General features: G+C 71.7%; 54 protein-coding genes, 1 tRNA gene and 1 other RNA gene (2 of these 56 only partly in view). 45 read left to right on the top strand and 11 right to left on the bottom strand.

The genetic code is table 11. The features are described 5' to 3' along the window. The 4 genes from ACTWJ9_RS20295 to ACTWJ9_RS20310 all read left to right on the top strand — a co-directional run. Positions 1-923, top strand: partial view of a serine/threonine-protein kinase gene (locus ACTWJ9_RS20295; protein ID WP_387039137.1) — the 3' portion only. It extends 760 nt beyond the left edge of the window; the window shows 923 of its 1683 coding nt (coding positions 761-1683); its start codon lies beyond the left edge, outside the window; the stop codon is at positions 921-923. 153 nt (positions 924-1076) lie between these two features. Further along, on the top strand, positions 1077-2348 hold the full coding sequence (locus tag ACTWJ9_RS20300) for a serine/threonine-protein kinase (protein ID WP_279335658.1): 1272 nt from the start codon (positions 1077-1079) through the stop codon (positions 2346-2348). Between the two features lie 100 nt (positions 2349-2448). Continuing rightward, complete coding sequence (prfB, locus tag ACTWJ9_RS20305) at positions 2449-3555, top strand: peptide chain release factor 2 (RefSeq protein WP_279335659.1); 1107 nt, start codon at positions 2449-2451, stop codon at positions 3553-3555. Between the two features lie 307 nt (positions 3556-3862). Then, positions 3863-4516 (top strand): hypothetical protein, encoded by a 654-nt coding sequence (locus ACTWJ9_RS20310; RefSeq protein WP_279335660.1) that lies wholly within the window; start codon positions 3863-3865, stop codon positions 4514-4516. Positions 4517-4668: 152 nt separating this feature from the next. Here ACTWJ9_RS20310 and ACTWJ9_RS20315 read toward each other — a convergent pair whose 3' ends face one another. Further along, positions 4669-4860 (bottom strand): hypothetical protein, encoded by a 192-nt coding sequence (locus ACTWJ9_RS20315; protein ID WP_279335661.1) that lies wholly within the window; start codon positions 4858-4860, stop codon positions 4669-4671. A gap of 269 nt (positions 4861-5129) precedes the next feature. Here ACTWJ9_RS20315 and ftsE point away from each other — a divergent pair, with 269 nt between their 5' ends. The 5 genes from ftsE (at position 5130) to ssrA (ending at position 9136) form a co-directional block, all read left to right on the top strand. Further along, entirely contained in the window at positions 5130-5819 is a 690-nt protein-coding gene (gene ftsE / locus ACTWJ9_RS20320) for a cell division ATP-binding protein FtsE (RefSeq protein ID WP_279335662.1), read from the top strand. A 29-nt stretch (positions 5820-5848) separates the two neighbouring features. After that, positions 5849-6766, top strand: a complete 918-nt coding sequence (gene ftsX / locus ACTWJ9_RS20325; protein ID WP_279335663.1) for a permease-like cell division protein FtsX — start codon at positions 5849-5851, stop codon at positions 6764-6766. Between the two features lie 120 nt (positions 6767-6886). Next, positions 6887-8047: a S41 family peptidase gene (locus ACTWJ9_RS20330; RefSeq protein ID WP_279335664.1), complete on the top strand. Its 1161-nt coding sequence runs from the start codon at positions 6887-6889 to the stop codon at positions 8045-8047. Between the two features lie 57 nt (positions 8048-8104). Continuing rightward, entirely contained in the window at positions 8105-8584 is a 480-nt protein-coding gene (gene smpB / locus ACTWJ9_RS20335; protein ID WP_279335665.1) for an SsrA-binding protein SmpB, read from the top strand. A 150-nt stretch (positions 8585-8734) separates the two neighbouring features. After that, positions 8735-9136, top strand: a transfer-messenger RNA (tmRNA) gene (gene ssrA, locus ACTWJ9_RS20340). 103 nt (positions 9137-9239) lie between these two features. Here ssrA and ACTWJ9_RS20345 read toward each other — a convergent pair. Next, a complete protein-coding gene (locus ACTWJ9_RS20345; protein ID WP_443294547.1) occupies positions 9240-10385 on the bottom strand; it encodes a sensor histidine kinase in 1146 nt (381 codons plus the stop codon). Positions 10386-10521: 136 nt separating this feature from the next. Here ACTWJ9_RS20345 and ACTWJ9_RS20350 point away from each other — a divergent pair, with 136 nt between their 5' ends. The 4 genes from ACTWJ9_RS20350 (at position 10522) to ACTWJ9_RS20365 (ending at position 12216) form a co-directional block, all read left to right on the top strand. After that, positions 10522-10941: a hypothetical protein gene (locus ACTWJ9_RS20350; protein ID WP_443294548.1), complete on the top strand. Its 420-nt coding sequence runs from the start codon at positions 10522-10524 to the stop codon at positions 10939-10941. Next, positions 10938-11123, top strand: coding sequence for a hypothetical protein (locus ACTWJ9_RS20355; RefSeq protein ID WP_443294549.1), 186 nt, complete (start codon positions 10938-10940; stop codon positions 11121-11123). The genes ACTWJ9_RS20350 and ACTWJ9_RS20355 overlap by 4 nt, the downstream gene beginning before the upstream one ends. A gap of 90 nt (positions 11124-11213) precedes the next feature. Beyond that, a complete protein-coding gene (locus ACTWJ9_RS20360; protein ID WP_443294550.1) occupies positions 11214-11816 on the top strand; it encodes a response regulator transcription factor in 603 nt (200 codons plus the stop codon). A gap of 154 nt (positions 11817-11970) precedes the next feature. Further along, positions 11971-12216: a hypothetical protein gene (locus ACTWJ9_RS20365; RefSeq protein ID WP_387039078.1), complete on the top strand. Its 246-nt coding sequence runs from the start codon at positions 11971-11973 to the stop codon at positions 12214-12216. Positions 12217-12218: 2 nt separating this feature from the next. Here ACTWJ9_RS20365 and ACTWJ9_RS20370 read toward each other — a convergent pair whose 3' ends face one another. Together ACTWJ9_RS20370 and ACTWJ9_RS20375 are read right to left on the bottom strand one after the other, a co-directional pair. Next, on the bottom strand, positions 12219-13241 hold the full coding sequence (locus ACTWJ9_RS20370; protein WP_387039065.1) for a LacI family DNA-binding transcriptional regulator: 1023 nt from the start codon (positions 13239-13241) through the stop codon (positions 12219-12221). A gap of 135 nt (positions 13242-13376) precedes the next feature. After that, complete coding sequence (locus ACTWJ9_RS20375; protein ID WP_387039062.1) at positions 13377-14750, bottom strand: MFS transporter; 1374 nt, start codon at positions 14748-14750, stop codon at positions 13377-13379. 83 nt (positions 14751-14833) lie between these two features. Here ACTWJ9_RS20375 and ACTWJ9_RS20380 point away from each other — a divergent pair, with 83 nt between their 5' ends. The 9 genes from ACTWJ9_RS20380 to ACTWJ9_RS20420 all read left to right on the top strand — a co-directional run bounded on the left by ACTWJ9_RS20380 (position 14834) and on the right by ACTWJ9_RS20420 (position 26865). Then, positions 14834-15802 carry a LysR family transcriptional regulator gene (locus ACTWJ9_RS20380; protein WP_279335672.1) on the top strand — a complete coding sequence of 323 codons (969 nt, stop codon included), beginning with the start codon at positions 14834-14836 and terminating at the stop codon, positions 15800-15802. Between the two features lie 349 nt (positions 15803-16151). Next, positions 16152-17168, top strand: a complete 1017-nt coding sequence (locus ACTWJ9_RS20385; RefSeq protein ID WP_279335673.1) for a hypothetical protein — start codon at positions 16152-16154, stop codon at positions 17166-17168. Further along, the gene (locus ACTWJ9_RS20390; protein ID WP_279335674.1) at positions 17168-19381 is read left to right on the top strand and encodes a glycosyltransferase; all 2214 of its coding nucleotides are present in this window, start codon (positions 17168-17170) and stop codon (positions 19379-19381) included. The genes ACTWJ9_RS20385 and ACTWJ9_RS20390 overlap by 1 nt, the downstream gene beginning before the upstream one ends. After that, complete coding sequence (locus ACTWJ9_RS20395; protein WP_443294551.1) at positions 19378-20604, top strand: acyltransferase family protein; 1227 nt, start codon at positions 19378-19380, stop codon at positions 20602-20604. Before ACTWJ9_RS20390 ends, ACTWJ9_RS20395 begins: the two co-directional genes overlap by 4 nt. A gap of 142 nt (positions 20605-20746) precedes the next feature. Further along, complete coding sequence (locus tag ACTWJ9_RS20400; protein WP_279335676.1) at positions 20747-21154, top strand: PPOX class F420-dependent oxidoreductase; 408 nt, start codon at positions 20747-20749, stop codon at positions 21152-21154. A gap of 328 nt (positions 21155-21482) precedes the next feature. After that, the gene (locus tag ACTWJ9_RS20405) at positions 21483-23756 is read left to right on the top strand and encodes a transglycosylase domain-containing protein (protein ID WP_279335677.1); all 2274 of its coding nucleotides are present in this window, start codon (positions 21483-21485) and stop codon (positions 23754-23756) included. Positions 23757-23808: 52 nt separating this feature from the next. Beyond that, positions 23809-25095 (top strand): hypothetical protein, encoded by a 1287-nt coding sequence (locus tag ACTWJ9_RS20410; protein WP_443294552.1) that lies wholly within the window; start codon positions 23809-23811, stop codon positions 25093-25095. A gap of 111 nt (positions 25096-25206) precedes the next feature. Next, complete coding sequence (locus ACTWJ9_RS20415; RefSeq protein WP_279335679.1) at positions 25207-26388, top strand: amidase domain-containing protein; 1182 nt, start codon at positions 25207-25209, stop codon at positions 26386-26388. A gap of 279 nt (positions 26389-26667) precedes the next feature. Beyond that, on the top strand, positions 26668-26865 hold the full coding sequence (locus ACTWJ9_RS20420; protein ID WP_279335680.1) for a hypothetical protein: 198 nt from the start codon (positions 26668-26670) through the stop codon (positions 26863-26865). 6 nt (positions 26866-26871) lie between these two features. Here ACTWJ9_RS20420 and ACTWJ9_RS20425 read toward each other — a convergent pair whose 3' ends face one another. Both ACTWJ9_RS20425 and ACTWJ9_RS20430 read right to left on the bottom strand, forming a co-directional pair. After that, the gene (locus ACTWJ9_RS20425; RefSeq protein ID WP_279335681.1) at positions 26872-27045 is read right to left on the bottom strand and encodes a DUF397 domain-containing protein; all 174 of its coding nucleotides are present in this window, start codon (positions 27043-27045) and stop codon (positions 26872-26874) included. An 11-nt stretch (positions 27046-27056) separates the two neighbouring features. Further along, on the bottom strand, positions 27057-27908 hold the full coding sequence (locus ACTWJ9_RS20430) for a helix-turn-helix domain-containing protein (protein ID WP_443294553.1): 852 nt from the start codon (positions 27906-27908) through the stop codon (positions 27057-27059). A 263-nt stretch (positions 27909-28171) separates the two neighbouring features. On the opposite strand from ACTWJ9_RS20430, the gene ACTWJ9_RS20435 reads away from it, so the two are divergent. From ACTWJ9_RS20435 to ACTWJ9_RS20480, 10 genes are all read left to right on the top strand, one after another. Next, the gene (locus ACTWJ9_RS20435; protein ID WP_443294554.1) at positions 28172-28342 is read left to right on the top strand and encodes an ATP-binding protein; all 171 of its coding nucleotides are present in this window, start codon (positions 28172-28174) and stop codon (positions 28340-28342) included. Further along, the gene (locus ACTWJ9_RS20440; protein ID WP_443294555.1) at positions 28324-28584 is read left to right on the top strand and encodes an ATP-binding protein; all 261 of its coding nucleotides are present in this window, start codon (positions 28324-28326) and stop codon (positions 28582-28584) included. Before ACTWJ9_RS20435 ends, ACTWJ9_RS20440 begins: the two co-directional genes overlap by 19 nt. A 167-nt stretch (positions 28585-28751) precedes the next feature. After that, positions 28752-30107: a nitrate/nitrite transporter gene (locus ACTWJ9_RS20445; protein WP_443294556.1), complete on the top strand. Its 1356-nt coding sequence runs from the start codon at positions 28752-28754 to the stop codon at positions 30105-30107. Between the two features lie 126 nt (positions 30108-30233). Continuing rightward, on the top strand, positions 30234-31403 hold the full coding sequence (locus ACTWJ9_RS20450) for a uroporphyrinogen-III synthase (protein WP_279335685.1): 1170 nt from the start codon (positions 30234-30236) through the stop codon (positions 31401-31403). Positions 31404-31531: 128 nt separating this feature from the next. Next, positions 31532-32128: a CGNR zinc finger domain-containing protein gene (locus tag ACTWJ9_RS20455; RefSeq protein WP_279335686.1), complete on the top strand. Its 597-nt coding sequence runs from the start codon at positions 31532-31534 to the stop codon at positions 32126-32128. 362 nt (positions 32129-32490) lie between these two features. Next, positions 32491-33096: a sigma-70 family RNA polymerase sigma factor gene (locus tag ACTWJ9_RS20460; protein WP_279335687.1), complete on the top strand. Its 606-nt coding sequence runs from the start codon at positions 32491-32493 to the stop codon at positions 33094-33096. A 74-nt stretch (positions 33097-33170) separates the two neighbouring features. Next, positions 33171-33935, top strand: coding sequence for an anti-sigma factor family protein (locus ACTWJ9_RS20465; protein ID WP_279335688.1), 765 nt, complete (start codon positions 33171-33173; stop codon positions 33933-33935). 60 nt (positions 33936-33995) lie between these two features. After that, positions 33996-36302 carry a HelD family protein gene (locus ACTWJ9_RS20470; protein ID WP_279335689.1) on the top strand — a complete coding sequence of 769 codons (2307 nt, stop codon included), beginning with the start codon at positions 33996-33998 and terminating at the stop codon, positions 36300-36302. Between the two features lie 428 nt (positions 36303-36730). Then, positions 36731-38149 (top strand): NAD-dependent malic enzyme, encoded by a 1419-nt coding sequence (locus ACTWJ9_RS20475; RefSeq protein ID WP_279335690.1) that lies wholly within the window; start codon positions 36731-36733, stop codon positions 38147-38149. A 463-nt stretch (positions 38150-38612) separates the two neighbouring features. After that, positions 38613-38894, top strand: coding sequence for an HU family DNA-binding protein (locus ACTWJ9_RS20480; protein WP_003950507.1), 282 nt, complete (start codon positions 38613-38615; stop codon positions 38892-38894). Positions 38895-39175: 281 nt separating this feature from the next. Here ACTWJ9_RS20480 and murA read toward each other — a convergent pair whose 3' ends face one another. Next, positions 39176-40522, bottom strand: a complete 1347-nt coding sequence (gene murA, locus ACTWJ9_RS20485) for a UDP-N-acetylglucosamine 1-carboxyvinyltransferase (protein WP_279335691.1) — start codon at positions 40520-40522, stop codon at positions 39176-39178. Between the two features lie 321 nt (positions 40523-40843). Here murA and ACTWJ9_RS20490 point away from each other — a divergent pair, with 321 nt between their 5' ends. The 10 genes from ACTWJ9_RS20490 to ACTWJ9_RS20535 all read left to right on the top strand — a co-directional run bounded on the left by ACTWJ9_RS20490 (position 40844) and on the right by ACTWJ9_RS20535 (position 53667). Then, on the top strand, positions 40844-41416 hold the full coding sequence (locus tag ACTWJ9_RS20490; RefSeq protein WP_387042046.1) for a YqgE/AlgH family protein: 573 nt from the start codon (positions 40844-40846) through the stop codon (positions 41414-41416). A gap of 29 nt (positions 41417-41445) precedes the next feature. Next, on the top strand, positions 41446-41742 hold the full coding sequence (locus ACTWJ9_RS20495) for a DUF3039 domain-containing protein (RefSeq protein ID WP_279335692.1): 297 nt from the start codon (positions 41446-41448) through the stop codon (positions 41740-41742). 249 nt (positions 41743-41991) lie between these two features. Next, complete coding sequence (locus ACTWJ9_RS20500; protein WP_443294557.1) at positions 41992-43284, top strand: extracellular solute-binding protein; 1293 nt, start codon at positions 41992-41994, stop codon at positions 43282-43284. Between the two features lie 8 nt (positions 43285-43292). Then, positions 43293-44240: a carbohydrate ABC transporter permease gene (locus ACTWJ9_RS20505; protein ID WP_443295904.1), complete on the top strand. Its 948-nt coding sequence runs from the start codon at positions 43293-43295 to the stop codon at positions 44238-44240. Positions 44241-44290: 50 nt separating this feature from the next. Next, on the top strand, positions 44291-45127 hold the full coding sequence (locus ACTWJ9_RS20510) for a carbohydrate ABC transporter permease (protein ID WP_279335695.1): 837 nt from the start codon (positions 44291-44293) through the stop codon (positions 45125-45127). A 3-nt stretch (positions 45128-45130) separates the two neighbouring features. Then, complete coding sequence (locus ACTWJ9_RS20515; protein WP_443294558.1) at positions 45131-46792, top strand: beta-N-acetylhexosaminidase; 1662 nt, start codon at positions 45131-45133, stop codon at positions 46790-46792. A 299-nt stretch (positions 46793-47091) separates the two neighbouring features. Then, a complete protein-coding gene (locus tag ACTWJ9_RS20520; RefSeq protein ID WP_387037562.1) occupies positions 47092-47985 on the top strand; it encodes an FAD binding domain-containing protein in 894 nt (297 codons plus the stop codon). After that, positions 47982-49781 carry a 2Fe-2S iron-sulfur cluster-binding protein gene (locus tag ACTWJ9_RS20525; protein ID WP_443294559.1) on the top strand — a complete coding sequence of 600 codons (1800 nt, stop codon included), beginning with the start codon at positions 47982-47984 and terminating at the stop codon, positions 49779-49781. The genes ACTWJ9_RS20520 and ACTWJ9_RS20525 overlap by 4 nt, the downstream gene beginning before the upstream one ends. After that, positions 49778-52093, top strand: a complete 2316-nt coding sequence (locus tag ACTWJ9_RS20530; RefSeq protein ID WP_279335699.1) for a xanthine dehydrogenase family protein molybdopterin-binding subunit — start codon at positions 49778-49780, stop codon at positions 52091-52093. The genes ACTWJ9_RS20525 and ACTWJ9_RS20530 overlap by 4 nt, the downstream gene beginning before the upstream one ends. A gap of 344 nt (positions 52094-52437) precedes the next feature. Beyond that, positions 52438-53667, top strand: coding sequence for an SUKH-4 family immunity protein (locus ACTWJ9_RS20535; RefSeq protein ID WP_443294560.1), 1230 nt, complete (start codon positions 52438-52440; stop codon positions 53665-53667). Positions 53668-53679: 12 nt separating this feature from the next. On the opposite strand, the gene ACTWJ9_RS20540 is transcribed toward ACTWJ9_RS20535, so the two are convergent. Then, complete coding sequence (locus ACTWJ9_RS20540) at positions 53680-54036, bottom strand: MerR family transcriptional regulator (RefSeq protein WP_443294561.1); 357 nt, start codon at positions 54034-54036, stop codon at positions 53680-53682. A gap of 89 nt (positions 54037-54125) precedes the next feature. On the opposite strand from ACTWJ9_RS20540, the gene ACTWJ9_RS20545 reads away from it, so the two are divergent. Then, positions 54126-54587: a hypothetical protein gene (locus ACTWJ9_RS20545; RefSeq protein ID WP_388702361.1), complete on the top strand. Its 462-nt coding sequence runs from the start codon at positions 54126-54128 to the stop codon at positions 54585-54587. A 63-nt stretch (positions 54588-54650) separates the two neighbouring features. Here the strand turns inward: ACTWJ9_RS20545 and ACTWJ9_RS20550 are convergent, their stop codons facing one another. Continuing rightward, the gene (locus tag ACTWJ9_RS20550; RefSeq protein WP_443294562.1) at positions 54651-54836 is read right to left on the bottom strand and encodes a hypothetical protein; all 186 of its coding nucleotides are present in this window, start codon (positions 54834-54836) and stop codon (positions 54651-54653) included. 141 nt (positions 54837-54977) lie between these two features. After that, entirely contained in the window at positions 54978-55286 is a 309-nt protein-coding gene (locus ACTWJ9_RS20555) for a hypothetical protein (protein ID WP_279335705.1), read from the bottom strand. A 146-nt stretch (positions 55287-55432) separates the two neighbouring features. Here ACTWJ9_RS20555 and ACTWJ9_RS20560 point away from each other — a divergent pair, with 146 nt between their 5' ends. Then, on the top strand, positions 55433-55663 hold the full coding sequence (locus ACTWJ9_RS20560) for a GntR family transcriptional regulator (RefSeq protein ID WP_279335706.1): 231 nt from the start codon (positions 55433-55435) through the stop codon (positions 55661-55663). Between the two features lie 182 nt (positions 55664-55845). Here the strand turns inward: ACTWJ9_RS20560 and ACTWJ9_RS20565 are convergent. Then, positions 55846-55917 (bottom strand) — tRNA-Cys (locus ACTWJ9_RS20565). 197 nt (positions 55918-56114) lie between these two features. Here ACTWJ9_RS20565 and ACTWJ9_RS20570 point away from each other — a divergent pair. Then, on the top strand, positions 56115-56916 hold the 5' portion of the coding sequence (locus ACTWJ9_RS20570) for an MFS transporter (RefSeq protein ID WP_387037550.1). Its footprint extends 668 nt past the window's final position; only the first 802 of its 1470 coding nucleotides appear in the window; it begins with the start codon at positions 56115-56117; its stop codon lies off the right edge, out of view.

A 56916-nucleotide genomic window follows, 5' to 3' on the forward strand; every position in this document is an offset into this window, starting at 1 on the left:
GCTGCCTCAGCAAGGATCCCGAGCGCCGGCCCAGCGCCGAGAACCTCGCGCACGGCCTGCGGGTCGTCGCCGACGGAACCGGTGTGCACGCGAACTCCGCGCAGATCGCCGCCGCGGAGAACGTCGGCGTGCTCCTCGCGCCCGACCCGGCGCCCGCCCCCGTGCCCGGCACACCGGCCGCGCCCGGTGCCGCCGACCCGACGCAGGTACTGCCGCACACCGGGGGCGCGTACGACCCCAACGGCGCGACCAGCGTCCTGCCGCACGCCGGTGCCCACACCGGCGGGCCCTCCGGTGCCGCCGACCCGACCGCCGTCATGCCCCCGGTGCCACCGGGCCCGCCCGGCCAGGGCGGTCAGGGACAGGGTGGCCCCGACGACCCGCACCCCTGGCAGAACCAGCTGCGCGCGGCCCGCGACCGCAACGAGCAGACACAGGTCCAGTACCTCGACCCGGGCGAGGACCCACTGCGCCGCCGCCCCCAGCGGCAGGTCGCCCGGCCACCGCAGCCCGCGCAGCAGCCCCAGCCGTCGCAGCAGCCGCAGCAGCGCCGGTCCGCCCCCGGCCACGGACAGCAGCCGCAGCCGTACCAGCAGCCGCAGCAGTACGCCCCGCCACCGCCGCAGCGGCCGCGGCAGCCGGAGCCGCAGCGCTACACCCCGCCGCCGGAGCCGCGGCGTCCCGCGCGCGAGCCGCGGCAGCGGCAGCGCAGCGCCAACCCGATGCGCATCCCCGGCCTCGGCTGCCTGAAGGGCTGCCTGTTCACGATCCTCATCCTGTTCGTCGCGAGCTGGCTGATCTGGGAGCTGAGCCCGCTGCAGGACTGGATCGGCAGTGGCAAGGGCTACTGGGACCAGCTCACCGACTGGTTCGGCACGGCGACGGAATGGGTCCAGGACCTGGGCGGACCCGGGGCGCCGTAGCGCCCCGGGCACGAGAGCCGACCGCCCCTCCGGGGGCGGTTCCGGCCTGTCTGCCGATTTGTCGACACCCGGCGGGTGAATTCGGCGTCCCCGGTGAACGTCGGCTTTCGAGGCGCGTAGCTTTGGCGACAACACGCGTCGGTAGGAGCAGTCTTGGCACGGAAGATCGGCAGCCGGTACACCGCCCACCAGATCCTGGGCCGGGGCAGCGCCGGCACGGTGTGGCTCGGCGAGGGGCCGCGAGGACCCGTCGCCATCAAGCTGCTGCGCGAGGACCTCTCCTCCGACCAGGAACTCGTGGGACGTTTTGTGGGGGAGCGGACGGCACTGCTCGGCCTGGAGCACCCGCACATCGTCTCGGTGCGCGACCTGGTGGTCGACGGCAACGACCTCGCCCTGGTCATGGACCTGGTCCGCGGCACGGATCTGCGCACCCGGCTCGACCGGGAGCGCAGGCTCGCCCCGGAGGCCGCGGTGGCGATCGTCGCCGACATCGCGGACGGCCTGGCGGCGGCGCACGCGGCGGGGGTCGTGCACCGGGACGTCAAACCGGAGAACATCCTGCTGGACATGCAGGGCCCGCTCGGTCCCGGCGGCTCGCACCGTGCCCTGCTGACCGACTTCGGCGTGGCCAAACTCATCGACACCCCGCGCCGCACCCGGGCCACGAAGATCATCGGAACGCCGGACTACCTGGCGCCGGAGATCGTGGAAGGCCTGCCGCCGCGCGCGTCGGTCGACATCTACGCGCTCGCCACGGTCCTGTACGAGCTGCTCGCGGGCTTCACGCCGTTCGGCGGCGGACACCCCGGGGCGGTGCTGCGCCGCCACGTCACCGAGTCGGTGGTCCCGCTCCCCGGCATCCCCGACGAACTGTGGCAGCTGCTCGTGCAGTGCCTGGCCAAGGCGCCGGCCTCGCGGCTGCGGGCCTCGGAACTGGGGACCCGGCTGCGGGAGCTGCTGCCGATGCTGGCGGGGATGCCGCCGCTGGACGTGGACGAGCCGGACAACGATCCGGTGGAGCCGGAGAGGCCGGAGCGAGGGAACATCCCGGTCTCCGGCCCGGCACCGGGCACCGGGGTGCCCGTGCGGCGGCGCGGCGCGGTCCCGCTGGTGCCGGGTGCGAGGCCGGCCGACTCCAACCGGGACACCCACACCTCGATGCGGGTGCCGACCCCCGACGAGCTGGCCGGCGGCGCCCGCGGCACGGCCCGCGCGCCCCGCGCGAGCGGCGCCCGCCGTCCCGGTTCGGCCCGCAACCGCGTGCTGGCCCGCCGGCGCCGGCTGACCCTGGCCGCGCTGACGGTGACCCTGCTGGCCGCGGTGGGCGCCGGCGCCTGGCTGGCCACCTCGGACGACGAGCCGGGAACAACCTCCCCGGGCGGCGGCAACGGCACCGGCAACTCGGCCCCGGCCGTCCCCTGAGCCGCACCCGCCCCACACGTGACCAGCGCCGACGTCACCGGTGGGGATTCCGGCCCGGTGTTCGGTAGGGGCGGCTCGAGCGAGCCGTTACGCTGGGGGTGTGGCAGTCGTCGATGTATCCGAAGAGCTCAAGTCCCTCTCCTCGACCATGGAGTCGATCGAGGCCGTTCTGGACCTCGACAAGATGAGGGCAGACGTCGCCGTGCTCGAGGAGCAGGCGGCCGCGCCCTCCCTGTGGGACGACCCGGAGGCGGCGCAGAAGATCACCAGTAAGCTCTCCCACCTCCAGGCCGAGGTCAGGAAGGCGGAGACGCTGCGCGGGCGGATCGACGATCTCGCCATTCTCTTCGAGATGGCCGAGGAGGAGGACGACCCGGACACCCGCGCCGAGGCCGAGGCCGAGCTCACGGGCGTCCGCAAGGCGCTCGACGAGATGGAGGTCCGCACCCTCCTGTCCGGCGAGTACGACGCCCGTGAGGCGCTCGTCAACATCCGGGCGGAGGCCGGTGGCGTCGACGCCGCCGACTTCGCGGAGAAGCTCCAGCGGATGTACCTGCGCTGGGCCGAGCAGCACGGCTACAAGACCGAGGTCTACGAGACCTCGTACGCGGAGGAGGCCGGCATCAAGTCGACCACCTTCGCCGTGCAGGCGCCCTACGCCTACGGCACCCTCTCGGTCGAGCAGGGCACGCACCGCCTGGTGCGCATCTCGCCCTTCGACAACCAGGGCCGTCGCCAGACCTCGTTCGCGGGCGTCGAGGTGCTCCCCGTCGTCGAGAAGGCCGACCACGTCGACATCGACGAGAGCGAGCTGCGCGTCGACGTCTACCGTTCCTCGGGCCCCGGCGGCCAGGGAGTCAACACCACCGACTCCGCGGTGCGCATCACGCACATCCCGACCGGCATCGTGGTCTCCTGCCAGAACGAGCGCTCCCAGATCCAGAACCGCGCCACCGCGATGAACGTCCTCCAGGCCAAGCTGCTGGAGCGGCGCCGCCAGGAGGAGCAGGCCAAGATGGACGCCCTCAAGGGCGACGGTGGCAACTCCTGGGGAAACCAGATGCGTTCGTACGTGCTGCACCCCTACCAGATGGTCAAGGACCTGCGCACGGAGCAGGAGGTCGGCAACCCCGAGGCCGTGTTCAACGGTGAGATCGACGGCTTCCTGGAGGCCGGAATTCGCTGGCGCAAGCAGCGGGAGAAGTGACCTCCGCGCTGACAAGCGCTTTGTCGACAAGGCAACTGCCGCCCTCGGGGCGGCAGTTGCCTTTCGCGTACCGGGGATGTCGGGGTTTTACGTCACACTCACGGCTTCGATGTTCGGCAAAACGCGCGTACCTGGACATCGCGTACGCAACGGCCTTGACGTTCATTTGAAAAGTGGGAAGGGTGAGGCGCGGCATGCGTATCTCTGGGGCGCATGTGAACCGGGGCGCGTTTCATCGCAGTTACCCCGTTGATCACGGCCCCGAGCGCCGCCTCACTGACGATGAGCTACTGGGGGTAGCAACCAGATGACCAAGAAGACGCGTATCCGTGTCGCACGGATCGCGGCCGCTGCCGTGATCGCGGGCGGCGCCTCGCTGACCGCCGCCGGCGCGGCCTCCGCCCTCGGCATAGGCGTGAACGCCGGTGTCGGGAGCCAGGGCGCCAACGTCGGCGTCAACGTGAACGTCGGGGACGAGGACGCCGACGACGAGGAGCCCACCCCGCCGGAGACCCCGCCGACCGAGCTCCCGACGGAGCCGACCGAGGAGCCGACGGCGCCGACTGAGGAGCCGACGGAGCCGACTGAGGAGCCGACCGAGGAGCCGTCCACCGACCCCACCGAGGACCCCACGACGGACCCGAGCACCCCGAGCACCCCGGGTGCCCCGGGCAACGGTGACAACGGGAACGGCGACGACAAGGGCAACGGCGGTGGCGGCAACGCCGCCAACCCCGCCGGTGGCTCCGACGTCTCCACCCAGGAGCAGGGCTCCTCGGCCCTCACCGACACGGGCGAAGAGCCCGCCACGTCGGCCCAGGGCAACGGCCAGGAGCTCGCCGAGACCGGCGCCGCCGAGATGACCTTCCTGGTGCTCGGTGCCGCCACGATGATCGCCGGCGGCATCGGCTTCCGTGTGCTGCCGCGCCTCATGACCGGCCGCGGCGGCGCCACCGCCTGACGGTGACGCCGCGCGTACACACCGTACGCAGGGCAGGGACGCAGACACAGACCGAGGGGCCCGGAGCGCAACTGCGCTCCGGGCCCCTCGGGCGTGCTCGGGGTTCTCCGTGCCGGACGTGCCGGGTATGCCGGACGGCGGATCCGTGACGGTCAGACGGTCTGGTGGGCGAGCAGTGCCACCGCCGCGACCAGGATCGCCAGCAGGGCGATCAGCGTCATGGGGTTCAGGCCCGCGAAGAAGTTCACCTGCTGCATCCGCTCGCGGCTCGCACGGCACACCGGGCACCGGCCCTCGCTCACGGGTGCGGCGCAGTTGGCGCACACCAGCCGGTCGTACGTCATCCGCTCTCCCTTCTCGCACCGGTCTCAGTCAGTACAACGCCCGCGGGGGTGTGAATGTTCCCCCCACCACTGTGCCAGGTTCCCCGGGAATCGGCGCGGCCCCCGTATCCTGCCCGCCCCCGCCCCGCCCCCGCTCCCGGGCCGGCGGGCTCGCCGCACATCCGGCATAAAGCGCGCAAGTGTCACGCAACCCACTCCGGTGACTGCGGCCGGGCTTCCGCTTCGCGTAAGGTCACGCACATCTACCCCCGGCGACCCGTGGTGCACCCGTGATCCGATTCGACAACGTCTCCAAGGCCTACCCCAAGCAGAACCGTCCAGCCCTCCGGGATGTCACCCTGGAGGTCGAGAAGGGCGAGTTCGTGTTCCTCGTGGGGTCCTCGGGCTCCGGCAAGTCCACCTTCCTGCGACTGATCCTCCGCGAGGAGCGGGCCAGCCAGGGTCAGGTGCACGTCCTGGGCAAGGACCTCGCGCGCGTCTCCAACTGGAAGGTGCCGCAGGTCCGGCGCCAGCTGGGGACGGTGTTCCAGGACTTCCGCCTGCTGCCCAACAAGACGGTCGCCGAGAACGTGGCCTTCGCGCAGGAGGTCATCGGCAAGTCCCGGGGCGAGATCCGCAAGTCCGTGCCGCAGGTGCTCGACCTCGTCGGACTCGGCGGCAAGGAGGAACGGATGCCCGGTGAGCTCTCCGGCGGTGAGCAGCAGCGCGTCGCCATCGCGCGGGCCTTCGTCAACCGGCCCAAGCTGCTCATCTGCGACGAGCCCACCGGCAACCTCGACCCGCAGACCTCGGTGGGCATCATGAAGCTGCTCGACCGCATCAACCGGACGGGCACCACCGTGGTGATGGCGACGCACGACCAGAACATCGTGGACCAGATGCGCAAGCGCGTCATCGAGCTGGAGAAGGGCCGCCTCGTCCGCGACCAGGCACGCGGCGTCTACGGCTACCAGCACTGACGAGGAACGGAAAGGCTTAAACCCACGCCATGCGCGCCCAGTTCGTTCTGTCGGAGATCGGTGTCGGTCTCCGCCGCAATCTGACGATGACCTTCGCCGTCGTCGTCTCCGTCGCCCTGTCGCTCGCCCTGTTCGGCGGGTCGCTCCTGATGAGCGACCAGGTCACCAGCATGAAGGGCTACTGGTACGACAAGGTCAACGTCTCCGTCTTCCTGTGCAACAAGAGCGACGCCGAGTCCGACCCCAACTGCGCCAAGGGCGCGGTGACCGAGGACCAGAAGGGGCAGATCAAGGGCGACCTGGAGAAGATGTCGGTCGTCGACTCGGTCACCTACGAGTCCCAGGACGCGGCGTACAAGCACTACAAGGAGCAGTTCGGCGACTCCCCGCTGGCCAGCTCCCTCACCCCGGACCAGATGCAGGAGTCGTACCGCATCAAGCTGAAGGACCCGGAGAAGTACCAGGTCGTCGCGACCGCCTTCGACGGCCGGGACGGCGTGCAGTCCGTGCAGGACCAGAAGGGCATCCTGGACAACCTCTTCGGGCTGCTGAACGGCATGAACTGGGCCGCCCGCGCGGTGATGGCGCTCATGCTGGTCGTCGCCCTGATGCTGATCGTCAACACGGTGCGCGTCTCGGCGTTCAGCCGGCGCCGGGAGACCGGGATCATGCGCCTGGTCGGCGCCTCGGGCTTCTACATCCAGGCGCCGTTCATCGCCGAGGCCGCGGTCGCCGGACTCATCGGCGGCACCCTCGCCTGCGGATTCCTGCTGGTCGGCCGGTACTTCATCATCGACAACGGACTGGCGCTGTCGGAGAAGCTGAATCTGATCAACTTCATCGGCTGGGACGCGGTACTGACGAAGCTTCCGCTGATCCTCGCCACGAGCCTGCTGATGCCCGCCCTGGCCGCTTTCTTCGCGTTGCGCAAGTACCTGAAGGTTTGACGGCTTTCCTGCTTCGGTGTGAACGTCGGACCTCTTCGCAAGAGACCGAGTGACCTTTGCCACGAGGGGCGTGCGGCCAACGCGCGGTGCGCCCCTTCGCGTTGTCCTAGACTCGCCGGCATGTCAGGTCGTGCCCTGTTCTGCCAGCCCCGCCGCTTCCGCCGCGGATCCGCCCTGACGTTGGTGTTCGCGAGCGTGCTCGTGGCCGGCGCGGCCACCGGCAGCCTGCCCGCGACCGACCGGAAACCCGCAGCGCGCCCCACCCAGGCGGCCGCCCCCACCGGACGCCACGCGGAGGTCGCCGAGGCGGCCGAGGAGGCCATGGCGGCCGGCACGTCCCCCGTGGAGGCCGCCGAGCGCGCCGTCAGCCGCAGTGGGGACCGGTGGGGCGCCGTCTACTCCCCGGGCGAGTACGAGGAGTTCGAGGACGCCCTCGACGGCCGGTACACCGGTGTCGGCCTGTGGGCCCGGGAACGGTCCGGCCGGATCGAGGTGACCGGGGTGGGCAGCGGCACCCCCGCGGCCGAGGCCGGTATCCGCGCGGGCGACCGGCTGCGCAGCGTCGACGGCGAGCGGGTCGACGGGCGGCCCGTCACCGAGGTCGTCTCCTTACTGCGGGGTGGCGACGCGGCCGAGTCCGCCGGCACCACCGTCCGCCTCGGCCTGGAGCGCGGCACGCGCACCTGGAGCGAGACCCTGCGCCGGACCCGGCTCTCCCGCGACACCGTCACCGTCGACGAACTCCCCGGCCGGATCACCGTCATCAAGGTCGGCGCCTTCACCAAGGGCTCCGGCGACCAGGTACGGACCGTCGTCGAGGAGGCACCGGCCGACGCCGGCCTCGTCCTCGACCTGCGCGGCAACTCCGGCGGCCTGGTCACCGAGGCCGTCACCGCGGCCTCCGCCTTCCTCGACGGCGGCCTGGTCGCCACGTACGACGTCGAGGGCGAGCAGCGCGCCCTGCACGCCGAGCCCGGCGGCGACACCGGCAGACCCCTGGTCGTGCTCGTCGACGGCGGGACGATGAGCGCGGCCGAACTGCTCACCGGCGCCCTCCAGGACCGGGGCCGGGCGGTCGTGGTGGGCGCCCGCACCTTCGGCAAGGGCTCCGTGCAGATGCCCGGCCGGCTGCCCGACGGCTCGGTCGCCGAACTGACCGTCGGCCACTACCGCACCCCGTCCGGCCGGGGGGTCGACGGGCACGGCATCACCCCCGACCTGGAGGCCGAGACGCAGGCGCTCCGGCGGGCGGGAACGGTCCTCGCCGGGCTCGGCCGGTAGCCGCGCGGGAAACGGCTTTCCACAAACCTGCTCCGTAGTGCGAAAATGGGCCGCACTATGGCTAAGGAAAAAGGGCGCAAGCTGATCGCGCAGAACAAGAAGGCGCGGCACGACTACCTCATCATCGACACCTACGAGGCCGGTCTGGTCCTCACCGGGACCGAGGTGAAGTCGCTGCGTCAGGGCAGGGCCTCGCTGGTGGACGGCTTCGTCCAGCTCGACGGCAACGAGGCGTGGCTGCACAACGTGCACGTCCCCGAGTACAGCCAGGGCACCTGGACCAACCACAGCGCGCGGCGCAAGCGCAAGCTGCTGCTGCACCGCGCGGAGATCGACAAGCTGGAGTCCAAGTCCCAGGAGACGGGACACACCATCGTGCCGCTCGCCCTGTACTTCAAGGACGGCCGCGCGAAGGTGGAGATCGCGCTGGCGAAGGGCAAGAAGGAGTACGACAAGCGTCAGACGCTCCGCGAGAAGCAGGACCGCCGCGAGACCGACCGGGCGATCTCGGCGGTCCGCCGCAAGCAGCGGGCGTAGCCCGCCCGTCCACGGCGGACGGGCGTGGGCGAGGAGGGCTCCGGACCCGTCCGGACCCGTCGCACGGGAATACGCTGGCACCGACCCGCGTTGGTCACGTACGATGGCGACAGCACCCCACAGCGGGTGCGCACCTTGAGAAAAAAACATGGGGATGATCGGTTTCGACAGCGGCTGTCGAAGCAGGGGAAGCGTGTCGAGGAAGCGGCCATGATCTCGTAAACCACAGGCCGAAAAAATAATCGCCAATTCCAAGCGATCCATCTCCCAGGGCGAGCTCGCCCTCGCTGCCTGATCTCAGGTAGCGAGCAGCAGCTCTCCTACTAGAGGGAGTGTCAGCCCGGGGGTGTTCCCGACCCGGATCCTGGCATCATTCAGGGGACTAAACCTTGATCCCGGTCACGGGGTGAAGAGGGAAATCAAACAGTGACTGAGCCCGTCGGAGACTTGTCCGCGTGATCTCCGGGGCTGAGAAAAGCACAGCGGACTGCACACGGAGAAGCCCTGATTCCGCACCGTTGGACGCGGGTTCGATTCCCGCCATCTCCACAATTCCCATGTGGGCACAGGCCCCGTCGCAGCAGCGGCGGGGCCTGTGTCGTGCGCGGCCGACCTTTCCATGGCCCGGTCCCTTCGCCGTCGCAGTGCGGCCGCGTCAGCCCAGCGGCAGAAGCGCCGCCACCGAGAACTCCTGGTCCTTCGGCCCGGCCTGCAGGGTGCCGCCCAGTGCGACGGCCCGGCCCCTGAGCCCGGCCAGGCCCGTGCCGCGGCGCCGTCCGCCCGCCGAGGGGAGGGGCGGCGCCGGGTCGGCGGCGACGCCGTCGTTGCGGACGGTCAGCCGGATGCCGTCGGCCCCGGTCCGCAGTTCGATCTCGCAGATCCGGGCACGGCTGTGCTCCAGCACATTGCCCACCGCCTCGTGCAGCACCGACCGCAGACAGTCCGCCACCGCGCCGCCCGGCTCGACGAGCGGGGGCAGGGAGGTGCGTACCGCTATCCCGGCGGCGGTGAGCAGCCGCTGGGCGTGGGCGAACTCGTCGGCCAGCGAGAAGGCCGCCTCGGGGCCGCTGATACGCCGCACGTCCTCATGCGTCCGCCGGGCGAGCTCCACCATTTCCGTGAGCGCCGCCCGGGCGGACCCTTCGGGAGCGTCCGCCCGCAGGGCGCTCTCCCCCCGCAGCGCGATGACCACCAGCGACGTGCCCACCAGGTCGTGCAGATCCTGCCGCATCCGGGCTCGGGTGCGCTGCTCGGCGAGCAGGGCCGTCTGCTCCCTGCTGCCGTGCAGCCGGGCGGCGAGCCGAGCGAGGTGGGCGACCGCGAAGACCGTGCTCGCCGTGATCGCCGTGCTCAGCAGAACGCTCAGCGAACCCCGGTCGGTGACGACCACGCCCGTGTGGATCAGTAACGGCCCGCTGGCGCCGACCAGCAGGGCGACCGGGAGAGAAGTGGTGGGCGGCAGCGTGAGCAGCACGGCGCCGGCCAGGAAACCGAGCAGGGACAGCCACCGGTAGTGGAAGAGCACCAGCGGCAGGTAGGTGAGCACGGCCTGCACCAGCAGCAGGGCCCACCTCCAGCGGTGCGGCAGCCGGTAGGGCGGCGGGGCGTACTGTCCGAGCAGGACGGCGGGCATCAGCACCAGCACGGTGAGCCCGGTCGCCACCGCGCGTCTGCCGATCGACGACGAGGCGACGTCCAGCGCCGTCAGCGCGAGCGATCCGACCACCAGCACGGTCAGCGTGCCGAAGGCGACCCGAGCCCCCGGCGGAGCCGCCCGGCTCCGCCCTGCCCCGCTCCGCATCGTCTTTTCGCCCCTGCCCTGACAGCCCCGCTCGCGGGTGGCCCCACCTGGTGGCCCGGGGAGGCCGGGGAGCGGTGATGATCTTGGTCCTTATGATTCTCACATAGTCGCCACAGGGGGTGGAGGGGTCGGCGCCGTGGACATCCCCTCCGCGAAGGTCGCGGCCCGGCTGAGCGGCCAGCGGGTCGAGGCGCTGTCCGAGGGGACCGACATCGACGTCGAACTCGGTGAGACGGACGACGTGGTGGAGGCCAAGGTGCGCCCTGAGGGGCCGCGGTCGACGAAGCGGGCCGGAGTTCGGTCTGCAGAAAGTGCACACGAAAGCCCGGTTGCCGGTGACCTCGCAAGCAGACATGGAAGGTTCATGCACAAGTACAGGCTGACATTCTTCCTCTTTTTTGTTCCCTTCATGGCGACAAGCGGGATCGACAGACTCGGACGGAACGGCTGGGCGCCGATTTTCGGCGCGCTCGAGATCGCCCTGGCTGTCGCTGTATCCGTGGGTGCCGGCAAGGAGATGTGGGATGCCCGTAGGAAGCGGTCGGTAGACGAATGAGTGAAATGAGAAAAAAATCGGTCATGCTCGCCGTCATGGGCTGTGTTGCCTTCCTGATGGGGATCGTGGGCTGGGCCGTGTGGGGCAGATTCCAAGCCATGGGCTCGTTCATGTCCTCGGCGGTTATCTTTGCCGGGGCATGGCTGTTCGAACGGTTCTCCGAGTCGCCGCGGGACACCTAGCCTTCCGCCGCGGACGCAGGCAGCCGTCCGGCCTGTCGTCCGGCACACGGGACCGCGCCAGAAAAGATCTTGCAGAGGGATAATCGGCCGGTGATCGAAGTGCTGGTGGTCGAGGACCACGCCGTGGTGCGGTCCGGGCTGGTGACGCTGCTCTCGCGGGAGCTGGGGATCCGGGTCACCGGCCAGGCCGGTGACGGTCCGGCCGCGCTGGCCGAGGCCGAGCGGCTGCGGCCCGACGTGGTGCTCCTCGACATCGACCTGCCCGTCATGGACGGCATCGCCGTCGCCGCCGCACTCACCGCGCAGGTGCCGGGCTGCCGCATCCTGATGCTCACCGCCCTGGACCGCCCCGGCCATCTGGGCCGGGCGCTCGCCGCGGGGGTCTCCGGCTACCTGCTGAAAAGCGCCACCCTCGCCGAGACCGCGGACGCGATCCGCCGTATCGCCGCAGGCGGCCGACTGGTCGATCCCCGTATGCGCGACCGACGGGCCGCCGAACTCACCCCCTTGACCGAGAGGGAGGCCGAAGTGCTGCGGCTGGCGGCGACCGGCGCCCACGCCCGTGAGATCGCCGCCGAACTCTTCCTGAGCGTGGGCACGGTGCGCAATCGGCTCTCGTCCGCCGTGGGCAAGCTCCACGCCCGCACCCTCGTCGACGCCCTTCGCATCGCCGAACGCCACGGCTGGGTGTGACCGGCAACACCCCTGTCCGGGTGCACTCGTGAAGGTCTCACTCCTCAGGGCACGTGCCGCGTGATCGGATCCATGTCGACCGACGCACGCCTGCCGCCGCTCACGAGGCGCGGCGCGGCGGGTGTGTGCGGGAGACGGGGAGTGCTCGGTGGCGATGGTGGGGTGGTGGGCCGCGGTGCGGCGGGTGAGGGTGGAGACGGCCGCGGTGTATGCCATGGCCGTGCTGGTGTACGGCTCGGCGGTGGTGGGCGTGGTGTTCGGCGGGCCGTGGACGATCGTGTGGTTCCTGCCCGCCCTGCTGGGCTCGCTGGTGGCGATCTGGTGCGTACGGTATGCGGCCCGATGGGAGGCGTCGGCGGCGGCGCGTGCGGCGGCGGAGGAGGAAGAGCCGCGGCACTGACGTCACCGTTCCGTTCGTGCCTCCGCGCGCGGTGCGGTGCTGGCGCGTTCCGTCAGGCGGGGCGGGAGCAGGGTGGCCTCCGGCACGGGGGCGTTGGACAGCTTCCGTAGCAGCAGGTGCACCGCGCGGGTGCCCAGTTCGGTGGAGGGCACGGCGACCGAGGTGGCCGGGACCCGGGCCGAGGCGGCCACGGGTGCCGGGCAGACGGCGACCAGGGAGAGGTCCTCGGGGGTCCGCAGGCCGAGCTGCTCGAAGGCGTCGATCAGCGGGTCGAGCAACGGCTCGTTGTGCACCACCAGCCCGGTCAGCGAAGGCTGCTCGCGCAGCAGCCGCTCGGCGATCGCGCGGGCCGCCTCCCGGCCCGCCTCGCACGGGTACACGGCGGAGGCGAGCCGGTGCCGGTCGGCGGCGGCCGTGAACCCCTGCACGAGCCGGCGCGCGAACGCCGTCCGCCGGACGTACACCTCCGGCGGCGAGCCGACCAGCGCCACCGTCCGGTGCCCCAGCCGCGCCAGATGCTCCACGCACAGCTCGCCCGCCGCACCGAAGTCCAGATCGACGCAGGTCAGCCCGTCCGGCTCGGCCGGGACGCCGATCAGCACGGACGGCAGGGGCAGCGAGCGCAGCAACGGCAGGCGGGGGTCCTGGAGTTGTACGTCCATCACGACCAGCGCGTCCGCCGCCCCCGTCTCCGCGACCCGCTCGATCCCCTCCTCGCCCTCCTCCTGGGTGAGCAGCAGCACATCGTGGTCGTGGGCGCGGGCGGCGGTGACCACCGACACCGCGAACTGCGTCACCACCGGTACGTGGACGCCGGAGCGCACCGGCACCGCCAGCGCCAGGACCCGGGAGCCGCCCCGGGCGGTGCCACGGGCACGGGCGGGCGCCCGGTAGCCCAGTTCACGGACGGCGGCCCGGACGCGGCGCCGGGTCTCGTCGGAGATCGGCCGCTTGCCGCTGAGCGCGTAGGAGACCGTGCTGGGGGAGACCCCGGCGCGCCGGGCCACATCCGTGATCTTCACCATCGGGGGTCCTCCACTGACACGGTTCGCGGGGGGAGAGAACGGGAGGGGGAACGGAGGGGGGAATGGAGGGGTGGGAGAGGGAAAAGAGTGTCGAAGCGCTTCGACGGGTGAAGGTATGTGCGGGCCCGGGGGCCGTCAATGGGCCGGACGGGATTCGACGGAGCGGTTCGACGGCCCGAACGGCGAGCGGGGGCCCAGCGGTCCGAACAGGGCCAGCGCCGTCAGCAGGGCCGTCCCGGCCGCCGCCACCGGAACCCCGTACCCGGCCGCCGCCGAGGCGTGTTCCACGAGCCAGCCGCCGGCCGCGCTGCCGCAGGCGATCCCGCCGAGCAGGCCGGTCACCGCGAGCGTCATGCCCTCGTTCAGCCGGCCCTCGGGGGTGCAGCGCTGGACCAGTGTCATCGTCGTGACCATCGTCGGCGCCGTGGCCATCCCGGCCAGCAGCAGCGCCCCCGCCAGCAGCAGGAGCGAGCCGGTGAGGGCCGCCGCGAGCAGCGGCAGCACCATCAGCGCGGTCATCGCGGCCAGGCACAGGGGCAGCCGGGACCAGGCGGACCCCGCCGGACGCACCGCCCCGTAGGCGAGGCCCGCCGCGCAGGAGCCGGCCGCCTGGAGGGCCAGCACCGCGCCGGCCGCCGGGCGGTGCCCCTGCGCGTCCGCGAACGCGATCGTGACGACCTCCATCGAGCCGAACACCGCACCGGTCGCCAGGCAGACGACGAGCAGCGGACGCATCCCGGGAGCCCGGAAGGGAGCCCGGCCCGTGGCGCGCCGTTCGGCCGGCGGCTCGGTGGAGCGCTGGGCGACGAACAGCGTCACGCCCGTCAGCAGCAGCACCGCGCCCACCAGCGTGCCCGCCTCCGGGAAGAGCGCCGAGCAGAGGAAGGCCGCGAGCACCGGGCCGAGCATGAAACACAGCTCGTCCGCGGCCTGTTCGAAGGAGTTCGCGGTGTGCAGCCCTTCGGCGGCGTCGGCACGGCCCGTCAGCAGGTGGGCCCAGCGGGCCCGGGACATCCCGCCGGTGTTGGGCGTCGTGGCGGTGGCGGCGTAGGCGGCGAACAGGGTCCAGTCGGGGGCGCCGTGGCGCACGCAGAGCAGCAGCGCGAGGGAGCCGAGCACGGCGGACACCGTCGCGGGCAGGGCGACGCGGGCCTGCCCGTACCGGTCGACCAGCCGTGCCGTCCACGGGGCGACCACCGCGGTCGCCGCCAGACCGGTCGCGACGACGGCACCGGCCAGGGCGTACGACCCCCGGGTCCCGGCGATCATCATGACCGCGCTCACGCTGAACATGCCCATCGGCAGCCGGGCGACGAGGTTCCAGACGGTGAACGCGCGGGCGCCGGGCAGCGCGAACAGACGGCGGTACGGGCCGTGTTCCCGGTCCTTCGGCTTCTTCGGCCGCCCGCGCGGCGCGAAGTCGACGGCGACCAGGGTGTCGGCCGTGACGGTGAACAACGGGGCGTCCCGGGAGGCCGCACGGCGGCCGCGGAAGGTCGGCTGAGGCATGACCCCACCGTCGCCCGCCCCCGCGGCACCGGTCCAACACCTGATCGGTACCGATTCACGCACCGGCGTTGTAAGTTCACCGGGTGTCCGCCCCCACCCACCTCGACCCCCGCCTCCTGCGCGCTTTCGTCACCGTCGCCGAGGAGCTGCACTTCACCCGCGCCGCCCTGCGCCTGTACGTCGCCCAGCAGGCGCTCAGCCGTGATGTGCGGCGGCTGGAGCGGGAGTTGGGCAGCGAGCTGTTCGTACGGACCACCCGCCAGGTGACGCTCACCGCCGACGGCGAACACCTGCTGCCGTACGCCCGCCGCGCCCTCCAGGCGCAGGACGACCTGATCGCGGCCGCCGGACAGCCCCGGCCGCTGCTGGTGGACCTCAACTCCCCGGGCCTGCCGACCCCGCGCCGGGTCCTGCACCGGGCCCGCGAACTCACCCCCGGCCACGAGCTGATGGCCCGCTACGAGAGCGGCCTGACCTGGGCCGCGGCCGAGGTGCTCGCGGGACGGCTGGACGCGTCGTTCGGACGGTTCGCGGGGCTTCCCGAGGCGCTGCGGGCCGGGCTCGACCAGCAGCCCGTGCGGTACGAGCCGATGGCGGTGGTACTGCCCGAGGACCACCGACTGGCCGCACTGGAGGAGGTGCCGCTCGCCGCGATGGCCGGCGAGACGGTGTACGCCGGGGCGGGCAATCCGCGCACCCCGGAGTGGACCGACCTCGCCCTGAGGCTGTTCGAGGGGCGGGACATCGCCCTCGCACCGCCGGAACCCCTGGCCGTCGGGGACGAGGAGTTCGAGCGGATCATGGCCAGAACACGCTGTCCGGTCCTCGCGGTGGTGGGCTTCCCCGCGCTGACCGCGATGGTGGTGCGCCCGCTCGTCGACCCGGTTCCCTTGTCGCCCGTGTCGCTGGTGTGGCGAAAAGGAAGGACTCACCCCGCTCTGGACGGACTTCGCCGGGCCGCCGCCGGTATCGCCGCCGAGGAGGGCTGGTTGCGACCCCCTGTGGAGGGGTGGGTTTCGGACAGTGATCTCGCTGTCATGAGTTCTCTCTGATGTCTCACGAATGACACGAATCGGCACCGGGGGAACACAGGACCTCCGCGTACGCTACATTCGACGCTCGAGCACAGTGTGATAAAAGGGGCGCTCGGAGCGGGTGGGGGCCCGAATCCGACGGCGACTGCTCGGGCCGTGAGCGCACCCCGGAACAGTCTCGTGGGGGAAGTGCGTGGAGAAGTGGCGAGAAGACGCCCAACCGGATCGGTCCGAGACCGCGTCGGCGTCCAAGGGTGACCACGGGAACTGGTTCTCCCGAAGCACGGCCGGCCACACCGCCGAACCGGAGCCCAGACCCTACGCCTCCGCCAGGGACGACTGGCCCTATCCGTACGACACGAGCGCCGTGACGCGCCCGACGGTCGGCACGCCGGCCGCGGACGGCACGCGCGGGATGCCCGTACAGCGCGGACCGGAGGGAATGCTGCACGACCCCTGGCAGGAGGACGCCCCGGCGACGGCCGTCCTGCCCCCCGTCCCCTTCCCCGCTCCCGCGGCACCCGCCGACGACGTACCGGACGACGCACCCGCCGGCACCGCGGCTGACGCGGACGACGCACCCGACACCGACGGCACCGACGACTCCGCCGGGCGGACCCATGACCCGCACGAGGTGACGATCCAGCTCGACGCCGTGCAGATCGGGGACGGAGTGCTGCTCGGCACGCCGAACCGGTCGGGCGGCGGAGCGGTGCACGAGCCCTCCGACGGGCCCGTCTTCGTCGACGAGTCGGGCCGCCGCGGCCGCCGCTACCGCCGTATCGGCCTGGCCGTCGGTCTGGCCTGCGCGGCGTACGCCGTCGTCATCGTCGCCACGCTGCTGTCCGGCAACTCCGACGCCCCCTGGGTGCCCGTCCCCGACCAGGAGCAGGGGCAGCCCGCCGAGAAGGTCGAGACCTCGCCCCGGCCCGCCGAACCGGACGCGTCCCCCGACACCGTCACCGCCCCGGACCCGGGCACCGAGCCGACCGCCGGCGCACCCGACCCCGTCACCCCGCCCGAGGCCGGCCTCCCCGCGGGCGGCGGGGCCGCCGCCCGGGACGGAGCCGTCGAGCCAGCCGCCCCGTCGCCGACGCCGTCGACCGGGACCACCCCGAAGCCGGGCACCGGCGCCTCCTCGAGCGCCCCGGCCGAGCCCCCGGCCGGCGCGGAGCCCACCGCCACGCCGGCCCCCTCGGGCGGCACCAGCACCGCTCCGGCCCCGCCCCCCGCCGAGGAGGACCCCGGCGGCGAGGAACCCGTCGGCGTCGACAACCGCGCCCAGGCGCCCGCCGACCGGCCGGCCGTGGCCGCCGAGAGCCCTGCCGCACCGCCGGCCCCGTCCACCGATCACGCCGTACCGTCCCCGGAGCACGTTCTCTGATGGCATCCCACCCCCGCCGCCCCGGACCCGCGACCGGAGACCGAGGCGGCTCCCGGCGTCGCAGCCGGCCCAGCCGCCGCCGTCTGCCCCTGCGCCTGCTGCTTCCGCTGCTCGTGCTCGTCGCCCTGGCGGCGATGCTCATGCTGCGCGGATACACGCACAGCGAGATCCTCGCCGACCACCGCGTCCAGCCGCCCGCGCCCACCGACAAGGTGCCGGACAAGATCCTCGAGGGCGGCCCGGTCATCGACGCCCGTGAGGGCCGCACCGAGACCCTGAGCGTGCCCGACCGCCGGCTGGTCCTCACCTTCGACGACGGCCCGGACCCGGTCTGGACGCCGAGGGTGCTGGACGTGCTGAAGAAGCACGACGCGCACGGGGTCTTCTTCGTCACCGGCACCATGGCCTCCCGCTACCCGGGCCTCGTCCAGCGCATGGTCGACGAGGGCCACGAGATCGGCCTGCACACCTTCAACCACCCCGACCTCTCCCTCCAGTCCAAGGAACGCATCGACTGGGAGCTGTCGCAGAACCAGATGGCGATCACCGGCGCGGCCGGCATCCGCACCTCGCTCTTCCGCCCGCCGTACTCCTCCTTCTCCGCCGCCATGGACAACAAGTCCTGGCCGGTCACCGAGTACATCGGCAGCCGCGGCTACATCACCGTCGTCAACAACACCGACAGCGAGGACTGGCAGCGGCCCGGCGTCGACGAGATCATCCGCCGTGCCACGCCCGAGAACGGCGAGGGCGCCATCGTCCTGATGCACGACTCCGGCGGCGACCGCAGCCAGACCGTCGCGGCACTGGACAGGTTCCTGCCCGACCTGAAGGAGCAGGGCTACGCGTTCGACAACCTCACCGAGGCCCTGGACGCGCCCAGCGCGATGAGCCCGGTGACCGGCCCCGAGCTGTGGAAGGGCAAGGCGTGGGTCTTCCTGGTCCAGGCCTCGGAGAAGGTCACCACCGGCCTGGCGGCGGGCCTGGCGATCGTCGGCTCCCTGGTCATCGCCCGCTTCGTGCTGATGCTCCTCCTCTCCGGCGCCCACGCCCGCCGGGTCCGCCGCCGGGGCTTCAGCTGGGGCCCGGCGGTCACCGAACCGGTGACGGTGCTGGTCCCGGCCTACAACGAGGCCAAGTGCATCGAGAACACCGTCCGTTCCCTGATGGACAGCGACCACCCGATCGAGGTCCTGGTCATCGACGACGGCTCCAGCGACGGCACCGCCCGCATCGTCGAGGCCATGGGCCTGCCCAACGTCCGGGTGATCCGCCAGCTCAACGCGGGCAAACCGGCGGCGCTCAACCGGGGCCTGGCCAACGCCCGCCACGACATCGTCGTGATGATGGACGGCGACACGGTCTTCGAGCCGTCCACCGTCCGTGAACTCGTCCAGCCCTTCGGCGACCCGAAGGTGGGAGCCGTGGCGGGCAACGCGAAGGTCGGCAACAAGGACAGCCTCATCGGCGCCTGGCAGCACATCGAGTACGTGATGGGCTTCAACCTGGACCGCCGCATGTACGACATCCTGGGCTGCATGCCGACCATCCCGGGGGCCGTCGGCGCCTTCCGCCGCTCGGCACTGGTACCGCTCGGCGGCATGAGCGACGACACGCTCGCCGAGGACACCGACGTCACCATGGCGCTGCACCGGGCCGGCTGGCGCGTGGTCTACTCCGAGAACGCCCGCGCCTGGACCGAGGCCCCGGAGACCGTCCAGCAGCTGTGGTCCCAGCGCTACCGCTGGTCGTACGGCACCATGCAGGCCATCTGGAAGCACCGCCGCGCCGTGATCGAGAAGGGTCCCTCCGGCCGCTTCGGCCGGGTGGGCCTGCCCTTCGTCTCCCTGTTCATGATCGTGGCCCCGCTGCTGGCCCCCCTGATCGACGTCTTCCTGCTCTACGGCATCGTCTTCGGCCCGACCCAGAAGACGATCATGGCGTGGCTGGGCGTCCTGGCCGTCCAGGCGGTCTGCGCGGCCTTCGCCTTCCGCCTCGACCGCGAACGCATGACCCATCTGATCTCGCTGCCGCTGCAGCAGCTCCTCTACCGCCAGCTCATGTACGTCGTGCTGCTCCAGTCCTGGATCACCGCGCTCACCGGCGGCCGCCTGCGCTGGCAGAAGCTGCGGCGCACCGGCGTCGTCGAGGCGCCCGGCGGCTCCGTACCCGGCCCGCGTGCGCAGAGCGACGACCGGAGGCCCGTGGCATGACCCAGCACACGACCGAGCCCGCACCCGTACCGGAGCCCGCCGCGGCCCAGGCCGCCGGCGCCGCGACACCGGGCCGCGACCGGTACCTCGACCTGCTGCGCTCCATCGCCCTGGTCCGCGTCGTGGTCTACCACCTGTTCGGCTGGGCCTGGCTGACGGTGCTGTTCCCGTCGATGGGCGTGATGTTCGCGCTCGCGGGTTCGCTGATGGCGCGTTCCCTGAAGCGCCCGGCGGCGAGCGTGATCCGCAGCCGGATCCGCCGTCTCCTGCCGCCGCTGTGGGCGTTCGCCGCGGTCGTGCTGACGATGATGTTCGTGAACGGCTGGAACCCCGCGAAGGACGACGGCACCTGGGGCCTGGTCGGACTGGTCAACTACCTCGTCCCGATCGGTGCTCCCCCCTACCCCTGGGAGCTCGGCTCACCGTCGGGCCTGCTGGACGTCACCTGGGCGGTGCAGGCCGCGGGCCCGCTCTGGTACCTGCGCGCCTACCTGTGGTTCGTCCTCGCGTCACCGCTGCTGCTGTGGGCGTTCCGCCGGGCCCCCTGGCCGACGCTGCTCGCCCCGCTGGGCCTGACGGCGGTCGTCGGCACCGGCCTGGTGACCATCCCCGGCGAAACGGGCCGCGCGATCACCGACTTCGCGGTCTACGGCGGCTGCTGGGTGCTGGGCTTCGCCCACCACGAGGGCATGCTGAAGCAGATCCCGCGCTACGTCTCGGTCTCCTGCGCGTCCCTGGTGATGGCCTTCGGCCTGTGGTGGGCGTCGGGCCACCTGGGCCCCGACGGCTGGGACCTCAACGACATCCCGCTGGCCCAGGCCGCCTGGTCGTTCGGTTTCGTGGTGATCCTGCTCCAGTACTCCCCGTCGTGGCGGGAACTCCCGGGGCGCCTGGCGCAGTGGGACAAGCTGGTGACCCTCTCCAACAACCGCGCGGTCACCATCTACCTGTGGCACAACCTGCTGATCATGGCGACGGTCCCGCTCGTCGACCTGCTGTACCGGCTCCCGTTCCTGCAGAGCGAGCGCGGGGTGGAGGCCATCGGCAGCACGTACACGCTGTGGATGTTCGCCCTGGTCTGGCCGCTCATCGGCCTGACGGTCCTCGCGGTCGGCTGGGTCGAGGACCTCGCGGCGAAACGGAGGCCCCGCCTGTGGCCCAACGGCGCGAAGCGCTCCACCGGCCGGCGGAGCAGGGCCGGTGCGGCGGCGCACGGAGGCTGACGCCGGGGGCCGTCCACTCGGCCCCCGGCCGCCGTGTCCTGAGCCCGGGACGCCGTGCCGTGGGGCTAACGTGAGGCGGTGCCAGCCGTTGTCGAGTCCCGTGCCGCGGGTACGGGACGTCCACGTGGAAGGGCCCGCCACCGTGTCTGCTGAACTCTCCGAGGACCTCAAGAAGCTCATCGACGACACCCCCGTCTTCGCGACGGTGGCCACCCTCCAGCCCGACGGCAGCCCGCAGCTGACGGTGACCTGGATCAAGCGCGACGGCGACGACCTGCTGATCTCCACGACCGTGGGCCGCAGGAAGGAGCAGAACCTGCGCCGCGACCCGCGGATCACCGTGATGATCAACCCGCCCACCGCGCCGTACACCTACGCCGAGGTGCGCGGAACGGCCACGCTCGGCACGGACGGCGGCCCGGAGCTGATCGAGGAACTCTCGCGCAAGTACACGGGCAAGGGGTACGCGGACTTCAACCCGGCCTCCGCCGCCGACGCCCCACGCGTCGTCGTCCGGGTCACCCCGCGCAAGGTCGTCGGCCCGCTCTAGGACGAAGCACCGGCCGGGGCGCCGGTGAAGCGATTCGACGAACCGGACGGACTGCCGCCGGATTCTCCTGAGCGGGCGTCACCCCACCCCGTGCTCCGGAGTGCTCTTCATCACCAACTACGCCTTGCCATGCGCGCTTTCACGTGTGGAGGTACTGTGCAGGACGCTGATACTTTTCAGTGCCTTGAACTGTGAGGCGGCAGTCGGTCCGCAGTCGTGTGGACCGCAACCAAGTCGTAGGCTCGTACGTCTTGCTTGCGGGACTGGTGCTGAGTGCGAGGAGGGACATGTGACGCCGGAGGGGCGAGGGGAAGAACCCGACGTCACCATGCAGTTGAAAGCACTCGGTTCGTTCACGGCAGAAGAGACCGTGCAGTTGCGCATGCCCGTGCAGCGCACCGCCGGCCCGAAGGGCGAGAAGCCCGAGCAGTCCGGGACGTCCGGGATACCCGGGGCAGCCGAGCCGGCTGACGAATCCGCCTCGGCGGAGGCCGCCTCCGCGGAGCGAATACGTGGCGGTGGAAAAGCCGGCCGATCGCCCCGTTCCAGAAACCGGAACCCCCGCAAGGCCCCCCGCCCCTCCCTCCGTTCCCGCCTCGCCGCCGACCCCCGCCTGGCACCCCTGCTGGGCGTCCTCGCCGCGTCGGCCGCCCGCCTCGCGCCCCACGCCCGCCGGATGAAGCCGGAGTACCCCCGGCCCGGACGCACCGACTGGCGCCGATGGCTGCCCTCCTGGCGGCAGTGGCTCGGCGGCACGTTCGCCGGCATCGGTCTCAGCGGCTTCTTCCTCGTCGTGGCCTACGCGGCCACCGACATCCCGGACGACCTCAACTCGCACGCCACCCAGCAGGACAACGTGTACTTCTGGGCCGACGGGACGCCCATGGCCCGTACCGGCTGGGTGCAGCGCCAGGAGATGCCGCTGCGGGACATCCCCGAGGACGTCCGCTGGGCGGTCCTCGCCGCCGAGAACGAGAACTTCTACAACGACCCCGGCATCTCCCCGATGGGCCTCACCCGCGCCGTGCTCCGCACGTTCGGCCAGGGCGACACCCAGGGCGGTTCGACCATCACCCAGCAGTACGTCAAGAACGCCTATCTGAACCAGGACCAGACGGTCCGCCGCAAGTTCACCGAGGCGATGATCGCCCTCAAGCTCGACAACCGGATGAGCAAGGAGGAGATCCTCGAGAGCTACCTCAACACCAGCTGGTTCGGCCGCGGCACCTACGGCATCCAGCGCGCCGCCCAGGCCTACTACGGCAAGGACGTCAGCGAACTCGACGCCGGCGAGGCCGCGTTCCTGGCCTCCCTGCTCAAGGGCGCCGGCCTGTACGACCCGACCCTGAGCAGCGCCAACCGCGACCGGGCCGTGGAGCGCTGGACCTGGACCCTCGACCGGATGGTCGACATCGGCAAGCTCTCACCGGCCGAGCGGGCCACGTACAAGAAGTTCCCCGAGCCGCTGAAGAGCAACCCGCTGTACTCCACCGGTGAACAGAGCGACTACCTGGTCGAACTCGCCTCCCAGTACGCCAAGAAGGCCGGGAAGATCACCGAGAAGCAGTTCGACCTCGGCGGCTACCAGATCTACACGACCTTCGACAAGAAGCGGGAGAACCGGCTCACCGACGTCGTCACCAAGGCCCGCAAGAAGGCACTGAAGGACGACCCGAAGACCGCGAAGGCCGTGCACTACGGGGCGGCCTCGGTGGCCGCCGACGGCCGGATCCTCGCCGTCTACGGCGGCCCCGACCACCGCAAGCAGGGCTACAACGAGTCCAACGCCACGACCGTCCCGGCCGGTACGGCCTTCACCCCGTTCGTGTACGCGGCGGGACTGCAGCACGGAGTCCGCACCACCCGTGACGGAGAGCGGACCCCCGTCACCGGCGAGTCCCTCTACAACGGCGACCACGACGTGCCGGTGACCACGCCGGAGGGACCGTACTGGGACCGCAGCGGCCGCAAGGTCGCCGCCGGCAACGACGGGGAGAAGTCCTACGGGCAGATCTCCCTGCGCCGGGCGATGGCCCTCTCGGTGAACACGCCGTTCATGCAGCTCGGCATGGACACCGGCCTGGACAAGGTGCGCGCCACCGCCGTGGCCTCGGGACTGCTGCCCTCCAGCATCGGAGCCCGGGTGCCCGCGCTGTCGATGGGCAGCTCCACCCCCAGCGCCATCCGCATGGCCGGCGGCTACTCGACGTTCGCCGCGGCCGGCGAGCACACCGAGCCGTACTCGGTGCACCGCGTCACCCGCAACGGTGCCAAGATCCCCCTGGACCTGCCCGAGCCGCGCCGGGCGGTCCGCGCCGAGGTGGCCGAGGAGGTCAGCTCCGCGCTCACGGAGTCCTTCCGCACCGCCCACCCCGACGGCGCGCCCGCCACCGCGAAGGTGGCCGGGAAGCCCGGGACGACGGAGAAGGACACCGCCGCCTGGTACGTCGGCACGCACGAGTCCGTCTCCACGGCGATCGTCGTCTACCGCATCGACCTCACGGAGAGCCTCGAACCACTGCCGCTGGAGGGTCTCGCCGGCACCGCCGACGACAGCGTCCCCTACGGCATCTGGTCCGGCGCTCTGGGCCTTTCCGGATGACCACCGGCCGGGCGCCGCAGTCCCCCCACCGACTCTGGAGAACGAGCCGTACATGAAGCCATCGCCGGGGCGCCGCCGCAAGGCCAAAGCGCCGCGTCGCACCGCCGCCCTCCTCCGCCCCGGGGTCCTGGCGTCGGCGGCGCTTCTCACCGCCGCGTCGCTGACGGCGGGCTACCTGGTGCTGAACGGCACGGACGACACCGCGCCGACCGCTTCCTCGGGGGACGGCAAGAAGACCGCGGGGGGCGCCGCCGAGGAGCCGGAATGGGACGGGAAGACCAAGGTCCTGGGAGACGGCTCCACCTCCTACACCGGCCCGCAGAAGGACCGGTTGAAGCCGAAGCCGCTCAAGCCGGGCCAGAAACCTCCCCAGTTCGTCGTCTTCTCCTGGGACGGCGCACTGCAGGGCGAGGACGGGCTCTTCTCGCACTTCCTGGACGTGGCCGACGAGAACGACGCCCGTATGACGTTCTTCCTCACCGGGATCTACCTGGTGCCGAAGACCAGGACGGAGCTGTACGACCCGCCCCAGCACAACAGGGGAGCCGCGGCGATCAGCTACCCCACCGACGAGCACATCCGCACCACGCTGGAGCAGTTGGGCAGGGCCTGGAAGAACGGGCACGAGATCGGCACCCACTTCAACGGGCACTTCTGCGGGGAGAAGGGCGGCGGCGACTGGAGCGTCGCGGAGTGGAAGAGCGAGATCGACCAGTTCAACTCCTTCGTGAAGAAGTGGAAGACCAACACCGGCTACACGGACATGCCCCCGCTGCCCTTCGACGTCGACAAGGAGGTCACCGGCGGGCGCGCCCCCTGCCTGGAGGGCCAGGCGAACCTGCTGAAGGCCATCAAGGACTACGGCTACCGCTACGACTCCAGCTCCGCGGGGGACTTCCAGATATGGCCGACCAAGAAGGACGGCGTCTGGGACTTCCCGCTGCAGATGCTCCCGTACGAGGGCGGCAAGTACCAGGGCCTGTCCATGGACTTCAACTTCCTCTACAACCAGTCCGACGGCAAGACCGACGGTGACCCGGCCATGTACCCCCAGTGGGAAGAGGAGACCGTCGACACCTACATGGCCGGCTTCAACCGCGTCTACCACGGCAGCCGGGCACCCCTGTTCATCGGCAACCACTTCGAGGAGTGGAACGGCGGCATCTACATGCGGGCCGTGGAACGGGTCATCAGGAACGTGTGCGTCAAGAAGGACGTCCAGTGCGTGTCCTTCAAGGAACTGGCCGACTGGATGGACGTACAGGAACCCGCGACGCTGGAGCGGCTGCGCACCCTCGATCCGGCCCAGTCACCGGACTGGTCGACAGTGGTGAAGTGACGACCCGTCACCAAAGGGTCAACTGGCTTACCCCTCTTCACAGATGCCGCACATCTCATGCGAGGATGCGCCTCCCGGCATCCCCCAGCCGGGGCAAGAGGGGAAACATCCATGAAGTCGAGAAGAATAAGCCGCACGCGGCGCCGCGCCACCATATTCGGGGCGGCCACCGTCTCCGTCGTCGCCGGAGCGGCGATGCTGCCCGTCTGGAGCGCGGGCGCCGCGGTCACCGACGACCCGACGGTGGACGCCAAGACCAAGGCCACCTTCCAGCGCCTCGCGGACGCGGTCTTCACCGACCGCACGGAGGCCCTGGTCGCCGGCGGCCAGACCGACCGGGACAAGCCGCGGACCAACGGCTTCTCCGGAGACGTCCGGCTGTCCTCCGGCACGGCCCGCAGTGAGGACGCCGCACTGTCGAAGCTGGACCGGCGTCGGAACGCACTCGCGAAGCTGGGCGAGAAGTACAGCAAGGGCAGCACGACCGTCACGCTGGGCGCCACCAACGTGAAGGGCCGCAAGGCGAAGGCCGTGGCCACCGAGACCACGACCCTCACCTACGCGAAGGCCCGCGGCGGTGCGCCGGGCACCACGGGGTTCCAGACCCGTCACGAGCTGACGTTCACCGCGGACCGGCGGGGCGATTGGCAGCTGACCGGGATCAGCCCGGCCGACGAGGACAACCTCGCCGTGAACGAGACGACCGCGCCGCCGGCCGCCGAGCCCGTGACCGTGAAGTCGGCCACCACCACGCCTGCGGCGCCCAAGGCCGCGATCGCGTACCCCGGCCCGGCGAACCCGAAGAACCTCACGGCCAGCGGGCTGGACTACAAGGCGATGGCCGACTACGCCAAGCGCCACTGGTCCGACTACAACCCGGACTACCCGAACTTCAACGGGGCGGGCGCGGGCGGCGACTGCACCAACTTCGTCAGCCAGGCCCTGAAGGAGGGCGGCTGGAAGCACGTCCCCGGCTACGTGTACGACTACACCCGGTGGTTCGGCAACGCCGAGATCCAGTCGCACTCGTTCGTCGGCGTCAACGAGTGGTCCTGGTTCGCCCAGAACTCGAAGCGGACGACCAGCCTCGCCAACGTCCACCAGATGGACGTCGGCGACGTGCTCCAGATCGACTTCGACAACAACGGTTCGAAGGACCACACCATGATCGTCACGTCCCGCAGCCAGGGCGTGCCGTATCTGACGTACCACTCCACCAACACCTACAGCAGGTCGGTGACGAGCATCATCGCGTCGTACCCGAACGCGTCGTACTACGCCTACCGCACCTGACCGCCCGGCTCCGGCCGTGATGCGGCGGCCACGCCTCACCCGTGCGCGGGCGGGGCGTGGCCGTCCGAAACGGCCGGGGGCCGCCGGACAGGGGTTCCGGCGGCCCCGGGCCGGATGGTGTCCCGCCGGCTGGTGAGAGGCATCTCCGCGATCCCGACGCCGCGGGGCCGGAAACGGGTGCCGTGCCGAAAACCGTGAGCAGTCGGCGGGCATGTGTCACTCAAGCGCTCAGATGAGCGATATCAGGACAGTAGTGGCCGAAGTGCTCACGCTTTTGGTGTGGCGGACCGCCGCACCGGTCAGGAGATGCTCGTGAATAATTCCTCCCTCGGCGTCGTGCTGATGTCCGCCGGAGCCGTGGCCACCGTGGCCGGAGCCCTCATGTACGTCCTTCCGGGGCCCGGCCTTCCCGTCCTGATGCTGGGGCTGGCGCTCATGGTCGGCGGAGCCGCCGTACGGATCACCGGCGGCAGGTGAACACGGTCACTTCGCGACGTGCGTGAGGAAGGCGGTCCAGGAGGCGGGGGAGAGGGCGAGGCGCGGGCCGGCAGTGTCCTTCGAGTCACGGACGAGGACGGCGGCCGGGGCGGTGGCTATCTCGACGCAGTTGGAGGCGTCGGGGCTATATGTGGATTTACGCCATGGAACATCGGTCATGTGGGGCTCTCTCAGCTGTTTTGGGCGATACGGCGGATCAGGTCGCGGGACTCGGCAGGTTCGAGGGCGTTCGACTCCATGCGGTCCAGCACTGAACGGTACTTGTCCAATTGGGCTTCCGCGTCGAGGAATTCGCACCCGTGGTGGGTGTCCAGCTGCACAGTGTCGAGCTGTGGGACAGGCCCCAGCAGGTAGTCGATCGACTGTCCCGTCCCAGGGAAGGACCCCTTGCCGAACGGGATGATCCGAACGGTGACGTGGTCGAGCTCGCTCATGTCCAGCAGGTGTTGGAGCTGGGCGCGGACGGTTGCGGAGCCGCCGTACCCCATGTGAAGAGCGGACTCGTGGATCACTGCCGTGTAAGGCGGCGGATCCTCGCGGTGAAGAATGGCTTGGCGCTTGATGCGATGGGACACGCGGTGCTCGATCTCGTGCTGCCGCAGGGGCGGCACCGCCTCGCGGAAGAGGGCGCGGGCATGGTCGGTGGTCTGCAGGAGGGCGGGGATGTGAACCACCAGTGCCACGCGTAGGGCTGCCGCATGGTGCTCCAGTTCGGCGAGGTCGATGAGGCCTACGGGCAGGTTCTCGCGGTACTCCTCCCACCAGCCCCGTGATCGCCGCCCGGTCATCGCGGCCAGGGCGTCGATGAGCGCGATGTCGGAGCAGGCGTATGTGCGTGCCATGGAATGGATCCGGTCGGCGCTGACAGGTGTGCGGCCCGTTTCGATCATGCTGACGCGCGCCTGGTTGACGCCGAGCAACTCGCCGGCGCCGGTGGCGGTGAGGCCGGCTCGCTCACGGAGCTTGCGCAGTTCAGCGCCCAGCCTCCGTTGCCGCAGCGTCGGATTGTTGGTGGGCGGCACAGCGTTTCCTTTCTGGCCGCGATGCGGCACCTCTCTCCCTCACACGAGTGAAACGTGGATGGATCCATTTGTTTTCGTAGGATCCATCTAACCAGCCGCTCTACGGTGGTCACGTAACGCTCGACCGCCCGCTCCGGAAGCGCACCGCAACCGCGGCACTGCCACCGCCGGCGTCGCCGTTGAGCGAGCTCAAGTCGCCTTCTCCCATGGAGCCGTTCATGGTCACCGTAGCCCCGCCCCACCCCTGGGCGTACGCCCTTCGCTTGCCCCATGACCCTCGCGCCGTACGTGTCGCACGCATGACGGTGCGGGCCGTGCTCGGTGGGCACGGGAGGCAGGACGCCCTCGAGGCGGTGGAGCTGTTGACGTCCGAGCTGGTCACCAACGCCTACCGGCACACCGGGGGCCCGCGTCGTTGCGGCTCACCTGCCTGAGCGACGGCCGGCTGCGGGTCGGGGTGTGGGACAGCCACCCGCACATCCCGGCGCCGTTCGACGGGCCTCCCGGGGACCGGGGCGCGCTCGTCCCGGCCGGTGCCGAGTCCGGGCGAGGGCTGCGCATCGTGACCGAGTACGCGGACAGTTGGGGCGGGTGGGCGCTCGGGGACGGAGTGCTGGGGCGGAGTGCGGGGAAGTTGCTGTGGTTCGAGGTGGGCGGGCGGCGGGGCGCGGGGTGACGCCCGACCGGTGCGTCCGGCGGCTCTCACCCCGTACCCGCCGGGAGTGAGAGCGACGTTCCCCGGTGGTCATCCGCTGCCACAGGGCGGAAACACTGTCCGCCTACCCTCGGGAGCAGTCCCTCGCGGCATCCGTCCGCCGCGCCCCGGAGAGCAGTGGAGGCGTCATGACAGCCCCTGGCGGTCGCTGGATCCAGCACTGGGACCCCGAGGACGAGGACTTCTGGAACCGGACCGGGGAGCGGGTCGCCCGGCGGAACCTCCTCTTCTCCGTGCTGTCCGAGCACATCGGGTTCTCGGTGTGGACGATGTGGTCGGTGCTGGTGCTCTTCATGGGCCCGGAGTACGGGCTGACCCCGGCCGACAAGTTCCTGCTGACGTCCCTGGTGACGCTGGTCGGCGCCGTGGTCCGGGTGCCGTACACCTTCGCCGTCGCGGTGTTCGGCGGGCGGAACTGGACGGTCGTCTCCGCCGCCCTGCTGCTCATCCCCACGGTCGCCGCGTTCGCCGTGATGGAACCGGGGACGTCCTTCTCCACGTTCCTGCTGGTCGGCCTGCTGGCGGGCGTCGGCGGCGGCAACTTCGCCTCCTCCATGACCAACATCAACGCCTTCTTCCCGCTGCGGAGGAAGGGCTGGGCGCTCGGCCTGAACGCCGGCGGCGGGAACATCGGCGTACCGGTGATCCAGCTCGCCGCCCTCGCGGTCATCGGGGCGGGCGGCGGGCCCCGGGTGCTGCTCGGCCTCTACATCCCGCTGATCGTCGTCGCCGCCGTGCTCGCCGGGCGGTACATGGACAACCTGGCCTCCGTGAGGAACGACACCGGGGCCGCCGGGGACGCCGTCCGGGAGCCGCACACCTGGATCATGTCCTTCCTCTACGTCGGCACCTTCGGCTCGTTCATCGGCTACAGCTTCGCCTTCGGGATGGTGCTGCAGAACGAGTTCGGCCGTACGCCGCTCCAGGCCGCGTACGTCACCTTCCTCGGCCCGCTGCTCGGCTCCCTGGTCCGCCCGGTGGGCGGACGGCTCGCCGACCGGTACGGCGGCGCGCGGATCACGCTGGGGAACTTCGTCGGCATGGGCGCGGCGACCGGGGTGCTGATCGTCGCCTCCACGCAGAAGTCCCCGGCGCTGTTCACCGCCGCCTTCGTGGTGCTGTTCGTGCTCACCGGCCTGGGCAACGGCTCGACGTACAAGATGATCCCGGGCATCTTCCAGGCCAAGGCGCGGGCCCGGGGGCTGAGCGGTGAGGAGGCGGCGGCGTACGGACGGCGGCTGTCCGGGGCCGCCATGGGGCTGATCGGCGCGGTGGGCGCGCTCGGCGGGGTCGGCATCAACCTCGCCTTTCGCCAGTCCTTCCTCTCCCACGGCTCCGGCACCGGCGCGTTCGCCGCCTTCCTGGCCTGGTACGCGGTCTGCCTCGCGGTCACCTGGGCCGTATACCTTCGCCGCCCGGCGCGGCCGGCCGGCACGACGGGCGTGGCGGAGAAGGCACCACAGGTCAGCCACGCCCGGGTGTGACGTAACACGGGGGACACGAAGCCGAACCGAGCCCGTCATGGAGCATGGGCAGAGTCGGTCGGCATGAGGCCGAGCCGTGCCCCACGCAGCACACCGACTCGAGTGAGGGACGAGAATCCGGGAATCATGGACGACGAACAAGAGCAGTCACCGGAACACGGACCCCTCGCGGGCTTCACCGTCGGGGTGACCGCCGCGCGCCGGGCCGACGAGCTGGGCGCGCTGCTCCAGCGGCGGGGCGCCGCCGTGCTGCACGCCCCGGCCCTGCGGATCGTGCCGCTCGCCGACGACAGCGAACTGCTGGCCGCGACCAAGGGGATCATCGAGCGGGCCCCGGACATCGCCGTCGCCACGACGGCGATCGGCTTCCGCGGCTGGGTCGAGGCCGCCGACGGCTGGGGACTGGGCGAGGAGCTGCTGGCGAAGCTGCGCGGGGCGCGGATCCTGGCGCGCGGACCGAAGGTGAAGGGCGCGATCCGGGCGGCCGGGCTGACGGAGGAGTGGTCGCCGCCGTCGGAGTCGATGGCCGAGGTGCTCGACCGGCTCCTGGCGGAGGGCGTCGACGGACTGCGGATCGCCCTCCAGCTGCACGGTGAACCGCTGCCCGGGTTCGTGGAGTCGCTGCGGGCCCAGGGAGCGGAGGTGGTGGGGGTGCCGGTGTACCGGTGGATGCCGCCGGAGGACATCGCTCCCGTCGACCGGCTGCTGGAAGCGACCGTCGCCCGGACCCTGGACGCGGTCACCTTCACCAGCGCGCCCGCCGTCGCGTCCCTGCTGTCCCGGGCCGAACAGCGCGGGATGCTCGACGACGTCCTCGCCGCCCTGGGCCACGACGTCCTGCCCGCCTGCGTCGGCCCGGTCACCGCGCTGCCGCTGCAGGACCGGGGCATCGGCACCGTCCAGCCGGAACGCTTCCGGCTCGGCCCGCTCGTCCAGCTGCTCTGCCGGAAACTGCCCGGCCGGGCCCGCTCGTTGCCGGTCGCCGGGCACCGGCTGGAGATCCGCGGGCACGCCGTCGTGGTGGACGGCGAGCTGCGCCCCGTACCGCCCGCGGGGATGTCGCTGCTGCGGGCGCTGGCCCGCCGGCCCGGCCGGGTCGTCGCCCGCGCGGACCTGCTGCGCGCGCTGCCGGGCGCCGGCCGCGACGAACACGCGGTGGAGACCGCGATGGCCCGCCTGCGCACCGCCCTCGGCACGCCGGAACTGATCCGGACGGTCGTCAAACGTGGCTACCGCCTCGCCCTGGACCCGCACCCGGAGCCGGAGCGCGCGGAGCCGGAGCACGCCGACGACTGAGGCCGGGGGGTTCCGGCCGGGGAGGCGGGCAGGCACTGTAGGAGGGAGCGGGTTTCCGGGACGGACTCCCCACTCGCTGCGCACCGGCCCCCACAGGGCCGGGGCGAACCCTAGGCGGTGACAGGCACATGGCACTGGGTACGGTCACGGCGCCCCACGAGCTGAGGTTCGACACCGGGCGGATCTGTCTGGATCTCCTCGCCACCACGCATCCCGAGGAACGGCTCGGCTCCGTCGAGGTGGTGTGCGCCTGGATCACCGGCTCCGGACTCGTCCCGGCGGGCACCCCGCTGGCCCACGCCGACGGCTCCTGGCCGGCCGCCTTCCGCGAACTGCGCGGGCACCTCGCCCGCCTGGTGCGCGGCCGGCCGGCGCCCGGCACCCCCGCGTACGCCCGCGCGCTCGCCCGCGTCAACGAGCTCGCCCGTGCCGCGCCCCCGGCGCCGCGGGCGGTGCCGGGGGACGACGGGACGCTGGTACGGCGGCTGGACGGGCCGCCCGGCAGCGCGGCCCTGCTCGCGGTGATCGCCCGGGACGCCGTGGACCTGCTCACCGACCCGCTCGCGCGCGCGAGCCTGCGGCAGTGCGAGGGCGACAACTGCCCGATCGTGTACCTGGACACCTCGCGCGGCCGCCGCAGGCGCTGGTGCTCCAGCGAGATCTGCGGAAACCGCGAACGGGTGGCCCGCCACCGCCGCCGGACCGCCGCCCTCCCCCGCGCCTGACCCGTCCTCACCCCCGGCCGGCCCACCCGCGCCCCGGCCCTTTCGCTCCTCCCCGCTCTTCCTCATTCCTCTTCACTCCTCTTCACTCCTCCCCTCCAACTCCACCGTCCCGTATGCGGCTTTCGTTCTCCGCCTCGCGAAGTGACTTCGCTTACACCTCGTTTGGTCTCCGCGTCGCGTGGGCAGCCCGGCCGGTCCGGCCGCTGTGGCGGGAATGTGAAGAAGAGGCGGGGGGAATGTGTGCCCATGTCCCGGTCTTCCCCCCGCTCCGCGGAAAACTCTCGCCCCGGGTTGAACATCCAACCCACCCCGTCCGTACCGGTTGTGGAGCGAACGACTGGGGGATCCCCCGGACACCGGAGGTGGGCGTGCGCAAGGATGCGGCCGTGGCCAATGAACGTGGAGCGAGGGCCCGACATCGCATGTCTCCGTCCTCATCGTCTCCGTCCTCATCGTCGAACGAACCTGACGAGGAGTTGATGCGTGCGCTGTATCGAGAGCACGCGGGACCCTTGCTCGCCTATGTCCTGCGCCTGGTCGCCGGAGACCGGCAACGCGCCGAGGACGTCGTGCAGGAGACGCTCATCCGTGCCTGGAAGAACGCCGGTCAGCTCAATCGAGCCACCGGTTCGGTACGCCCCTGGCTGGTGACGGTCGCCCGGCGCATCGTCATCGACGGCCACCGCAGCCGGCAGGCCCGGCCGCAGGAGGTCGATCCGTCGCCGCTGGAGGTCATCCCCGCGGAGGACGAGATCGACAAGGCGCTGTGGCTGATGACGCTGTCGGACGCACTCGACGACCTGACCCCGGCTCACCGGGAGGTGCTCGTCGAAACGTACTTCAAGGGACGTACGGTCAATGAGGCGGCCGAGACGCTGGGCATACCCAGCGGCACGGTCCGCTCCAGGGTCTTCTACGCCCTGCGTTCGATGAAGCTGGCACTGGAGGAGCGGGGGGTGACGGCGTGATGAACGGGTACGGGGGAAACCAGGGATTCGGCGCGGGTGGTTCGGGTATGTCTGGTGTCATGCAGGGATCACCGGTGCCGAACGAGCATGAGACCGTCGGCGCCTACGCTCTCGGGATCCTCGACGATGCCGAGGCGACCACGTTCGAGGCGCACCTCGCGAGCTGCGAGTGGTGCGCCCAGCAGCTCGACGAACTCGCCGGTATGGAGCCGATGCTGGCCGCCCTCGCGGACCTGCCCGGCACCGGTACACCGTCGCTCGGCGAGTCGCTGTCGGCCAAGCCGGCGCCGCGCGTGGTGGAGAAGCTGGTCGACGAGGTCGCCGAGCGCCGCGCCAAGAAGCGCCGCCGCAACTTCTACATGGTGGCCGCCGCCGGCGCCCTGATCGTCAGCGGCCCCTTCGTGGCCGTCGCGGCGAACAGCGGCAACGACGGCGGGGGCGGCGGGACCGGCGGCACCAACCAGACCCTCTCCGCGAACCCCGCGGAGGATCTCTTCGAGCAGATCCCCGACAAGATCACGGCCACCGACCCGGGCACCAAGGTGTCCGTGACCCTGGCGCTGCAGAAGAAGGACTGGGGCACCGGCGTCGTCACGCAGCTGACGAACGTCAAGGGCCCCGAGAAGTGCGTGCTGATCGCCATCGGCAAGAACGGCGAGCGGGAGACCGTCACCACCTGGTCCGTCCCGGAGTGGGGCTACGGCCTGCCGGACGCCAAGACGGACAAGGCCAAGCAGCCGCTCTACGTCCAGGGCGGCGCGTCGCTGGATCTCAACGACATCGACAAGTTCGAGGTCGTCAACTTCGACGGCGAGAAGCTGGTCGAGGTCGACGCATAGCCTCACGGGGCCCCCTTCGCGTACGGTTGACGGCTGCCCAGCACGTCAGAAGGGGGCCCGGTGGCCGCTCAGGCTCAGCAGGAAACCGCGGTCGATCCGGTTCACGATTCCGTTCGCGACCGGGAGATCACTACCGAACAGGAACACCTCGACCGGGTGTACCGACGGCTCGAGGAGAAGATCCACGAGGCCGAGTTCCTCATGCACGACGCCGCCCGGGGCGGCCAGGTCGGCACACCCGGCGCACTCGCCGAACGGGACGCCCAGGTCTTCCGGGCCGGCGTCCACCTCAACCGGCTGAACAACGAGTTCGAGGACTTCCTCTTCGGCCGGATCGACCTGCTCCGGGGCAAGGACGGAAAGAAGGGACCCGACGGCGCCTACACCGCCGTCGAGCCCGCCGAGGGAGCCATCCGCCCCGACGGCACCGCCGACATCGCCGAGACCCTGCACATCGGCCGCATCGGTGTCCTCGACGAGGAGTACTCCCCGCTGGTCATCGACTGGCGGGCGCCCGCCGCCGCCCCCTTCTACCGGTCCACCCCGGTCGATCCGGGCCGGGTGGTGCGCCGGCGCGTCATCCGCTCCAAGGGCCGCCGGGTCCTCGGCGTCGAGGACGACCTGATGCGTCCCGAGCTGACGGCCTCCCTGGACGGCCACGAACTGCCGGTCGTCGGCGACGGCGCCCTGATGGCCGCGCTCGGCCAGGCCCGTACCCACAGCATGCGGGACATCGTGGCCTCCATCCAGGCCGAGCAGGACCTGGTGATCCGCGCCCCCGCCGCCTCCGTGACCTACGTCGAGGGCGGCCCCGGCACCGGCAAGACCGCCGTCGCCCTGCACCGTGCTGCCTACCTGCTCTACCAGGACCGGCGCCGGTACGCGGGCGGCATCCTGATCGTCTCGCCCACCCCGCTCCTGGTCGCCTACACCGAGGGCGTGCTGCCCTCCCTCGGCGAGGAGGGCCAGGTCGCCATCCGCGCCATCGGCTCCCTGGGCGACGACGTGTCCGGCACCGGGGCCACCCTGTACGACACCCCGGCCGTGGCCCGCGCCAAGGGCTCGTACCGCATGCTCAAGGTGATCAGGAAGGCCGCCCGCGGCGCCCTGGAGCACGGCGCCACGCCGACCCGGCTGCGGGTCGTCGTCTTCGGCCGGCGGATCGAACTGGACGCCGACGAGCTGGCGGCCGTCCGCCACACCGCCCTCGGCGGCACCGCACCGGTGAACCTGCTGCGCCCCCGCGCCCGCAAGCTGCTGCTGGACGCGTTGTGGGGGCGCTCCGGCGCGGCCGGCCGGCACACCGATCCGGAGCTCGCCGCCGAACTGCGCTCCTCCTTCGACGACGACGTCACCACCGAGGACGACTTCCTCTCCTTCTTCGACGCCTGGTGGCCCGAGCTGACCCCGGCCGCCGTGCTGGACGCCATGGCGGACGAGCGGCGCCTCGGCCGCTGGGCCCGGCGGATCCTCAACCCGGGCGAGGTCCGCAGGGTCGCCCGTTCGCTGCGCCGGGACGGCCGCTCGGTGCACGACGTCGCCCTGCTCGACGAGCTGCAGGCCGTCCTCGGAGCCCCCTCCCGGCCCCGGCGCAGGCGCGAACTCGACCCGCTGGACCAGCTCACCGGCCTCGAGGAGCTGATGCCGGTGCGCGAGGAGTCGCAGCGCGAGCGGGCCGAGCGCCTCGCCCAGGAGCGCACCGAGTACGCCCACGTCATCGTCGACGAGGCGCAGGACCTCACCCCGATGCAGTGGCGCATGGTCGGCCGGCGCGGCCGGCAGGCCACCTGGACGATCGTCGGCGACCCCGCCCAGTCCTCCTGGTCCGACCCCGACGAGGCCGCCCAGGCCCGCGACGAGGCTCTCGGCAGCAGGCCCCGCCGCCGCTTCGAACTCACCGTGAACTACCGCAACCCGGCCGAGATCGCCGGCCTCGCCGCCAAGGTGCTGGCGCTCGCCATGCCCGGGACCGAGGCGCCGAGGGCGGTGCGCTCCACGGGCGTCGAGCCGCGCTTCGTCGTCGCGGAGGGCACGCTGGGCGAGACCGTGCGCGCGGAGACGGCCCGGCTGCTGGAGCGGGTGGACGGCACGGTCGGTGTGGTCGTCGCCATGCAGCGCCGGGAGGAGGCGCGGCGCTGGCTCGACGGGCTGGGGGACCGCGCGGTGGCCCTCGGCAGCCTGGAGGCCAAGGGCCTGGAGTACGACGCGACGATCGTGGTCTCCCCGGCCGAGATCGCCGACGAGTCCCCGGCCGGCCTGCGCGTCCTGTACGTCGCCCTGACCCGGGCGACCCAGCAGCTCACCGTCGTCTCGACGCGACGGGACGAGCCGGACGCCGCCGGAGTGCCGGACCTGCTCCGGGACTGAACCCGGAAAAAGGCTCTCGGGGGAATGGTCCTGCGCCATCCGTTTGTTAGCCTGGCAAGTGACACCGGCCCGATCCAAGCCCCCGGGCCCAACCTTCGTCGCTACGAGCGACCACTTGCCGCGAGGCGAGCATGGCGGGTCGGTGTCACTGAACGACCGAGAGGCCCATGTCACTTCCGGGTGACATGGGCCTCTCGCGTCTCTGCCCCGGGTCTGCTGCGGGCGGGCTGCGGGCCGCTCCGCGCAGCGACTTACGTGCGACCCCCTGCCTCTCGTATGGTGGAACGGTCTTTCCGAAAGCTGCCGCATATACCCGCTTTCCGCGCGAACAAAACGTTCGCAATAGGAGGCGGCTACCGCGTACTCAGGGGTAGGTGCGACGATCGGACGGCACGAACAGCTACAGGTGAAAGCAGAGGAAGTCGGCCATGGCAACGGCGCCCAGCGTCTCCTACTCGATGACCATCCGGCTGGAGGTGCCGTCGAGCGGGACCTCCGTCTCCCAGCTCACCACCGCGGTGGAGTCCTCCGGCGGCACGGTCACCGGCCTCGACGTCACCGCGTCCGGGCACGAGCGGCTCCGGATCGACGTCACCATCGCGGCCACCTCCACCGGGCACGCCGACGAGATCGTGGAGAAGCTCCGCGACATCGAGGGCGTCACCCTGGGCAAGGTCTCGGACCGTACGTTCCTGATGCACCTCGGCGGCAAGATCGAGATGGCGTCCAAGCACCCCATCCGCAACCGCGACGACCTCTCCATGATCTACACGCCGGGTGTGGCCCGCGTCTGCATGGCGATCGCCGAGAACCCCGAGGACGCCCGCCGCCTCACCATCAAGCGCAACTCCGTTGCGGTCGTGACGGACGGCTCCGCCGTGCTCGGCCTGGGCAACATCGGCCCCAAGGCCGCTCTCCCCGTGATGGAGGGCAAGGCCGCCCTGTTCAAGCGGTTCGCCGGCATCGACGCCTGGCCGCTCTGCCTCGACACCCAGGACACCGACGCGATCGTCGAGATCGTCAAGGCCATCGCCCCGGGCTTCGCCGGCATCAACCTGGAGGACATCTCCGCGCCGCGCTGCTTCGAGATCGAGGCCCGGCTGCGCGAGGCCCTCGACATCCCCGTCTTCCACGACGACCAGCACGGCACCGCGATCGTCGTCCTGGCGGCCCTGACCAACGCGCTGCGGGTCACCGGCAAGGCGATCGAGAACATCCGGGTCGTCATGTCCGGCGCCGGCGCGGCCGGCACGGCCATCCTGAAGCTGCTGATCGCGGCCGGTGTGAAGAACGCCGTCGTGGCCGACATCCACGGCGTGGTGCACGCGGGCCGCGAGGACCTGGTGGACACCCCCGCCGACTCCCCGCTGTGCTGGATCGCCGACCACACCAACCCGGAGAACCTGACGGGCACGCTGAAGGAGGCCGTGCGCGGCGCGGACGTCTTCATCGGCGTCTCCGCCCCGAACGTCCTCGACGGCGCGGACGTCGCCGCGATGGCCGAGGGCGCGGTCGTCTTCGCGCTCGCGAACCCCGACCCCGAGGTGGACCCGGGCGTCGCCCGCGAGACCGCGGCCGTGGTGGCCACCGGCCGCTCCGACTTCCCGAACCAGATCAACAACGTGCTGGTGTTCCCGGGCGTGTTCCGCGGCCTGCTGGACGCCCAGTCCCGCACCGTCAACACGGAGATGATGCTCGCCGCCGCGCAGGCCCTCGCCGACGTGGTCACCGAGGACGAGCTGAACCCGAACTACATCATCCCGAGCGTGTTCAACGACAGGGTCGCGGGCGCGGTCGCCGACGCCGTGCGGGAAGCGGCGAAACTGACGCAGACCTCGGCCTCCTAGGGCCTGTCCGGCGGATCCCGGGGGCGGGCGGCGTCGCTGTGACCATCACCACGACAGGTGTGCGACCGGCGCGTCGTGGAACCCTTGCTGTACGGCCGCGCTCTATCGTGGCGGCCGTACAGCAAGGGTTCCGCCCTCCGGCTCCCGCGCTCTGCTGCCGGAAGCGGACGCAGTGTCACCGACATCAGGCCGTCGCGTTCCCCGTGTGACCCCCATGGGTGACTCCCATGGGTGTTCTCATGGCTTCTGCGGGTGCCGGATTGGCGTTACTGCCGCAGGTAGAGGCAGGATGCTGCACCAGGACAATGTCCAGAAGGCAAGCACCTCCAGGGGTGTGCGGGCCCGACAGGACCCGGGTCCGGGCCCTCACCGAGGACCCTGGCAGCATCGGCTTGACCGTGCCCTGCGTGCGGCCCTGCCGCGTGGCACGCCTCAACGGCAAGAAGAACACGGGAGTAACAACATGAACCGCAGTGAGCTGGTGGCCGCGCTGGCCGACCGCGCCGAGGTGACCCGCAAGGACGCCGACGCCGTGCTGGCCGCGTTCGCCGAGGTCGTCGGCGACATCGTCTCCAAGGGGGACGAGAAGGTCACCATCCCCGGTTTCCTGACCTTCGAGCGCACCCACCGTGCCGCTCGCACCGCGCGCAACCCGCAGACCGGTGAGCCGATCCAGATCCCGGCCGGCTACAGCGTGAAGGTCTCCGCGGGCTCGAAGCTCAAGGAAGCCGCCAAGGGCAAGTGATTCTGCCGTTCGTACGTCCCGGGACGGCGTACGGCGCACAGTGACGTCGAAAGGGCGGCCACCCGAACGGGTGGCCGCCCTTTTGGCAAGCCCGAATCAAGCCAGCCGAGCCCCTCGCCCCCAGCCGGTCGGGGCCGGGGGCTCGGGGAGTGGGTCAGCCGAGGGCCTTGCCGGGGAGTTCGACCTTCGCCCCCAGCTCGACCAGCTTCTCCATGCTGTGTCTGCCCGGGGGACGACCCCCGGACCCCCAGCCGGTCGGGGCCGGGGGCTCGGGGAGTGGGTCAGCCGAGGGCCTTGCCGGGGAGTTCGACCTTCGCCCCCAGCTCGACCAGCTTCTCCATGAAGTTCTCGTAGCCGCGGTTGATCAGGCCGATGCCGTGGACGCGGGACGTGCCCTGGGCGGCGAGGGCGGCGATCAGGTAGGAGAAGCCGCCGCGCAGGTCGGGGATGACCAGATCGGCGCCCTGGAGCCGGGTCGGGCCCGAGACGACGGCCGAGTGGAGGAAGTTGCGCTGGCCGAAACGGCAGCGGGAGCCGCCCAGGCACTCGCGGTAGAGCTGGATGTGCGCGCCCATCTGGTTGAGCGCCGAGGTGAAGCCGAGCCGGGACTCGTAGACCGTCTCGTGGACGATGGACAGCCCGGTCGCCTGCGTCAGGGCGACCACCAGCGGCTGCTGCCAGTCGGTCTGGAAGCCCGGGTGGACGTCCGTCTCCAGCGCGATGGACTTGAGCTGGCCGCCGGGGTGCCAGAAGCGGATGCCCTCGTCGTCGATCTCGAAGGCACCGCCCACCTTCCGGTAGGTGTTCAGGAACGTCATCATCGAGCGCTGCTGGGCGCCGCGGACGTAGATGTTGCCCTCGGTCGCCAGCGCCGCGGACGCCCAGGAGGCGGCCTCCAGGCGGTCGGGGAGGGCGCGGTGGTTGTAGCCGCCGAGCTTGTCCACACCGGTGATGCGGATGGTCCGGTCGGTGTCCATCGCGATGATCGCGCCCATTTTCTGCAGGACGCAGATCAGGTCCTCGATCTCCGGCTCCACCGCCGCGTTGGACAGCTCGGTGACGCCCTCCGCGAGGACCGCCGTCAGCAGCACCTGCTCCGTCGTGCCGACGGACGGGTACGGAAGCTCGATCTTCGTGCCGCGCAGCCGCTGCGGGGCCTCCAGGTACTGGCCGTCCGCCCGCTTCTCGATCGTCGCGCCGAACTGGCGCAGCACGTCGAAGTGGAAGTCGATCGGCCGGCCGCCGATGTCGCAGCCGCCCAGACCGGGGATGAAAGCGTGCCCGAGACGGTGCAGCAGCGGTCCGCAGAACAGGATCGGGATGCGCGACGAACCCGCGTGGGCATCGATGTCGGCGACGTTGGCGCTCTCCACCCGCGTCGGGTCGAGCACCAGTTCACCGGGCTCGTCGCCCGGACGCACCGTCACCCCGTGCAGCTGCAGCAGTCCTCGCACGACCCGGACGTCACGGATGTCCGGGACGTTGCCCAGTCGGCTCGGCTCACTGCCCAGCAGGGCGGCGACCATGGCCTTCGGTACGAGGTTCTTCGCACCGCGGACCCGGATCTCACCCTCCAGCGGGTTTCCGCCGTGGACAAGCAGGACGTCTTCAGCTCCGTTGACGGTCATGAATCTCGCGTTCCGTGGAGGGGGGCAGGGGCCAGAAGGGCAAGCGTAGTCGCCCTTCCCCCGGGCTCTGCCAGCCCGTGTGCGACCCGGTCTCCGCCCCGCCGCCCCCACGACACGAGCAGTCCCTCAGTGGCCACTCGGGGTCACCGCCGTACTGTGCGCCGGGGGTGCTCCCGTACGCCCGCCGGGCCCCCGGACCTCCGGCCGCGGACCGCTCGGGACGCGGCTCCACCAGGGAGCTCCGCCGCCGCGCGGCCCGGTTCACCCGCGTACCCCCGATTGCCTCCCCACGGAAAGGGAAGATGCGGGATCATGTCTGGCATGACCGAGGTGTCCTCGCTCACAGGGCGGCTGCTCGTGGCCACTCCCGCCCTGGCGGACCCGAACTTCGACCGTGCGGTGGTGCTCCTCCTCGACCACGACGAGGAGGGCTCCCTGGGTGTCGTTCTCAACCGTCCGACCCCGGTGGACGTGGCGGACATCCTGGAGGGCTGGGGGGATCTGGCCGGCGAACCGGGGGTCGTCTTCCAGGGCGGCCCGGTGTCGCTGGACTCGGCCCTCGGCGTCGCCGTCGTCCCCGGCGGGACGGGGAACCGGGCCGCGCCGCTGGGCTGGCGCCAGGTGCACGGCGCGATCGGGCTGGTCGACCTGGAGGCGCCGCCCGAGCTGCTCGCCTCCGTCCTCGGCTCGCTGCGCATCTTCGCCGGATACGCGGGCTGGGGCCCCGGCCAGCTGGAGGAGGAGCTGGTGGACGGCGCCTGGTACGTCGTCGAGTCGGAGCCCGGCGACGTCTCGTCCCCGGCGCCCGAGCGGCTCTGGCGCGAGGTGCTGCGCCGTCAGCGGGGCGAGTTGGCGATGGTGGCCACGTATCCGGACGATCCGTCGCTCAACTGATGCGCGTGAGCTTCAGTACCCTGGTGCTCATGAGCACTCTTGAGCCCGAGCGCGGGACTGGTACGGGGACCCTCGTCGAGCCGACGCCGCAGACGTCCCACGGCGACGGTGACCACGAGCGCTACGCCCACTACGTCCAGAAGGACAAGATCATGGCGAGCGCACTCGACGGCACGCCCGTCGTGGCGCTGTGCGGCAAGGTGTGGGTGCCGGGCCGGGACCCGAAGAAGTACCCCGTCTGCCCCATGTGCAAGGAGATCTACGAGTCCATGAGCGGTGGCGACGACGAGGGCGGCAAGGGCGGCAAGGGCAAGGGCGGAAAGTAGGCCCCGGCCTTCCCGAGGAGCCGTCCGGGCCGCGTGGCCGTCGTCCGGACGCGTTCAGGCCCCCGGGTGCGTTTTGCGCGCCCTGGGGGCCTTTGTGCTGCCCGCGCGTTGCGCGGAGTGCTTCCGCCGGTCACAGAGTGGTCGAGACCTCTTGTGGGCCGGTTCACCCAGTACCTAACCTCCGGTGTTGTTGTGCACGGCGAAACATTCATTGCGTATGTTGCAACGCCCCATCGGAGGAAGCAGTCCATGAAGCTGTCCGTCCGCCTGGTCGCCCTCGCGGCCGTCCTCGCCACCGCCGCCTGCGCGCCCCAGACTTCCTCGGGCTCCTCCTCGGCCGAGGACGAGAAGACCGGGACCTTACGCGTCTGGCTCTTCCGGGAAGTCAACAACGCGCCCAAGGAAGAGGCCGTCGAGTCCGTCGTCGCCGGGTTCGAGCAGGCGCACGACGGCGTCGAGGTCACCGTGGAGTACATCCCGGTCGAGACCCGCGCCCAGCGCATCAAGGCCGCCTTCAACGACCCGAAGTCCGCGCCCGACCTCGTCGAGTACGGCAACACGGACACCGCCGGATACGTGAAGGACGGCGGACTCGCCGACGTCACCGAGGAGTTCGGCGCCTGGGACGAGGCCAAGGACACCGACCCGACCGCCCGGCAGTCGGTCACCGTCGACGGCAGGGTCTACGGCGCGCCGTACTTCGTCGGCGTGCGCGCGCTCTACTACCGCACCGACGTCTTCGAGGAACTCGGGCTCGAGGCGCCCAGGTCACAGGCCGAGCTGATCTCCACGGCCCGGAAGATCCGCGCCGCGAAGCCGGAGCTGTACGGCATCGCCGTCGGCGGCGCCTACACCTACGGCGCGATGCCCTTCATCTGGGCCCACGGCGGCGAACTCGCCACCGGCAAGGGGGGCTCGTACGCCTCAGCGATCGACACCCCCGCCGCCCGCAAGGGCATCGAGGCGTACACCTCCCTCTTCGGCGACGACAACTGCCCGGCCGCCAAGTGCGCCGGCATGGGGGGCAACGACACGGTGACCGCCTTCGCCGCGGGCAGGGCCGCCATGGCGATCGGCGGCGACTTCAGTCACGCGGCCGTCGAGGCCGGCAAGGTGAAGGGCCGGTACGCGGTCGTGCCGCTGCCGGGAGTGCGGTCCGGGTCCATCGCCCCCGCTTTCGCGGGCAGGAACAACCTGGGTGTCCTGAAGTCGACTTCGCACCGCACCCTCGCCGTCGACCTGATGCGGCGGCTCGCCTCGAAGGAGGCGCAGGGCGAACTGTTCGACGCGATGGGCTTCCTGCCGACCTTCTCCGACGTGCGGCAGCAGACGGCCGCGAAGGAGCCGTTCCTGAAGCCGTTCGTCGAGACCCTCGCCGCCGACACCAAGTTCGTGCCGGCCTCGCCGGCCTGGGCGCAGATCGACTCCTCGCTGGTGCTGCCGACGATGTTCCAGGAGGTCGTCAGCGGCAAGAAGGACGTGGCGGCCGCGTCGGAGAGCGCCGCACGGAAGATGAACGAGGCGTTTGGCTCCGCTGGATGACTGTGCCCATGAGTTCGGGGGCTGCGAGTCGTCGGCGGCTGCGGGTGGTTTGTGGCCGGTCGCGCAGTTCCCCGCGCCCCTTTGGGGGCTGGATCACCCCCTGGCTGTATCTGGCGCCCGCCCTCGTCGTCCTCGGGGGGCTGCTCGCCTATCCGGTCTACCAACTCGGCCTGATCTCGCTCTTCCACTTCACCCAGGCGCAGGTCAGCGGCGGCGAACCGACCACCTTCAAGGGGTTCGGCAACTACGCCGAGCTCTTCGCCGACGACCAGTTCTGGCAGGTGCTGCTGGCCACCCTGCTGTTCGCGGCGGCCTGTGTGGTGTCCACCCTGGCCGTCGGCTGCGCGCTCGCCGTGCTGCTCACCCGGGTGCGCGCCGTGCCCCGGCTCGCCCTGATGCTGGCCGGGCTCGGCGCCTGGGCGACCCCGGCCGTCACCGGCTCCACGGTGTGGCTGTTCCTCTTCGACGCCGACTTCGGCCCGGTGAACCGGGTGCTGGGCCTGGGCGACCACGCGTGGACGTACGGGCGGTACAGCGCCTTCTTCCTCGTCCTGCTCGAAGTGGTCTGGTGCTCCTTCCCGTTCGTGATGGTCACCGTCTACGCCGGCATCCGCGCCGTACCCGCCGAGGTGCTGGAGGCCGCCGCCCTGGACGGCGCCTCGCAGTGGCGCATCTGGCGCTCGGTGCTCGCCCCGATGCTCCGGCCGATCCTGGTGGTCGTCACCATCCAGTCGGTGATCTGGGACTTCAAGATCTTCACCCAGATCTACGTCATGACGGGCGGCGGCGGCATCGCCGGCCAGAACCTGGTCCTGAACGTCTACGCCTACCAGAAGGCGTTCGCGTCCTCGCAGTACAGCCTCGGCGCCGCGATCGGCGTGGTGATGCTGCTGATCCTGCTCTCCGTCACGCTGGTGTACCTGCGGCTGCTGCGCCGTCAGGGGGAGGAACTGTGAGTCTCGTGGACCGGAGCGGGGCGCGCCGGGGGAATCGCCGGGGGAGTCCTGTGCGCCGGTTCGTACGGCGTCCGTGGCGGCTCGCGGCCGAGGCGACGGCGCTGCTCGTCGCGGTGGTGGTGGCCTTCCCGCTCTACTGGATGGTGCTGGGTGCCTTCAAACCGGCCGGCGAGATCGAGTCGGACCGGCCCCGGCCGTGGACCCTGACCCCCACCCTGGACTCCTTCCGACGGGTGTTCGGGCAGCAGGAATTCGGCCGGTACTTCGTCAACAGCGTGGTCGTCGCGGTCGCCGTGGTGATCGCCTCGGCGCTGATCGCCTTTCTCGCGGCGACCGCCGTGACGCGGTTCAGGTTCCGTATGCGGACCACCCTGCTGATCATGTTTCTGGTGGCCCAGATGGTGCCCGTGGAGGCGCTGACGATTCCGCTGTTCTTCCTCATGCGGGACCTCGGCCAGTTGAACACGCTGTGGTCGCTGATCCTGCCGCACATCGCGTTCTCGCTGCCGTTCGCGATCTGGATGCTGCGGGGGTTCGTGAAAGCCGTTCCCGAGGCGCTGGAGGAGGCCGCGTACATCGACGGAGCGAGCCGCGCGCGGTTCCTGTGGCAGATCCTTTTCCCGCTCGTTCTGCCGGGGCTCGTGGCCACCAGTGTGTTTTCCTTCATCTCCACCTGGAACGACTTCCTGTTCGCCAAGTCCTTCATCATCAGCGACATCTCGCAGTCGACGCTTCCGATGGCCCTGCTGGTCTTCTACAAGCCGGACGAGCCGGACTGGGGCGGCGTGATGGCGGCGTCCACGGTGATGACGATCCCGGTGCTGGTCTTCTTCGTACTCGTACAGCGGCGCCTGGTCTCCGGACTGGGCGGAGCGGTAAAGGACTGAACCATGACCGAACTCATTCCGGCGCCCCGCGGCGTCGTCGCCGGTTCCGGCGAGGTGCGGCTGACGGCGCGCTCCCGGCTCCACGCCGGTCCCGGGACGGAGGGCGTCGGCCGATGGCTGCGCACCGTCCTCGGGCAGGCGACCGGTCTGCCGCTGGGCGAGGGCAGGGAACTCGACAACCCCGACGGCACGGACGGCGACGGCATCGGGCTCCTGCTCGGCCCCGGGCTCGGCCCCGAGGAGTACCGCCTCGTCAGCGACCGGACGGGCGTCCTGATCGAGGGCGGCAGCGCGGCCGGTGTCTTCTGGGGCGCCCAGACGCTGCGGCAGCTCCTCGGCCCCGACGCGTACCGCAGGGCCCCGCTCGGCCGCGACCGGGTGTGGGCGGTGCCGCACGGGACGATCGAGGATTCCCCCCGCTTCCGCTGGCGCGGACTCATGCTCGACGTCGCCCGGCACTTCATGCCCAAGGAAGGCGTGCTGCGCTATCTCGATCTGATGGCGGCGCACAAACTCAACGTCCTCCACTTTCATCTGACGGATGATCAGGGGTGGCGTATCGAGATCAAAAGGTATCCGAAGCTGACCGAGATCGGTTCCTGGCGGGCCCGGACGAAAGTCGGGCACCGGGCGTCACCGCTGTGGGACGACACACCGCACGGTGGCCACTACACGCAGGACGACATCCGCGAGATCGTCGCCTACGCCGCCGAGCGGCATATCAGCGTCGTACCGGAGATCGACGTACCCGGGCACTCGCAGGCCGCCATCGCCGCGTATCCGGAACTCGGCAACACCGATGTCATCGACACCGCCTCCCTGACCGTCTGGGACACCTGGGGGATCAATCCGAACGTACTCGCCCCCACCGACAACACCCTGCGCTTCTACGAAGGGGTGCTCGAGGAGGTCCTGGAACTGTTCCCCGCGGACGCCGGCCCCTCCGTTCCCTTTTCGGGGTTCGTACACCTCGGCGGCGACGAATGCCCCAAGGACCAGTGGCGTGCGTCGGCCGTCGCGCAGCAGCGGATCAACGACCTCGGCCTGGCCGACGAGGACGCTCTGCAGTCCTGGTTCGTCGGGCACTTCGCCACCTGGCTCGCCGCGCGGGGGCGCCGGCTGATCGGCTGGGACGAGATCCTGGAGGGGGGACTCGCCCCGGGCGCCGCCGTGTCGTCCTGGCGCGGCTACGCCGGCGGGATCGCCGCCGCCCGCGCGGGACACGACGTGGTCATGTGCCCCGAGCAGCACGTCTACCTGGACCACCGGCAGGACGCGGGCCCCGACGAGCCGGTGCCGATCGGGTACGTGCGCACCCTGGAGGACGTCTACCGGTTCGAGCCCGTGCCGCCGCAGCTGACGGCCGAGGAGGCCGGGCGGGTCCTGGGCACCCAGGCCAACGCGTGGTCCGAGGTGACGGAGAACCAGGATCGGGTGGACTACCAGGTCTTCCCCCGGCTGGCCGCCTTCGCCGAGGTCGCCTGGAGCGCGCTGCCGGCCCCCGCGGAACGGGACTTCGCCGATTTCGAACGGCGGACGACGGCCCACCGCCGGCGCCTCGACGCCCTGGGCGTCGCCCACCGCCCGCCCACCGGACCGCTCCCCTGGCAGCGGCGCCCCGGAGTGCTGGGCCGCCCCCTCGACGGCCCGCCCCCGAACCGGTAGCGCCCGCCCCGCCCCGCCGGTGCGGGGCGGGCGCTCCGGCGATGCCCCGAAGTCCGCCCAACTCCGAACAGGTCGTGAAAAAGGGCACAAGGGTCACCGAAGAGTGCTGTTCGACCGCACCGGCGATGTCCCGCCAAATCGGGCCATGCCCGGGGTGAAGTGGGCGAATGCCTCCTAGCGGACCCCTGTCTTCGGCACTCGCGAAGATGTGCCAGAGTTGCCACGTCCGCCCTGTCAGGTCGTACCGTACGGCTGCGACAGGTGGGACCAGGTGGGGCCGCGGGAAGGGGCAGCCGGTTTTGAGCACGCACGCACCGCAGGCGGCGCAGGCCGTGACGCTGCCCACGACGCTGGACGAGGCGGTGGCGGCGCTCACCGCCGTGCCCGCCGCCGTGCCCGTCGCGGGCGGCACCGACCTGATGGCCTCCGTCAACTCCGGGCAGCTCAGGCCCACGGCGCTGGTCGGCCTCGGCCGGATCAGCGAGATCCGCGGCTGGCAGTACCAGGACGGCCACGCGCTGCTCGGCGCGGGCCTCACCCACGCCCGTATGGGCCGCCCCGACTTCGCGGCCCTCATCCCGGCGCTCGCCGCCTCCGCGCGTGCCGCCGGACCGCCGCACATCCGCAACGCGGGCACCCTGGGCGGCAACATCGCCTCCGCCGCCCCCACCGGTGACTCGCTGCCCGTGCTGGCCGCGCTGGAGGCGACGCTGATCATCGCGGGACAGGGCGGAGCCCGCCGGGAGATCCCGGTGTCGCACCTGCTGGCCGGGATGGACATGCTGCGCGCCGGTGAACTCATCGGCTACGTGCGCGTACCGCTGCTGCACGCCCCGCAGGTGTTCCTCAAGGCCACCGGCCGCACCGGCCCCGGCCGCGCGCTGGCGTCCGTCGCCCTGGTGCTCGACCCCGCCCGGCGCGGCGTCCGCTGCGCGGTGGGCGCCATAGCGCCGATGGCGCTGCGGCCCCTGGAGGCCGAGCAGTGGGTGGCCCAGCTCATCGACTGGGACAACAACCGCGCGATCGTGCCGGAGGCGCTGAACGCGTTCGGGGAGTACGTCGCCGCGGCCTGCATCCCCGACCCGGTCCCCGAGGAGGACGGCTCCGTCACGCCGTTGCCCCCCGCGGTACTGCATCTGCGGCGCACCGTCGCCGCGCTGGCCCGACGAGCACTGGGGAGGGCGCTGTCGTGACCGACGAGCAGCACGGAGAGGGCACGTCCCGGGGCGGCGGCAGCCGCTGGGACCCGTTGCCCCAGGGCGACTACGACGACGGCGCCACGGCCTTCGTGAACCTCCCCGAGGGGGGCATCGAGGCCCTGCTGGACTCGATGGAGAGCCCGCTCGCCGCACCCGGCCACGGCTACGTGCCGCCGCCGATCACCGTCACCCCCGCCCCCGAGGGCACCGACCCGGCGGCACCCGGCGGCTGGACGGTGCCGGGCGCGCCCGCCGACGGCGCCCAGTGGAACGCCCCGTACGACCCGCAGGCCCCGTACGACCCGCAGGGCGGCCCGTCCGGGCAGACGGCAGGGCAGGGCGGCCCCGAGGCGCGGACCGCGCAGGGGCACAGCGGGCAGGGGCACAGCGGGCAGGACCGGTTCACGTACGACCCCGGGGCCTCCGGGCAGTGGGCCTTCGAGGAGCCGCCCGCCGCCGGGAACCCGGCACCGGGTTCCGACGTGACCGGGCAGTGGTCGATCCCCGTGGCCGAGGGCGACCTCCCGGACGAGTCCGGCGAGTTCACCACCTCCGCCCTGGCCGAGCAGTGGGGCGCCACCCCGCCGGTCACCCCGCCCGCCACCCTTCCCGGCGGCGCCCCCGCGCCCTGGGCCACGCAGTCCATCGGACAGCCGTGGGGGCCGGGTGTGCCGGGTGTGGACCCGCATCACCCCGAGACCGGCTCCGAGCCCGGTTCCGGCCGGGAGCAGGACGGCCCGGAACCCGGCCGGCCCGCGGAGCCCGGCCGCGACACGCCCACGCCGGGGCGGCCCGCGCCCGAACCGCCGTCACCCGCCGAGCCCCACTGGCGGACCGAGCCGGAGGCCTACCGGGAGGCGGCCGGAGTGCCGTCCGCCCCTGAGCTCCGCGAGCACTCGCAACCGGGCACGGAGGGCGCCGTACGGCCCGCTCCCGGCCCCGGAGAGCCTGCCGAGGCGGCCGAGGGTGCCCGGCGCCCCGAAGCCCCGCACGAGGCCCAGGAAGCCCCACGACGCCCCACCGGTGACGACCCGTCCGAGCCGGCCGCCGCCCCCGAAGCGGCAGAGCACCCCGAACCCTCCGCGCCGGACGGCTCGCCGACCGGGACCGAACCGCTCCCCGGAGTCGCGCACGACGATCACCCCCTCGCCACCTACGTGCTGAGCGTCAACGGCACCGACCGGCCCGTCACCGACGCCTGGATCGGCGAGTCGCTGCTCTACGTGCTGCGCGAGCGCCTCGGGCTCGCCGGTGCCAAGGACGGCTGCTCGCAGGGCGAGTGCGGGGCCTGCAACGTGCAGGTCGACGGCCGGCTCGTGGCGTCCTGCCTGGTCCCGGCCGTCACCACGGCCGGCAGCGAGGTCCGTACCGTCGAGGGCCTCGCCCAGGACGGGCAGCCGTCGGACGTGCAGCGGGCACTCGCGCGGTGCGGCGCGGTGCAGTGCGGCTTCTGCGTACCGGGCATGGCGATGACCGTGCACGACCTGCTGGAGGGCAACCCGGAGCCCAGCCGGCTGGAGACCCGTCAGGCGCTGTGCGGCAACCTGTGCCGCTGCTCCGGCTACCGGGGCGTGGTGGAGGCGGTCCAGGAGGTCGTCGCCGAACGCGAGGCGCACGCCGAGCACGCCGAGCACGCCGAACCCGACCCGGGCGCGGACCCGGGCACGGTTCCGGGCGAGCCCCGCATCCCGCACCAGGCCGGACCGGGCGCCGGCGGCGTCAACCCCGCCGCGTTCCCGCCCCCCGGACCGCACGACCGGCCCCACGGCCAGGACGGAGGCCAGGCGTGAGCAACGAAGCCGCCACCGTGCAGGCCGCACGGGCCGCGGAGGACGCCTCCCGGGCGGAACCGGTCCCGCGCGGACTGGGCACCTCCCTGCCGGCCTCCGACACCCGCGCCAAGACCGAGGGCACCTTCCCGTACGCCGCCGACCTGTGGGCCGAGGGCCTGCTGTGGGCGGCCGTGCTGCGCTCGCCCCACCCGCACGCGCGCATCGTGTCCATCGACACCACCCACGCGCGCGAGATGCCCGGGGTGCGCGCCGTCGTCACCCACGAGGACGTCCCCGGCGACCCGCTGTACGGCCGTGGCCGCGCCGACCGCCCGGTCTTCGCCTCCGACGTCGTACGCCACCACGGCGAGGCCATCGCCGCCGTCGCCGCCGACCACCCGGACACCGCGCGGCTGGCCGCCGCCGCCGTCATCGTCGAGTACGAGGTGCTCGACCCGGTGATCGACCCCGAACAGGCCTTCGAGGCCGAGCCGTTGCACCCCGACGGCAACCTGATCCGGCACATCCCGCTGCGCCACGGCGACCCGGACGCGGTCGGCGACCTCGTCGTCGAGGGCCTGTACCGCATCGGCCGCCAGGACCCCGCCCCCATCGGCGCCGAGGCCGGACTCGCGGTACCCCGTCCCGACGGGGGCGTCGAGCTGTACCTGGCCTCCACCGACCCGCACGGCGACCGGGACACCGCCGCCGCCGCGTTCGACCTGGAACCCGACCGCGTCAAGATCGTCGTCACCGGTGTGCCCGGCGCCGTCGCCGACCGCGAGGACCAGAGCTTCCAGCTGCCGCTCGGCCTGCTGGCGCTGCGGACCGGCTGCCCGGTCAAACTCACCGCCACGCGCGAGGAGTCCTTCCTCGGCCACGCCCACCGGCACCCCACCCTGCTGCGCTACCGCCACCACGCCGACGCCGAGGGCAAGCTGGTGAAGGTCGAGGCGCAGATCCTGCTCGACGCGGGCGCCTACGCCGACAGCTCCTCCGAGGCCCTGGCCGCCGCCGTCGCCTTCGCCTGCGGCCCCTACGTCGTCCCGAACGCCTTCATCGAGGGCTGGGCGGTCCGCACCAACAACCCGCCCTCCGGCCATGTGCGCGGCGAGGGCGCCCTGCAGGTGTGCGCCGCCCACGAGGCGCAGATGGACAAGCTGGCCAAGAAACTCGGCCTCGACCCGGCCGAGCTGCGCCTGCGCAACGTCATGGCGACCGGCGACGTCCTGCCCACCGGCCAGACCGTGACCTGCCCCGCCCCGGTCGCCGAACTCCTCGAAGCGGTACAGGACTTCCCGCTGCCGCCGCTGCCCAAGGACACCCCCGCGGAGGAGTGGCTGCTGCCCGGCGGCCCCGAGGGCGCCGGGGAACCGGGCGCGGTGCGCCGCGGGGTGGGCTACGGCCTCGGCATGGTGCACATGCTCGGCGGCGAGGGCGCGGACGAGGTGTCCACGGCCACCGTGAAGGTCCAGGACGGCGTGGCGACGGTGCTGTGCGCGGCCGTCGAGACCGGCCAGGGCTTCACCACGCTGGCCCGGCAGATCGTCCAGGAGGTCCTCGGCGTCGACGAGGTGCGGGTGGCCCCCGTGGACACCGACCAGCCCCCGGCGGGCGCGGGCTGCCGCGGCCGGCACACCTGGGTATCGGGCGGCGCGGTGGAGCGCGCGGCGAAGATGGTCCGCACCCAGCTCCTCCAGCCCCTGGCCCACACGTTCGGCATGTCCGCCGAGCTGCTCCAGATCACCGACGGCAGGATCACCTCGTACGACGGGGTGCTGTCGACGCCCGTCGCCGAGGCCCTGGAGGGCAAGGAACTCTGGGCCACCGCCCAGTGCCGCCCGCACCCCACGGAACCCCTGGACGACTTCGGTCAGGGCGACGCCTTCGTCGGGATGTCCTTCTGCGCGATCCGCGCGGTGGTCGACGTCGACATCGAGATCGGCTCGGTACGGGTCGTGGAACTGGCCGTCGCCCAGGACGTGGGCCGGGTGCTGAACCCGGCCCAGCTGGCCGCCCGGATCGAGGCGGGGGTGACCCAGGGCGTGGGCGCCGCGCTCACCGAGAACCTGCGCACGCCCCGCGGCCTGATCCGCCACCCCGACCTCACCGGCTACGCCCTCCCGACCGCCCTGGACGCGCCCGACATCCAGATCGTGAAACTCGTGGAGGAGCGGGACGTGGTCGCGCCCTTCGGCGCGAAGGCGGTCAGCGCGGTGCCGGTGGTGACCTCGCCGGCGGCCATCGCCTCCGCCGTCCGGGCCGCCACCGGCCGCCCGGTCAACCGCCTGCCGATCCGCCCCCAGGCCGCGGTGGTGACCAGCGGCTGACGGCGCGGCAGCCGACGGATGCCGTCGGCTGCCGACGATGGCTGTCGGTGGCCGCTGACGGCTGCCGGAGAACGTGTTTCAGGTTTATTCACGCGCGAAGGCAACGCACAGGGGTGTTCACGCGTCTTGTGGGGTGAGGGCGGCCGTGTCCGTGTGCGGCCGCCTGCCCGTCCGGCCGTCCGCCGGGCCGTCCGTCCGTGGTGGACCGGGGCGTTGTCAGTGGTGGCGCGTAGTGTTCCGAGCGGTGGGGGACGGCTGCCGGCCCGAAGGCGCGGGGGCCCCTCCTGCCCGGGCGGGGCGGAGCACGGTACACGGGACTGAGCACACGAATGCGCGGGGGAGCCATGAGCACGACCGACACCGTTGTCACGGATGTCGTGGACGTCGCGGCAGCGATCACCCTGACCGACGACGCCCTCGACCCGTTCGTCACGCACGCGTCCACGCGCCGCTGGCTGACCGGCCCCGGACTGCCGTGCGACAGCGGCCTGTTCAGTTTCGCGCGGCTGCGGACCGAGGGCCTGCGCACCGTCGCCGGCGCGACGGGCGACGCGGGGGAGACAGGGGGCCGGCTCTCCGCGGAGCTGCGGGACCAGCTGGTCATCGGCGGGCTGCTCGGCCCGGCCGGCACGGAGACCGGGTCGGTCCTGCTGGACGGGACCACCGGCGCGGTCTCGACGACGTACTTCTTCCCCGACGGCCCTGACCGCCCCGACCGTTTTGACCGCCACGACCTGATGGACGTCCGCCCGCTCGCCCCGTCGCTGCCGACCCTGGTGCGGTTCGCCGCCGCCACGGACGAACTGGCGGGACTGCGCGGCCAGTTCGCCGCCTACGCGGGCCGCTACGGCACGAAGGCGGTGGCCGAGGCCTCGCGGCAGCTGCTCGCGGTGTTCGAGGAGGGCGCGGACGGCGAGCCGGCCCCGCTGTGGCGGATGGCCGCACTGATCCGGCCGCTGGCCCTGGTGGCGGGTCCGGGCACGGCCTCGGGGCTCGCCCTCGACCTCCCGGTGCGCCTGCTGGACCAGGAGTTCGGCCGGGGCGGTGTGGTCCGCTTCGAGGAGGTCGACTTCCCCGCGACGCTCACGCACGAGCCGACCCGCCGCTTCCTGCGCGAGACGGGCCTGCCGGAGGACGGCTTCCTCTTCCAGCTGGACACCGACCTGCCGTTGCGGACCCTCACGGAGTACTACGCCGACGGCGAGGGCGAGTTCCCGCCCGCCCGCCTCCCCGCCCACGCCGACCGGCTGATACGCCTCGGCCACTTGACCGACGACCACAGCCTGGTCGTCGACGGCGCCACCGGCGCGGTCCTGAACTGGAGCGGGCCGGACTCCGTCCTGTACCCGCTGAACACGGACATCTCGACCCTCGCCTTCACCCTCTGGCTGCTGCACCGCGAGCACGCCATCGACGAGGAGTCGGGCCACGTGCTGACCAGCGAGACGTACGACCAGCTGGCCATGACGATGATCCAGGTCCTGTCCGCCGTCGACCCCACGGGCACCACGACCGACGCGGACTGGCACTACTGGACGGAACTGTTCCAGGACGAGGCGGGCGGAGCGCTCTGAGCCCCGCTCGCCTCAGCCACCCGCCCGCAACGGGCATCCGGTGCCGACGCGCGCGGTGAGTTCGGCGCGCAGGGCGGTGAGTTCCGCCATCCGCGTGTCGACGACCCGGATCTTCTCCGCGAACAGCGCGGACAGCGCCCCTGCGGTGTCCGAGGCGTCGCGCAGTTCCTCACCGTGCCGTGCGATCTCCGCCAGGGAGAACCCGAGCGTCTGTGCGGTGCGGACGTACTGCAGCCAGACCACCGTCTCGGGCGCGAAGTCGCGGTAACCGCTGGGCAGCCGCCGACTCGTGACGAGGCCGAGCTTCTCGTAGAACCGGACGGTGTCCCTGGACAGACCCGCTCGCGCGGCCAACTCCCCTATCAGCATGGCCCTCCGTCGGCCGGTGGCTTGACCTTGGACCCTACTCCACTGTTTAGCGTGAGGCACCGCCACCGCCGACCAGCAGGAGCTTCCTCGTGCCTCTCCTCCCCTCTCCTTCCCGGGCCTCCTACCTCCGTGTCGTACGGGCGAGTGCCTGGTACGACCTCGTCGTCACGGCCGGATTCGCGACCCCCTGGACCTACGCCCTGGCGCACGGCCTGCTGTCGTCGGCGGGTGACGCCCTCGGGCTGGGCGCCCTGCCCGACCGCGACCCGGTGCAGACCCTGTACGCGAATCTGATGGGTTCGGTCGTGGTCGTCTGGTCCGTCCTGCGCCTCAGGAGGACACGGCCGGCACACGGGATCTACGACGGCGCCGCCCGCACGCTGTTCTCGGCCTGGTTCGCGTACGCGCTGGCCAGTGGTGCCACGGGGCTGCTGTGGCTGTTCCTCGCCGTGGAGGTGGCGTTCGGCGCGGTCCAGCTCGTGCCGTGGTGGCGGCGGGCGGACGAGCGGAAGGACGGGGTGGAAGCGGCGCTCGGCGGAACGACGGGGTGACCCGCACGAGGACCCCGAGACCCGTCGGCGCGGCGGAGTCTCGGGGGCTCCCGTCTCGAGTGCCTACTCCTCGTCAGTCTCCTCGTCGGACTCGTCGTCGTCCTCGTACGGCGGGATGCGCTGCCCCCGGCTCTCGCAGATGTGCAGGACGTCGGTCAGGCACTCGGCCAGGCGCCGGGTGACGAAGTGGTACTCGTCGGCCGTGGCGGGCGTCCCGGAGCCGAGGAGGGCCTTGGACAGATCCAGCACCGCGGAGGCCGTCGCGATCTGCTGCTCCTCGATCCTGTCGGCGAGAAGGGACAGGGGGGGTGGCTGTGCCGTCGGCCGACAGGAAAGCCGGTTTGCCGTCGTCGCTCCACGGCAGCAGACGCAGGTGGGTGGGGGAGAGGGTCATGCCGGCACTCCGTGGAAGTCGATGCCGAGGGCGGCGAGGGTGGGAGAGGTTCGCCGGTCCTGCTGCCACAGGCGCTCCTGCTCCCGCTCGTGGGCGATGAGGTAGGGCCGTACGAGCGGCAAGTCGTCGGCCTTGACGAACGCGGCGGCACGGGGAGAGCGGTGGGCGGGACGTCCCGCACCCACCGCTTTGTGCGTGATGATCAACCGCCGTGTCGGCGTGTTCGCCGCGTGCCCGGCGGGACGTCGGCGCCTGCCGGTGGACGGCAAGAGCCAGGAGAAAAGCGCGGCCAGTAGGCTTTGCATGTCGGCACCCCTTCGCAGTGCGGGCCATGCCCCCGGACAGTTCGCCCTGTCGCGGGGGTTCTGTGGTGTGTCCTGCGTTGCAGAGTGTACGCGTATACGAGTATTCGCGGTCGCGTGATTGTGCAGATTCGCGGATTCTCGGTTGCATGGACCTTGACCGCTCAGTACCCGTCTGGCCCCAGGTCGCAGAGGAACTGCGACGCCGCCTCGATGCTGGGCAGTACCCCGCCGGCGAGCGTTTCCCCGCAGTGAACGAGCTGGCGGCCGAGCTGGACGTGGCTCCCTCGACGGTGCAGAAAGCCGTGGCCGCTCTCCGAGAAGAGGGGCGCCTCTACACCGTGCTGGGTCAAGGCTCGTTCGTGAAGGGCGACGAGTGACAAGGGGTGGTGTGAGCAGGCAGAGGGAAGTGCCGCACCACCCCGGACGACTATGGCGTCCTCGCCCGGGGCGCCCGTGTCCAGCAGGTCATGGACCCATGTGCGGCGAAGGGCCGAGCGACTGACCTGGCTCTGCGTCTGACCGGAGGCGCAGAGCCAGGAGCCGCGTCATCGCTGTTCAGAGGCCGTGGCGGGAATCGAACCCGCGTCACTCGCTTTGCAGGCGAGTCCCTCAACCACTCGGGCACACGGCCGTGTTCGTCGGAGTTCGTCGGAACCGGTGCACCGACCGTAGGCCGCGGCGGGAGGAAGGCTCAAGGAAAGGGCGGGCGCCGCAACGGGACTGCCATGCCCCGTTCACAAAGGGCGGCGGGACGTAGGTCCGAGGTCCCGGTGGGGTTCCTACCCCCGACAGGGGTCAAAGCAGTCCGTGGCCCTTACTCTGGCGGGCATGACCACCCCGAACCCGCGCGACACCGGTGTCGCCGACCCCGCTGAGCCCGCCGTTCCTGTCCCGGCCCTTGCCCCCGACCCCGACGCGACCGTACTGAGCCGCCCCTACCGGGCGCTGAGCATCGGGATCGTCTCCGTGGTGCTGCTGATCGCCTTCGAGGCGACCGCGGTGGGTACGGCGATGCCGGTGGCGGCGCGGGAGCTGGACGGGGTGTCCCTGTACGCGTTCGCGTTCTCGGGGTACTTCACGACGAGCCTGTTCGGCATGGTGCTCTCCGGCCAGTGGTCGGACCGGCGCGGCCCGCTCGCGCCGCTGACCTGGGGCATCGCCTCCTTCGCCGTCGGGCTGCTGCTCTCCGGGACGGCGGGCGCGATGTGGCCGTTCATCCTCGGGCGGGCCGTGCAGGGGCTCGGCGGCGGGCTGGTGATCGTCGCGCTGTACGTCGTGGTCGGGCGGGCCTACCCGGAGCGGCTGCGACCGGCGATCATGGCCGCGTTCGCGGCGAGCTGGGTCGTGCCGTCGATCGTCGGTCCGCTGGCCTCCGGCGCGGTGACCGAACACCTCGGCTGGCGGTGGGTGTTCCTCGGTATCCCGGCCCTGGTGGTGTTCCCGCTGGCCCTGGCGCTGCCGCAGATACGCCGACTGGCCTCCGGCCCGGTGCACGACGGCGCGGAGGCGCCGGCCTCCTTCGACCGCCGCCGCATCCGGCTCGCCCTGGCGATCTCCTTCGGCGCCGGACTGCTCCAGTACGCCGCCCAGGACCTGCGCTGGCTCTCCCTGCTGCCCGCCGCGGCGGGCG

Origin of the sequence: Streptomyces sp. GDS52 (assembly GCF_052246875.1) — a bacterium.
Classification (GTDB): domain Bacteria; phylum Actinomycetota; class Actinomycetes; order Streptomycetales; family Streptomycetaceae; genus Streptomyces; species Streptomyces cathayae.

Coding starts and splice junctions, on each gene's coding strand:
- ACTWJ9_RS20310 (WP_279335660.1), top strand. CDS start 3,863: ATGACCAAGAAGACGCGTATCCGTGTCGCACGGATCGCGGCCGCTGCC.
- ACTWJ9_RS20315 (WP_279335661.1), bottom strand. CDS start 4,860: ATGACGTACGACCGGCTGGTGTGCGCCAACTGCGCCGCACCCGTGAGC.
- ftsX (WP_279335663.1), top strand. CDS start 5,849: ATGCGCGCCCAGTTCGTTCTGTCGGAGATCGGTGTCGGTCTCCGCCGC.
- ACTWJ9_RS20330 (WP_279335664.1), top strand. CDS start 6,887: ATGTCAGGTCGTGCCCTGTTCTGCCAGCCCCGCCGCTTCCGCCGCGGA.
- smpB (WP_279335665.1), top strand. CDS start 8,105: ATGGCTAAGGAAAAAGGGCGCAAGCTGATCGCGCAGAACAAGAAGGCG.
- ACTWJ9_RS20345 (WP_443294547.1), bottom strand. CDS start 10,385: ATGCGGAGCGGGGCAGGGCGGAGCCGGGCGGCTCCGCCGGGGGCTCGG.
- ACTWJ9_RS20355 (WP_443294549.1), top strand. CDS start 10,938: ATGAGTGAAATGAGAAAAAAATCGGTCATGCTCGCCGTCATGGGCTGT.
- ACTWJ9_RS20365 (WP_387039078.1), top strand. CDS start 11,971: ATGGTGGGGTGGTGGGCCGCGGTGCGGCGGGTGAGGGTGGAGACGGCC.
- ACTWJ9_RS20370 (WP_387039065.1), bottom strand. CDS start 13,241: ATGGTGAAGATCACGGATGTGGCCCGGCGCGCCGGGGTCTCCCCCAGC.
- ACTWJ9_RS20375 (WP_387039062.1), bottom strand. CDS start 14,750: ATGCCTCAGCCGACCTTCCGCGGCCGCCGTGCGGCCTCCCGGGACGCC.
- ACTWJ9_RS20390 (WP_279335674.1), top strand. CDS start 17,168: ATGGCATCCCACCCCCGCCGCCCCGGACCCGCGACCGGAGACCGAGGC.
- ACTWJ9_RS20395 (WP_443294551.1), top strand. CDS start 19,378: ATGACCCAGCACACGACCGAGCCCGCACCCGTACCGGAGCCCGCCGCG.
- ACTWJ9_RS20405 (WP_279335677.1), top strand. CDS start 21,483: ATGCAGTTGAAAGCACTCGGTTCGTTCACGGCAGAAGAGACCGTGCAG.
- ACTWJ9_RS20410 (WP_443294552.1), top strand. CDS start 23,809: ATGAAGCCATCGCCGGGGCGCCGCCGCAAGGCCAAAGCGCCGCGTCGC.
- ACTWJ9_RS20415 (WP_279335679.1), top strand. CDS start 25,207: ATGAAGTCGAGAAGAATAAGCCGCACGCGGCGCCGCGCCACCATATTC.
- ACTWJ9_RS20425 (WP_279335681.1), bottom strand. CDS start 27,045: ATGACCGATGTTCCATGGCGTAAATCCACATATAGCCCCGACGCCTCC.
- ACTWJ9_RS20445 (WP_443294556.1), top strand. CDS start 28,752: ATGACAGCCCCTGGCGGTCGCTGGATCCAGCACTGGGACCCCGAGGAC.
- ACTWJ9_RS20450 (WP_279335685.1), top strand. CDS start 30,234: ATGGACGACGAACAAGAGCAGTCACCGGAACACGGACCCCTCGCGGGC.
- ACTWJ9_RS20455 (WP_279335686.1), top strand. CDS start 31,532: ATGGCACTGGGTACGGTCACGGCGCCCCACGAGCTGAGGTTCGACACC.
- ACTWJ9_RS20475 (WP_279335690.1), top strand. CDS start 36,731: ATGGCAACGGCGCCCAGCGTCTCCTACTCGATGACCATCCGGCTGGAG.
- ACTWJ9_RS20480 (WP_003950507.1), top strand. CDS start 38,613: ATGAACCGCAGTGAGCTGGTGGCCGCGCTGGCCGACCGCGCCGAGGTG.
- murA (WP_279335691.1), bottom strand. CDS start 40,522: ATGACCGTCAACGGAGCTGAAGACGTCCTGCTTGTCCACGGCGGAAAC.
- ACTWJ9_RS20490 (WP_387042046.1), top strand. CDS start 40,844: ATGACCGAGGTGTCCTCGCTCACAGGGCGGCTGCTCGTGGCCACTCCC.
- ACTWJ9_RS20495 (WP_279335692.1), top strand. CDS start 41,446: ATGAGCACTCTTGAGCCCGAGCGCGGGACTGGTACGGGGACCCTCGTC.
- ACTWJ9_RS20500 (WP_443294557.1), top strand. CDS start 41,992: ATGAAGCTGTCCGTCCGCCTGGTCGCCCTCGCGGCCGTCCTCGCCACC.
- ACTWJ9_RS20505 (WP_443295904.1), top strand. CDS start 43,293: ATGAGTTCGGGGGCTGCGAGTCGTCGGCGGCTGCGGGTGGTTTGTGGC.
- ACTWJ9_RS20515 (WP_443294558.1), top strand. CDS start 45,131: ATGACCGAACTCATTCCGGCGCCCCGCGGCGTCGTCGCCGGTTCCGGC.
- ACTWJ9_RS20535 (WP_443294560.1), top strand. CDS start 52,438: ATGAGCACGACCGACACCGTTGTCACGGATGTCGTGGACGTCGCGGCA.
- ACTWJ9_RS20540 (WP_443294561.1), bottom strand. CDS start 54,036: ATGCTGATAGGGGAGTTGGCCGCGCGAGCGGGTCTGTCCAGGGACACC.
- ACTWJ9_RS20555 (WP_279335705.1), bottom strand. CDS start 55,286: ATGCAAAGCCTACTGGCCGCGCTTTTCTCCTGGCTCTTGCCGTCCACC.
- ACTWJ9_RS20560 (WP_279335706.1), top strand. CDS start 55,433: ATGGACCTTGACCGCTCAGTACCCGTCTGGCCCCAGGTCGCAGAGGAA.